Here is a 57,671-nt window from a genome sequence, read left to right as displayed (position 1 = left end):
GGGGAGCGCACGGTCAACGTCATCGGCGTGCCCGGCATGCCCGGCACCGCGCGGCTGGCCGAGCTGGGCGTCGCCCGCTGCTCATTCGGCCCGTGGAGCCAGAACGTCGCCCTGACCGCGCTCGCGCAGCTGGCCGAGGACGCCTACGCCGGCGGCGGCCTGCCCGAGGGCACCCGCAAGCTCAACTGACCCCCCACTCACGTACGGGTCGAGAGGAAGCGGCCGATGCGCTCGAGGGCCTGCTCGAGCAGGGGGAGCGCGGTGGCGTAGGAGCAGCGGACGTGGCCCTCGCCCGACGGCCCGAAGACGTCGCCGGGCACCACGGCCACCTTCTGCTCCTCGAGCAGCTGCTCGGCGAAGTCCTGCGAGCTCAGCCCGCTGCTGCGGATCGACGGGAACGCGTAGAACGCCCCGCCCGGCTCGGGGCACGTGAGCCCGAGCTCGTCGAGGCCCTTGACGAACAGCCGCCGGCGCCGGTCGTAGTCGGCGACCATCTCGGTGACGTCGGGGTCCGCACTCTTGAGCGCCTCGATCGCCGCGACCTGGCTGACGTGCGGCGCGCAGAGCATCGTGTACTGGTGGATGCGGTGCATGAGCGCCGCCACCGGCTCGGGCGCGCACACGTAGCCGACCCGCCAGCCGGTCATCGCGTACGACTTCGAGAAGCCGTTGAGCAGCACCGTGCGCTCCCACGCGCCCTCGACGGCGGCCGTGCTGGTGTGGGTGCCGGTGTAGGTCAGACGGTCGTAGATCTCGTCGCTGACCAGCCAGAAGTCCTCGCGCGCGGCGAGCGCCGCCAGGGCGGTGAGGTCCTCGGCGCTCTGCGCGGCCCCGGTCGGGTTCGACGGCGAGCCGAACAGCACGGCCTTCGTCCGCGGGGTCACCGCCGCGGCGATCCGCTCGGCGTCGAGGCGGTAGCCCTGCGCCGGGTCGGCCGGCACGGGCACCGGCACGCCGCCCGCGAACGCCACGCACGGCTGGTAGGCCACGTACGACGGCTCGGGGACGATCACCTCGTCGCCCGGGTTGAGCAGCGCCCGCAGCGCCAGGTCGAGGCCCTCGGAGACCCCCGACGTCACCAGGCACTCGTCGGCCGGGCGGTAGCGCAGGCCGTGGCGCGCCTCGAGGTCCGCGCAGATCAGCTCGCGCAGCTCGAGCAGCCCGGAGTTGCCGGTGTACGTCGTCGCGCCGCGCGTCAGGGCGTGGATCGCCGACTCGCGCACGCCCCACGGCGTCGGGAAGTCGGGCTCGCCGACGCCGAGGGTGATGACGCCGGTCATCGTCTGGGCGAGATCGAAGAACTTGCGGATGCCCGACGGGGGCATCGCCTCGACGACCCGTGAGAGCGGCTTCTGCGGCGTCATCAGGGCATCACCGAGAGCCGGTGGTCCGGCTCGGGGTCGATGAGCAGCTGGCCGTCGTCCTTGTAGCGCCGCAGCAGGAAGTGGGTGCTCGTCGCCGTGACGCGGTCGACGCCCGAGAGCTTCTGGGCGACGAAGTCCGCGACCTCCTTCATCGAGGCCCCCTCCACCTCGACCCGCAGGTCCTGGGCGCCGGACACGAGGTGCACCGCCCGGATCTCGCGGAAGCGGGCGATGCGCTCGGCGACGTCGTCGAACCCCCGGCCCCGCTCGGGCGCGACGGTGACGTCGACGAACGCGGTCACGCGGCTGTCGCCGAGCCGGTCCCGGTCGACCACCGTCTTGTACCGGCGGATCACCCCGTCGGCCTCCCAGCCGGCGATGGCCGCGCGCACCTCGTCCTCGGGGATGCCGGTGAGCGCCGCGATCCGTTCGGGCGTCGCGCGGGCGTCGGACTCGAGCACGGTGAGGATCTCGTGCATGGGGAACGACCCTAGTCGTCCCCGACGTCGCCGACCTGCGGAGCCGCCCCGTGCCCGTCCAGCCGCCCGTCCAGCCGCCCGTCCAGCCGCCCGTCCAGCCGCCCGTGCACCTCGTCGCCACCGGCGGCACCATCGCCAGCACCGGCTTCCCGGGGGCGCGCCGGGCCTCCCGCGACGGGCGCACGCTGCTGGCCGACGCCGGGGTGACCGACGACGTCGAGGTCACCGACGTCGAGACCGCCGGCAGCTACGCGATGGGGTGGGACGACCTGCGCCGGCTGCACGCCGCGGTGACGGCCGCCCTCGACGCCGGGGCCGAGGGGGTCGTCGTCACCCACGGCACCGACACGATGGAGGAGAGCGCCTACGGCCTGGACCTCCTGCTCGAGGACCGCCGCCCCGTGGTCCTCACGGGCGCGCAGCGGACCGCCGACGAGCCGGGCGCCGACGGGTCCGCCAACCTGCGCGCCGCGCTCGACGTGGCCGCCGACCCCGAGGTCCGCGGGGACGGGGTGCTGCTGTGCTTCGACGGCGAGGTGTTCGCCGCCCGGGGCGTCACCAAGCGCCACACCCTCGCGGCCGGCGCCTTCGGCGGGTCGGTCGTGCACCGCGTCGTCGACGGGCGGGTGCGGCGGGTGTCGCACCCGGTGCGGCGCCCCGCCCTGCCGCTCGTGGCCGCCGACCCGCCGCGCGTCGACGTCGTCGCCGCCCACCACGGCGCCGACGGCGCCCTGCTGCGCGCGGCGGTCGGCGCCGGGGCCCGGGGCGTCGTGCTCGCCGCGCTCGGGATCGGCAACGCGGCCCCGGACGTGATCGCGGCGGTGGGCGAGGCCGTGGCGGACGGGGTGACCGTCCTGCTCGCGAGCCGGGTCGCCGAGGGCCCGGTCTCCGCGCGCTACGCGACCGGCGGTGCCGCGCTCGTCGAGGCCGGCGCGCAGCCCGTGGGCGAGATGACGCCCTGGCAGGCGCGGATGCTGCTCGGTCTCGCCCTCGCGGCTGAGCCGGAGGACCCGCGGGCACTCCTCGCGGAGCACCTGACCTGAGGAGGAACACCGCATGGCCGCTGGGAACAAGGAGATCCTCGTCGCCTTCGGCGTCGACGTGGACGCCGTCGCCGGCTGGCTCGGCTCGTACGGCGGGCAGGACTCGCCCGACGACATCTCGCGCGGGCTGTTCGCCGGCGAGGTCGGCGTCCCGCGGCTGATCGAGCTGTTCCGCCGGCGCGGGATCACCCAGACCTTCTTCTGGCCCGGGCACTCCGTCGAGACCTTCCCCGGCGAGTTCGACGCCTGCGTCGCGGCCGGCCACGAGATCGGGGTCCACGGCTACAGCCACGAGAACCCGCTGGCCATGAGCCGCGAGCAGGAGGAGACGATCCTCGACTACTGCACCGAGCTCATCGAGCGCCGCAGCGGGCGCCGCCCGACCGGCTACGTCGCGCCGTGGTGGGAGTTCAGCCGCGTCACCAACGAGATCCTGCTCGACCGCGGCTTCCGCTACGACCACTCGCTCATGCACCGCGACGTCACCCCGTACTACGTGCGGGTGGGCGACCGGTGGACGCCGATCGACTACGACCAGCCCGCCGAGTCGTGGATGAAGCCGCTCGAGCGCGGCCAGGAGACCGACCTCGTCGAGATCCCGGCGAACTGGTACCTCGACGACCTGCCCCCGATGATGTTCATCAAGGGCAGCCCGAACAGCCACGGTTTCGTCAACCCGCGCGACATCGAGGAGATGTGGCGCGACCAGTTCGACTGGACCCATCGCGAGTGCGACTACGCGGCCTTCACCATGACGATCCACCCCGACGTCTCCGGGCGCCCGCAGGTGCTGCTGGCCCTCGAGCGGCTCATCGACCACATCGACGGCCACGACGGCGTGCGCTGGGCGACGTTCGACGAGATCGCGCAGGACTTCGTCGCCCGGAACCCGCGCTCCTGAGGGGCTCGCGATGTGTGGTGCGTGCGGGTCGGGGCGGGTGCGGGCGCCGTGGGAGGACACGGTCGGCCCGCCCGACCCCGGCGCCTCCCGCCGCCTCGCCGCCGCCCTGACCCGCGCGCTCGCGCCGTGGCGGTGGCGGATCGTGCCGTGGGCCGGGGGCTACACGGTCACCGGTCCGCAGGGCGCCCTCGCGCCGGCGCACTCGGTCGACGAGATCGTCGCCCGGGCCCGCGCCGCCCGTCCGGGGACGCCGCCGGTGGACACCGCACCGGCCGACGGCCTCGCCCTCGCCGAGGCGATCGTGCGGGTGGCCGTCACCGCCCGGTACCGCGGTGGCCCGGTCCTGCTGTCGGGACCGGACCCCGGGCCGGCCCGGCGGCTCACGACCCGCGACGGCGTCGCGGTCGACGTGGTCCCGCGTGCCGGGACCGCCTGGGGCGTCGGCTGACCTCGCTACCGTGCGGGGCATGAGCGAGGACGGGCTGTTCGAGGTGGAGGCCGCGGGGTCCGCAGCGCCCGCGGGCCCGGACCCCGACCGACCCGTGACGCGGGGCGTCGTGGAGGACCGGTGGGAGACGCAGCGTCGGGGGGAGCACACCGACAGGGGAGCTCGACCCTCGGACGGGGCGCCGTCCAGCGGTGTGACGGCGCCGCTGGCCGTCCGGATGCGCCCGGCGAGCCTCGACGAGGTCGTCGGCCAGCAGCACCTGCTCGCCCCCGGCGCGCCGCTGCGGCGCCTGGTCGAGGGGGCGGCGCCGGCGTCGGTGCTGCTCCACGGCCCGCCGGGCACGGGCAAGACGACGCTCGCGCGCCTCATCTCGCAGGCCACGGGCCGCGCGTTCGAGGCCCTCAGCGCGCTGAACGCCGGGGTGAAGGAGGTGCGCGGGGTCATCGAGGTCGCCCGCCGGCGTCTCGCGGCGGCCGAGCCCCGGCGCACCGTGCTGTTCATCGACGAGATACACCGCTTCTCGCGCACCCAGCAGGACGCGCTGCTCGCGGCCGTCGAGGACCGGGTCGTGCTGCTCGTGGGCGCCACCACGGAGAACCCGAGCTTCTCGGTCGTCGCCCCGCTGCTGTCGCGGTCGCTGGTCCTCGGCCTGCACGCCCTCGACGACGAGGCCGTCGGCACCCTGCTGGACCGCGCCGTCGCCGACCCGCGCGGCCTCGGCGGCGCGGTGACGCTGCAGCCCGAGGCCCGCGCCCACCTCGTCCGCCTCGCCGCGGGCGACGGCCGGCGCTCCCTGACCGCGCTCGAGGCCGCCGCCGACGCCGTCGGGGGGACCGGCGGGAGACGGAGCGGAGCGAAGCCCGACCTCCCGGTGGAGATCACGCTCGCGGACGTCGAGCGGGTCGTCGACGAGGTCGCCGTGCGCTACGACCGTGCCGGCGACCAGCACTACGACGTCATCTCGGCGTTCATCAAGTCGATCCGCGGCTCCGACCCGGACGCGGCCCTGCACTACCTCGCCCGCATGATCGTGGCGGGGGAGGACCCGCGGTTCATCGCCCGGCGCCTCGTCGTGCACGCCAGCGAGGACATCGGGCTCGCCGACCCCACCGCGCTGCCCGCGGCGGTCGCCGCCGCGCAGGCCGTCCAGCTGATCGGCCTGCCCGAGGCGCGCATCAACCTCGCCCAGGTGACCATCCACCTCGCCACCGCGCCGAAGTCGAACGCCGTCATCACCGCGATCGACGAGGCGATGGCCGACGTGCGCCGGGGCGCGGCCGGGCCGGTGCCCCCGCACCTGCGCGACGGCCACTACGCGGGCGCCCAGGCCCAGGGCAACGCCGTGGGCTACGTCTACCCGCACGACGACCGGGCCGGTGTGGTCGCGCAGCAGTACCCGCCGGACGAGCTGGTCGGTCGCGACTACTACCGCCCGGGCGGGCGGGGCGACGAGCGGGACCGGGCGAACCGGCTGGCGCGCCTGCGCGAGGTCGTTCGCGGCGTCCCGAGCTGAGTGGTGCCGCGGGCGCGCCCCCCGGCCGCCCGCGGCACCACCCAGTCTTCGGGACCAACGACACCGGGGTTTCGGTGGACGCGTCCTGCGCCGTCCGGCCGCGTCCCGGACAGCGTCCGGACGGCGGCTGTGCAGGGGATGTGCCCGTGACGGATGATCTCGGCGGGTCCGGGGGGACTCGGGGACCGGGGGGACATGACGAACGGGGAGACCGCGGGCGGGCCGGGGACCGGCCGGGGCACGGACAGCGACGGGCGGACCGACTCGCCCGCGCGGTTCTGCACGGACTTCCGCGACGTCCTGCGGGCGCGCGACGTGTCGTTCCGGCGGGCCGAGGAGCTCTCGGGCTGGGGCAAGTCGACGATCGCGGCGGCGACGCGCGGGCCGGGGCTGCCGAACGGCGACCTCGTCACCGACGTGCTCGCCGCCGTCGGCCTCGAGCCGGACGAGGTGGCGGCGTGGCGGACGCGGCACGCCCGGCTGCGCGACCCTCCGCCGGCCGTCGACACCCCGACGCTCCCGCCGGCGACAGAGGCCGCACCGGAGCCCGCGGCACCGTCCGCGCCCGGCCGTCGCTCGACCCGCCGCCGGGTCGAGATCGCGGTCTTCGTCCTGCTCGTCGCGCTCGTGGCGGGCCTCGCGACGGCGCTCGTGCTCGTCCTCGTCGCGCCGCCCTCTCCGGAACCGCGCACGGTGCTGGTCCAGAACCGGGTCGCGATCGGCCCGGGCGACCTCGTCGAGGACCGGACGCCGTCGTACCTGTCGTCGCGGCCGGTCGCCTACTGCGCGCGCATCCCCGGCTGCAAGATCCCCGGCACGGACGTGTGGAGCGGCGCCACGTTCGAGGCGGTCTGCCAGCTCACCGGCGAGGTGATCACGAACGCCGACCTGACCTCGACGAGCATCGGCCAGAACCCGAACGCGGCGGTGTCCGAGGTCTGGCTCGGCGCGCTGGCCCCGGACGGGCGCGTCGGCTACATCTCCGAGGTCTACCTCGCGCCGTCCTACCGCGGCGGCCTGGGCCTGCCGCCCTGTTGATCTGCTCGACCCGGCGGGTGGGCGAGGGCCCCGGGCCCGCACGGTAACCTGCCGCCACCTGCGCCAGGTGGCGTCCGCGACACCTCCTCCGGGGGGTGGGGGCGGATGTCGGTCCTCCGGACCTGCCACGCACCCAGCACCGAGGAGGAGACCGTGTCGGTCGGCCAGATCGCGGCGATCATCGCGGCGGTGGCGTTCGTGATCCTGGTGGTGCTGCTCGCCATCCCGCTGCTCAAGCTCGGGCGGACGCTGGACGAGGCGACGATCGCGATCCGCAAGGCCCACGAGGGCACCGAGCCGCTGCTGTCGGACGCCAACGTCACGCTCACCTCGGTGAACACCCAGCTCGAGCGCGTCGACGGCATGACCGCCAGCGCCCAGGCCGTCGCGGCCAACACCAAGGCGCTGACCACGCTGTTCACGGCGACGCTCGGCGGTCCGCTGGTGAAGGTGGCGGCGCTGTCCTACGGGCTGCGCAAGGCCCAGCAGGCCCGCAAGCTCAAGAACGGGTCGCCGGCGAAGAGCAAGTCGAAGCGGAGCGTGCGCGCATGAAGCGTCTGTTCTGGGTCGGCGTCGGCGTCGCGGTCGGCGTCACGGCCACCCGCAAGGTCAACGAGCTGACCCAGAAGGCCACGCCGGCGGGCATCGGCACCAGCCTCGGCGAGGGCCTGCGCGAGCTCGGCGCGGGCCTCGGTGCGTTCGGCGCGGAGGTGCGCGCCGGAATGAACGAGCGCGCCGAGGAGCTGTACGCGATGGTGGAGGACACGACCGAGATCCCCGTGCGGCCCGAACCGCCGACGTCGGCCCGTCACGCGCGAGCGCCCCGGCGGGGAGCCTCGCACGCCCGCTGAGGCCTGCCCCCGCGTTCTGCGTCCCACCCGTTTCACCTCCAGAGCAGGACGAAAGTGCAGACCCACGAGATCCGCCGACGTTTCCTCGCCCACTTCGAGAACGCCGGTCACACCCCCGTCCCCAGCGCCTCCCTGATCCTCGACGACCCGACGCTGCTGTTCGTCAACGCGGGGATGGTGCAGTTCAAGCCGTACTTCCTCGGCGACGCCCCGGCCCCGTACGCCACGGCCACGTCGATCCAGAAGTGCGTGCGCACCGGCGACATCGAGAACGTCGGCCACACCACCCGCCACAACACGTTCTTCCAGATGGCGGGCAACTTCTCCTTCGGCGACTACTTCAAGGAAGGCGCGATCCGGCACGCCTGGTCGCTGGTCACCGGGAGCCTCGAGGACGGCGGCTTCGGCTTCGACCCGGAGCGCATCTGGGTCACCGTCTACGAGAACGACGACGAGGCCGAGCGACTGTGGCAGGAGGTCGCCGGCCTGCCGATCGAGCGCATCCAGCGCCGCGACGGCCGGGACAACTACTGGGACATGGGCGTCCCGGGTCCCGGCGGGCCGTGCTCGGAGATCTACTACGACCGCGGGCCCGAGTACGGGGTCGAGGGCGGGCCGGTCGCCGACGAGGACCGCTACCTCGAGATCTGGAACCTCGTCTTCATGCAGGACGTCCGCGGCGCGGAGAGCCCGAAGTACGGGGCCGCCCCGGTGGGCGAGCTGCCGCAGAAGAACATCGACACCGGCCTCGGCGTCGAGCGCGTCGCGTTCCTGCTCCAGGGCGTCGACAACGTCTACGAGACCGACCTGCTCCGCCCGGTCATCGACCGCACCCAGGAGCTCACGGGTCGCCGCTACGGCGAGTCCGAGGCCGACGACGTGCGCTTCCGCGTCATCGCCGACCACGTCCGCACGGCTGCGATGATCATCGGCGACGGCGCCACCCCGGGCAACGAGGGCCGCGGCTACGTGCTGCGCCGGCTGCTGCGCCGGGTCATCCGCAACGCCCGCATCCTCGGGTGCACCGACCCGGTGCTGGTCGACCTCGTCGGCGTCGTCCGCGACGCGATGGGGCCGTCGTACCCGGAGCTCTACACCTCCTACGAGCGCATCGCCGCGGCGTGCCGCACCGAGGAGGAGAGCTTCCTCGCCACGCTCGCCACGGGCTCGAAGCTCTTCGACAGCGCCGTGGCCGAGACCCGCTCCGGCGGCGGCACCACCATCGCCGGCGCCAGCGCCTTCGCCCTGCACGACACCTACGGCTTCCCCATCGACCTCACCCTCGAGATGGCCGCCGAGCAGGGGCTGCAGGTCGACGAGGGCGCGTTCCGCACGCTGATGGACGAGCAGCGCGCCCGCGCCAAGGCCGACGCCGCCGCCCGCAAGCAGGGCGGGGCCGACGCCCACGCCTACCGCGAGATCCTCGAGCGCGCCGGGCTCACGCAGTTCCTCGGCTACGAGCTGCTGCACGCCGACGCCACGATCGTGGGGCTGATCGTCGACGGCGAGTCGGTGTACACCGCCGGCGAGGGCAGCCGCGTCGAGGTGCTGCTCGACCGCACCCCGTTCTACGCCGAGGGCGGCGGGCAGCAGGCCGACACCGGGCGCATCGTCGGCGACGGTTTCGTCGTCGAGGTGGACGACGTCCAGACCCCGGTGCCGGGCCTCGAGGTCCACCGGGGCCGGGTGACGCAGGGCGAGGCCGTCCGCGACGCCGCCGTGCACCCCGAGGTGGACATCGAGCGCCGGCACGCCATCTCGCGCTCGCACACCGCCACCCACCTCGTGCACGCCGGCATGCGGCGGGCGCTGGGTGACGCCGCCGCCCAGGCCGGGTCGCTCAACGCTCCGGGTCGGCTGCGGTTCGACTTCACCTCGCCCGGCGGGGCCGTGCCGGCGTCGGTGCTCACCGACGTCGAGGACGAGGTCAACTCGGTGCTGCTGGGTGACGACGAGGTGCGCCCGTACGTCACGTCGATGGACGAGGCCCGCCGGCTCGGGGCCGTGGCGCTCTTCGGCGAGCGGTACGGCGACGAGGTGCGCATCGTCGACATCGGCGACTACTCCCGCGAGCTCTGCGGCGGCACGCACGTCGGCCGTACCGGGCAGCTGGGCCTGGTCAAGCTGCTCAGCGAGGGCTCGGTCGGGTCGGGCGTGCGGCGCGTCGAGGCCCTCGTCGGCATCGACGCCTTCCGGTTCCTCGCCCGCGAGCACGTGCTGGTCAACCAGCTCGCCGAGCAGTTCCGGGCCCAGCCCGACGAGCTGCCCGACCGCATCGCCGGGGTGGTCGACCGGCTGCGTGCGGCCGAGAAGGAGCTCGAGACCATCCGGGCCCGCGAGGTCCTGTCCTCGGCCGGCTCGCTCGTCGAGGGCGCCGAGGACGTCGGCGGCATCGCGCTCGTCGCCGCCCGCACGCCCGAGGGCGTCGGGGGCGGGGACCTGCGCTCGCTCGCCGGCGACGTCCGCGGGCGGATGCAGGGCCGGCCGGCCGTCGTGGCCCTGTTCGCCCCCGACGGGGACAAGGTGTCGTTCGTCGTCGCCACCACCGAGGGCGCCCGCGAGCGCGGCCTCGCGGCCGGGGACCTGGTCAAGGCCTTCGCCCCCGCGGTCAACGGCCGGGGCGGCGGCAAGCCGGACCTGGCCCAGGGCGGCGGCAGCGGGGTCGCCGGGGTGGACGACGCCATCGCGGCCCTGCGCGCGGAGGTGAGCCGCGCTGGCGGCTGACGAATCGGTGAGCGGCAGGCGTCTGGGGGTGGACGTCGGCAGCGTGCGCATCGGTGTCGCGCTGTCCGATCCCGGCGGCGTGCTCGCGACGCCGCTCGTTACCCTCGATCACGACGGAGCCGGCACCGACCTGGACCGGCTCGTGGCGCTCGTCGACGAGCACGAGGTGGTCGAGGTGGTCGTGGGGCTTCCCCGGACGCTCGCCGGTCGCGACGGTCCGGCCGCGCAGACCGCGCGGGAGTACGCCGACGCCCTCACGCGCCGTCTCGGCGACCGCGACGTGCCCGTCGTGCTCTCCGACGAGCGGCTGACCACCGTGAACGCCACCCGGACGCTCTCGGACCGGGGCGTCAAGGGCCGCAAGCAGCGGCGCGTGATCGACCAGGCCGCCGCCGTCGGCATCCTGCAGGGTCACCTCGACGCCCGCCGGGCGCACCGTGCGCCCGACCGCCCGGAGGACTCGTGACCGGACGTCACGGCGGGCTCGGCCGACCGGGCCGGCCCGACGGCCGCGCGCCGCACCCCGAGCGCCGGCTGGTGCGGATGTCGCCCGCACCCGGCCGGCCATGGGGTCGCGCGGCGGGCTCGTCGCAGCACCCGCCGCAGCACTCGACGCAGCAGCGCCCGTCCCAGCACCCGTCCCAGCACCCGTCCCAGCACCCCTCCCCGCGGCCCGGCGTCCACCCCGACGCCGAGACCGACCGGCACGTCGCCGCGGACTGGCGGCCCTGGTTCCCCGACGACGACGCCGACACCGAGACGACGGCCACGGCCGGGAGGTCCGGACGCCCCTCGGCCGATCCCGCCGGCGGCGCGGACGCCGACGCCGGGTGGCTGCTGGGCGACGACGAGCCGGAGGACGACGCTCCCGCGCCGCGCGGTGGGGAGACCGGGACGGAGGCTCCGCCGCCGGACCGCCGCCGGCGTCGGTGGCTGTGGCCGGCCGTCGCCGGGATCCTCGTGCTCGCGCTGGTGGGCGGAGTGTTCTTCGCCCGCGACCTGCTGCCGCTGCTCTTCCCTCCCGACTACGAGGGCCCGGGCACGGGTCGGGTCGTCGTCGAGGTCGCCGACGGCTCGTCCACCCGCGCGATCGGGGAGGAGCTCGTCGCCGCCGACGTCGTCGCGTCCGCGCGGGCGTTCGGCGACGCCGCCGAGGAGGACCCGAACGGGCGCGGCATCCAGCCGGGCTTCTACGAGCTGCGCCGGCAGATGTCCGCGGCCGGCGCCGTCGACGCCCTGCTCGACCCCGCCAGCCGGGTCGGCCGCCTGGAGATCCGCAGCGGCACGCAGCTCGACGACACGGTGGGCGCGGGCACGGCGACGGTGCCCGGCGTGCTGTCGGCGATCTCGCGCGCCACCTGCACCGTCGACGAGGCGGGGGCCGAGCGCTGCGCCAGCGTCGACGACCTGCGCGCGGCGATGGCCGAGACCGACCCCGCCGAGCTCGGGGTGCCGACCTGGGCGCTCGAGGGCGTGCGGCGGGCCGAGCCGAACCGGCGCCTCGAGGGTCTGCTCGCCCCCGGCACCTACGACATCGCGCCGGGCACGGGGGCGCGCGAGGCGCTGGCGGCCGTCGTCGCGGCGTCGGTGCCGCGGCTGGAGGCCGGCGGGCTCCTGGCCGACGCCGAGGCCGCGGGGGTGGCGCCGTACGACGCGCTGATCGTGGGCTCGCTGGCCGAGCGCGAGGGCGTCGCGGCCGACTTCGGGAAGGTCACGCGGGTCATCGTCAACCGGCTGGCGGTGCCGATGCGCCTCCAGTTCGACTCGACGGTGAACTATCCCCTCGACCGTCAGACGCTCCTGACCAGCCCTTACGACCGCGCGCGCCCCGGCCCGTACAACACGTACCTCAACCTCGGGTTGACCCCGACCCCCATCGGCGCGGTCAGCCCCGAGGCCCTCCGCGCGGCGCTGGAGCCGACGCCGGGGCCGTGGGTGTACTTCGTGAAGTGCCAGACCGACGGCATCTCGTGCTTCGCGGTGACCCCGGAGGAGCACGACGCCAACCGGCGCCTGGCCCAGGAGCGCGGGGTCTACTAGCTCGTGTCGATGGGTCGGGCTCCGCATCGCTCCGTCTCCCGCCGCGCCGCGGTCCTCGGCTCGCCGGTGTCCCACTCGCGCTCGCCGGTGCTGCACCGGGCGGCGTACGCCGCGCTCGGGCTCGAGGACTGGACCTACGAGACGATCGAGTGCACCGCCGAGGAGCTGCCGGGCCTCGTGCGCGGGCTCGACAGCTCGTGGGCGGGTCTCTCGGTGACCATGCCGGGCAAGCGGGCGGCGCTGGAGACGGCGACGACGGTCTCGGCGCGCGCCGCCCGGGTCGGGGCCGCGAACACGCTCGTGCCGCGCGACGGCGGCTGGGCGGCGGACTGCACCGACGTCGACGGCGTCGCGGGCGCCCTGCGCGCCGCCGGGATGCGCCCCCCGACGACCGCCGCCGCCATGGCCGACGTCGTGGTGCTGGGCAGCGGGGCGACGGCGTCGGCGGCGCTGGGCGGGGTGTCCGAGGTGGGCTCGGAGGCGGTGACGCTCGTCGTGCGCGACACGGCGCGGGCGGCCGGGACGCTCGAGGTGGCCCGCGCGCACGGGTTCGTGCACCGCGCCGTGACCTGGCCCGAGCTCGAGCCGGCCGACCTCTCGCGGGCCGCGGCGCTGGTCAACACCACGCCCGCCGGGAGCATCGACGCCGACCTCGCCACCTGGATCGTGGCCGCGCTGCCGGAGTGGGCGGTGGTGCTCGACGCGGTCTACCACCCCTGGCCCACGCCCCTGGCCGCCGCGGCCGCGGTGCGCGGACTGTCCGTGGCCACGGGCCTCGACATGCTGCTCCACCAGGCCTTCGGGCAGGTCGAGCAGTTCACGGGCCTCCCGGCGCCGCGTGAGGCCATGCACGCGGCCCTCGCCGCCACCGCCGACCTGGCCCTCCTGCCCCTCCCCACCTGACGGCTCGGGGCATCCTCGCCGGCCCGACACGCCGAGGGCGGACCGGCGCACGGGGTGTGCCAGCCTGGCGTCCACGCTGGCGTCCACCGGCAGGAAAGCCCCCAGCTCAGGGCTGGACGGACGAGGCCGGTGGAGCCTGCTGTCCCCATCGTCCCGATGCGTCCACAGGCGGACGGCGCAGTGCGTGACGGCAGGCCCGGGTCGGGCGCAGGCTCCGATCCGTGACGACAGTGCTGGTGGCCGCCCTCGGCGGCGGTGGGGCGGGCGCGCTGGTCGGCGTCGGGCTCCGGACCGCGCTCGCCCGGATGCGGCGCGGAGCGCTCGTCCCGCGGCGCGCGTGCGGCGGGGCGCTCGCTGTGCTGTGGGCGGTCCCGGTGGGTCTCGTCGCCGCAGGCACGACACCGGCCGCGTGGCTCCCGGCCTGGCTCGTGCTCGGCGCGCTGGTCGTGGCGGGGAGCGCGGTCGACCTCGCCGCGCACCGCCTGCCCGACGCCCTCACCCTGCCCGCCGCCGGCGCCTCGCTGCTCGCCCTCCTGCCGCTCGGCGCTGCGGCGATCGCGGCGGGCGCAGCGGGCGCGCTGCTGCTCGGCGGGGCCTTCGCGGCCGTGCACCTCGCGGCCCCGGGCGCCCTCGGCGCCGGCGACGTCAAGCTCGCCCCAGCACTCGGCGGACCTCTTTCCGCGGCGTCAGCGGTCGCCCCGGTGCTCGCCGTCGTGCTGGCCGCGGCGGGCGTGCTGGTGCTGGCGTCGACACGCCGCGCGCGCCGCGTCCCGTTCGGTCCTCCGCTGCTGCTCGCGGCGTGGGTCGTGCTCACCGTGAGCCTGGCCGCCGGGTGGGCACCGTGATCGCGGCGTCGTGGAACGATGGGCCCGTGTTGCGGTGGTTGACGGCAGGCGAGTCGCACGGGGCGGCGCTCACGGCGGTGCTCGAGGGCATGGTCGCGGGCGTGTCGGTGAGCTCGAAGGAGGTGTCGGCGGAGCTGGCGCGGCGACGCCTGGGCTACGGGCGTGGCGCGCGGATGAGCTTCGAGGCCGACGAGATCGAGCTCTCGGGAGGCCTGCGCCACGGCGTGACGCTCGGCAGCCCGGTGGCGATCCGGATCGCGAACTCCGAATGGCCGAAGTGGGAGACGGTCATGTCGGCCGACCCCGTCGACCCCGCCCTCATCGAAGGCCGCGCCCGCAACGCGCCGCTGACCCGTCCCCGCCCGGGGCACGCCGACCTCGCCGGCATGACGAAGTACGCGTTCGACGAGGCCCGCCCGGTCCTCGAGCGCGCCAGCGCCCGTGAGACCGCGGCCAAGGTCGCGCTCGGCGCGGTCGCGAAGGCGTTCCTCGCCCAGGCGCTGGGGGTGGAGGTGCTCTCGCACGTGGTCAGCCTGGGCACCGCCGACGCGACGCCCGGCGCTATCCCGATGCCCGGCGACGGCGAGCGCATCGACGCCTCCCCGGTGCGCGCGGTCGACGAGGCGTCGACGGCGGCCATGGTGGCCGAGGTCGACGCCGCCAAGGAGGAGGGCGACACCCTCGGTGGCGTGGTCGAGGTCGTCGCCCACGGCCTGCCGGTGGGGCTCGGCTCCTACGTCCAGGCCGACCGGCGCCTCGACGCCCGCCTCGCCGGCGCCCTCATGGGCATCCAGGCGATGAAGGGCGTCGAGATCGGCGACGGCTTCACCACCGCCCGCCGCCGCGGCTCGCAGGCCCACGACGAGATGCACCTCGCCGCGCCCGGCATCAGCCGCGCCTCCAACCGCGCCGGCGGCATCGAGGGCGGCATGACCAACGGCGAGCCGCTGCGCGCCCGGGTGGCCATGAAGCCGATCTCGACGGTGCCCCGCGCGCTGGCGACGGTCGACACCGCCACCGGCGAGGCCACCACCGCCCACCACCAGCGCTCCGACGTCTGCGCGGTGCCCGCGGCCGGAGTGGTCGCCGAGGCCCTGGTCGCCCTCGTGCTCGCCGACGCCGCCCTGGAGAAGTTCGGCGGCGACTCGCTGCGCGAGACCACCCGCAACCTCGCGGCCTACACCGCCGCCATCGACCCGCACCTGCTGCGGAGCGAGCCGTGAGCCCCGTCGCGGTCCTCATCGGCCCGCCGGGCGCCGGGAAGTCGACGGTGGGGGAGCGGCTGGCGGCCCGCCTCGGCGTGCCCTTCACCGACAGCGACGCGATCGTCGAGGCCGAGCAGGGCCGCGCGATCAGCGACATCTTCCTCACCGACGGCGAGCCCGCCTTCCGGGTGATGGAGCGCGAGGCGGTCGCCAGGGCCCTCGCCGAGCACGACGGCGTCCTCGCCCTCGGCGGCGGCGCCCCGATGACCGAGGGCGTGCGCGCCGACCTCGAGGGCCAGCCCGTGGTCTTCCTCGCGGTCGGGCTGGCCGCCGGCGTGCGGCGGGTCGGCCTGTCGACGGCGCGGCCGCTGCTCGCCGGCGTCAACCCGCGCGCGACGTTCTCCGCGCTGCTGCAGGAGCGCCTGCCGGTCTACCGGTCCGTCGCCCGCCACGAGATCGCCACCGACGACCTCGAGCCCGACGCCGTCGTCGACGCCGTGCTCGCCGCCCTGGCCCTGGAGGCCGACCGTGCCCGCGGGTAGCGCCACCGAGCAGCGCATCCACGTCGCCACCGCCGCCCCCTACGACGTGGTGGTCGGCCGCGGGATCACCGGCGCGGTCGCCGAGACCCTCGCCGGCACCACGACGGTCGTCGTCTGCCACCAGCCCGCGGTCGCGGGGATCGCGGGCGCGGTCCGCGAGGCCCTCGAGGCGCAGGGCACCCGTGTGCACCTGCTCGCGCTGCCCGAGAGCGAGGACGGCAAGGACCTCGCCACCGCCGGGCGCTGCTGGGAGGAGCTCGGGCGCCTCGGCGTGACCCGCTCCGACGCGCTCGTGGCCGTCGGCGGGGGAGCGGCGACCGACCTCGTCGGCTTCGTCGCCGCCTGCTGGATGCGCGGCGTGCGCGTGGTCCACGTGCCGACGACGCTGCTGGCCATGGTCGACGCCGCGGTCGGCGGCAAGACCGGCATCAACACCGGCGCCGGCAAGAACCTGGTCGGCGCGTTCCACGAGCCCGCCGCCGTGGTCGCCGACCTCGACAGCCTCACCACCGTCAGCCGCGCCGAGCTCGCCGCCGGCATGGCCGAAGTGATCAAGACGGGGTTCATCGCCGACCCCGCGATCCTCGACCTCGTCGAGGCCGACCCCGCCGCCGCCCTCGACCCGGCGGGCGACGCGCTCGGCGAGCTCGTCGTGCGCTCGATCAAGGTCAAGGCCGACGTCGTGGCCGCCGACCTGCGGGAATCGCACCTGCGGGAGATCCTCAACTACGGGCACACGCTGGGCCACGCCGTCGAGCGTCGCGAGCGCTACCGGTGGCGCCACGGCGAGGCGGTGTCGGTGGGCCTGGTGTTCGCCGCCGAGCTGGCCCGTCGAGCCGGGCGCCTCGACGACGCCACGGCCGACCGGCACGCCGCCACCCTGCGGGCCGTGGAGCTCCCGACGACCTACCCGGCGGAGGCGTTCGACGAGCTCGTCGACACCATGCGCCTGGACAAGAAGTCGCGCGGCGCGATGCTGCGCTTCGTCGTGCTCGACGGGCTCGCGAACCCCGGCCGGCTCGAGGGCCCCGACCCGGCGGACCTCGCCGCCGCCTACGCCGCGCTGGCGAGCTGACGGCGCGGAGACGGCGCGGAGGCGACGGCGGAGACGGGCCGAGGGCCGGTCGGTGGCTCAGCCCTTCGGCCGGCGCAGCCCGAACTTGCGGCGCGGGCCCCGCTCGGGCTCGGCCGGCTCGTCGCCGTGCCGGCCCTCGCCGCCCTGACCGCCGTGCCCCTCGAGGTCCGCAGCGTTGACCGCCGGCTGGCTGCCGGTGGGGTCGAGCGGGCCACCCGGGCGCGGGAAGCCGGGCAGCACCGCGACCACCGGCGGCTCCAGCGACTCGGGCACGTCGGCGGTCGTGCCCGCCGAGCCCGACGATGACACCGCGCCCGCCGCCTCGCTCCCGAACGGCGAGGACACGTCCTCGCCGGCCGGGCGGACCGTCGACACCCGGCGCTGGCCGGCCAGCCGCGGCGCCTCGGGCATCCGCTCGCGCTCGGTGATCTCGGGACCCGCGAGGCCGGGCCCCACGGCCCCAGGACCCGCACCCCCGGGCTCCGCGACCTCGGCACCCGCGGGGACCCGCTCCGGCGAGCGCCGCCGCGGCGTGCGCACGCCCGCGACCGCCGGCTCAGCCGTGCGCGCCGCGGCCGGCACGACGCCCACCCGGGCCGCGGCGCGCGCGGCGGAGGGGGCGCGGGGGTCGGGCATGACGTCGGCGCGGTCGAGCGCGGCCTGGCGCGCGACGGCGTCGTCGTCGGCGTCGAGCATCGGGTCGTCGGTGCCTTCGCCGTGGCGGCGCATCGACAGCCAGCCCAGGCGGGACCCGACGAACACCGCGGCGAGGATCAGCAGCGCGGTGAACGACGCCCGTCCGACGAGCGCGGACTGGAGGTCGGCGACGCCGGTCTCGTCGACGAACAGCGCGAGCAGGATCCAGCTCAGCAGCCCCGCGGCCGGTGCCGTGGCCAGCGCGGCGAAGAACCAGGTCCACTCCGGCGGGCGCCGGTCGAGCACGATCTCGCCGCCCACCCAGCCGATCACGATGGCCGCGACGGCCAGGAGCAGCAGGACGCTCCAGAGCCGCAGCATGTCGGGTGACCAGGACCGCAGGGCCACGAACGCCGCCTGCGCGACGCCGAGGACGGGGGTCAGCACGAGCGCGCGCAGAGCCCAGGGACGCAACCGGACCGAGGCGGGGAGCACACGGACACCGTACGACCCGCCCTCTTCTACGCTGACGGGTGTGGAGCCCACGCGTCCGGAGCGCGCACCCGGCGGGCACGCGCGACGCCGTGACGCGCTGCGCCGGCTCCTGCGCGAGGGCGGCCTGGACGCGCTGCTCGTCACGGATCTGGTCAACGTCCGCTACCTGACCGGGTTCACCGGGTCGAACGCGGCGCTGCTCGTCCACGCCGACGACGAGGCCGACCGCGGCGAGGACCGCACCGTGCTCGCCACCGACGGCCGCTACACCACCCAGGCGGCCGCCCAGACCCCCGACCTCGCGGTCCTCGTCGAGCGGGCGTGCGCCCCGGCCCTGCTCCGCGACCGGGAGGGCCGCGACCACGAGGGCATCGTCGGCTTCGACAGCGCCCACGTCACCGTCGACGGCCACGCCGACCTGCTCACGGCGCTGGAGCACGGCGAGCTGCGGCGCGCGCCCGGCCTCGTCGAGACCCTGCGGGCGGTCAAGGAGGCCGGCGAGGTCGACGCGCTGCGCCAGGCGTGCGCGGCCGCGGACGTCGCGCTGGCCGGGATGATCGCCGCCGGCGGGCTGGTCCCCGGGCGCACCGAGCGCGAGGTGGCCCGCGACCTCGAGGAGCGCATGCGCGAGGCGGGCGCCGAGGGGCCGTCGTTCGACACGATCGTCGCGGCCGGCGCCCACGCCGCGATCCCGCACCACCGGCCCACCGACGCACCGCTCGCCGATGGCGACCTGCTCACCATGGACTTCGGCGCGCTCGTCGACGGCTACCACTCCGACATGACCCGCACGGTCCTCATCGGTACCCCCGCGGACTGGCAGCGCGACCTCCACGACCTCGTCGCCGAGGCCGCCGCGGCCGGGCGCGCGGCCCTGGCCCCGGGCGTGGCGACACGGGACGTCGACGCCGCGGCGCGCGACGTCATCACCGCGGCGGGGTTCGGCGAGCAGTTCGTGCACGGCCTCGGCCACGGCGTCGGGCTCGTCATCCACGAGGCTCCGGCGGTGTCCGCGACCGCGACCGCTACCCTGGAGGCAGGGATGACGGTGACCGTCGAGCCGGGGGTGTACCTGGCCGGACGCGGCGGGGTCCGGATCGAGGACACGCTGGTCGTCACCGACGACGGTGCCGCGCCCCTCACGCAGAGCCCCCGGGATCTCGAGTTCCGGGACGACCCGTAGGAGAGAGCGCTCCCGTGGCGACGACGAACGACCTGAAGAACGGCATGGTGCTGCGGATCGACGGCAACCTGTGGTCCGTCACCGAGTTCCAGCACGTCAAGCCGGGCAAGGGCGGCGCCTTCGTCCGCACGACGCTGAAGAACGTCATGACCGGCAAGGTCGTCGACAAGACCTTCAACGCGGGCACGAAGGTCGAGACCGCCAACGTCGACCGGCGCGACATGACCTACCTGTACCGCGACGGCGACGACTTCATCTTCATGGACGCCGCCGACTACGAGCAGGTGCCGGTGCCGGCGGGCACGGTGGGCGACCAGTCGCGCTTCCTCCTGGAGAACCAGGAGGTCCAGGTGTCGTTCAACGACGGCGTGCCGCTCTACATCGAGCTCCCGGCCTCGGTCGAGCTCGAGATCACCCACACCGACCCGGGCGTGCAGGGCGACCGCTCCACCGGCGGCACCAAGCCGGCCACCGTCTCGACGGGCGCCGAGATCCAGGTCCCGCTGTTCCTCGAGACCGGCACCAAGGTCAAGGTCGACACCCGCGACGGGCGCTACCTGGGCCGCGTGAGCAGCTGACGTGACGTCACCCGCGACCCCCCGCAAGGGGTCACGCTCCAAGGCCCGCAAGCGGGCCCTCGACATCCTCTTCGAGTCCGAGGCGCGGGGCGAGGACGCGCAGGAGGTCCTCGCCCGGCGCATCGCGGGCGCCGACGCGCCGCCGGTCTCGGACTTCGCGGCCTCGCTCGTCGAGGGCGTCGTCGCGCACCGCGACGAGATCGACGAGGTCATCTCGTCCTACTCGCGCGGGTGGACGATGGAGCGCATGCCGGCGGTCGACCGGATGATCCTGCGGATCGGGGTGTACGAGATCCGCTGGTCGGAGGACGTGCCCGACCCGGTCGCCATCGACGAGGCCATCGACCTCGCGCGGGAGCTGTCCACCGACGACTCGCCGCGGTTCGTCAACGGGGTGCTCGCGGGGGTGTCCTCGGGGCGTCCGGGCACGGTCGCGCCGCCGAGCCCCGACCGTGTCGAGGTCCCGGCGGGCGTCGAGCTGGCGCCGGCGGACGAGCAGGCGCCCGCCGACGACGGGCCGCGCGAGGGGTGACCCGCGCGCGAACGGGGAGTTCGCGCGCGTAGAAGCAGCGAACCGCCCGTTCGCTGCGTCAGGTCACTCGTCGATCGCCCGCGCCACCCGCGCCTCGGGCGGCAGGACGCCCCAGTCGACGAGCTGGTCGGACAGCTCGCCCGGGCTCATGTCGTAGATGATCGCGAGCGAGCGCAGGTCCTCGTTGCGGATCGAGAGGACCTTGCCGTTGTAGTCGCCGCGCTGGCTCTGGATCGCCGCCGCGTAGCGGGCGAGCGGCCCGGCCTTCTCGGCGGGCAGCTGCTGCAGCCGCTCGAGGTTGATGACGATCTTGGCGGCGGGCTCCGACCCGGAGGGCACGCGACCCTCGGGCAGCAGCTCGGCCACGGGGACGCCGTAGAAGTCGGCGAGCTCGGCGAGCTTCTGGACGGTCACCGCGCGGTCGCCGCGCTCGTAGGACCCGACCACGACGGCCTTCCACCGGCCGCCCGACTTCTGCTCGACGCCGTGCAGGGACAGCCCCTGCTGCTGGCGGATGCCCCGGAGCTTCGACCCCAGCGCCTTCGCGTAGTCACCCATCTGGCGGACACCCCGTCCTCTCGCGTCGCTCGGCTCGCCCCGCCCGTGCACCCAGCGAAGTCGATACGGAGAGTGATGATGCGCCCCGGGTCGTCACATGGTCAAGCCGGGGATCGGACGGATCGTCGCCGGTGTGGCTCGCTGCACTCGTCCGAGCACGGACCACGGCGCGTAGTGCCCCGGTCCGAGCAGGGCGACGACGACGGTCACACCGGCACCGACCGGACCGGCGCGTCGTCGCTGATAGTGTCGGAGCGAGTCCTGACCGACATCCTTTAAGAGCCGTCCGGCGAGGCGGAGAAGGAGGGTCCCCCGCGTGCCGTCACGGCGCCGGGGCGCACCCGGGTCGGGTGGCGCGAGTGCCGAGGGTGAGCGCGAGCTCCTCTCGGCGGCGGATCTCGCGCGCACCGTGGCCCGGGTCGCCCACGAGATCATCGAGCGCACCGCCCCCGACGGCGGTACCGCTCCCGTCGTCCTGCTGGGCCTGCCGACCCGCGGCACCTACCTCGCGCGCCGGCTCGCCGAGCGCATCGGCGAGATCACGGGTGCCGTCGTGCCGACCGGCACCCTCGACCCCACGCTCTACCGCGACGACCTGCGGCTGCGGCCCACCCGCGCCCTCGCGGAGACCGAACTGCCCCCGGGAGGCATCGACGACGCGGTGGTCGTGCTCGTCGACGACGTCCTCTTCTCCGGCCGCACCGTCCGCGCGGCGCTCGACGCCCTGCGCGACCACGGCCGCCCCCGCGCGGTCCAGCTCGCGGTCCTCGTCGACCGCGGGCACCGCGAGCTGCCGATCCGGGCGGACTACGTCGGCAAGAACGTGCCGACCAACCGTTCCGAGGACGTGGCCGTCCGCCTGGTCGAGGTCGACGGGGAGGACGGGGTGAGCCTGCGGTGACCGGGACGGACACGAGCATCGGCCTGCGCCACCTGCTCTCCACCGAGGGGCTGCGCCGCGAGCAGGCCGAGGCGCTGCTCGACACGGCCGCGGGGATGGAGCAGGCGCTGACCGGCCGCGCGGTGCGCAAGCTGCCGACGCTGCGGGGGCGCACGGTCGTCACGCTCTTCTACGAGAACTCCACCCGGACCCGCGTGTCGTTCGAGGTCGCGGGCAAGTGGATGAGCGCCGACACGATCAACGTCAGCGCCTCCGCCAGCTCCGTCAGCAAGGGCGAGTCCCTGCGCGACACCGCGGCGACGCTCGGGGCCGTGGGCGCCGACTGCCTGGTCGTGCGCCACCCCGCCTCCGGCGCCCCGCACCGCATCGCGGCCTGGCTCGACCGGGTGGGGCACTCCCACCTCGGGCGGGACGGGCACGTGGCTGTCGTCAACGCCGGCGACGGCACCCACGAGCACCCGACGCAGGCGCTCCTCGACGCCGCGACCCTGCGCCGGCGGCTGGGGCGGGTCGAGGGCGCGCACGTCGCGGTCGTCGGCGACGTCCTGCACAGCCGCGTCGCGCGCTCCAACGCCCACCTGCTGGCGACGCTGGGCGCCCGGGTGACGCTGGTGTCGCCGCCCACCCTGCTGCCGGTCGGGGTCGAGACCTGGCCGGTCACGGTGTCTCACGACCTCGACGCGACCCTGGCCCAGGGCCCGGACGCCGTGATGATGCTGCGCGTGCAGGCCGAGCGCATGCACGGCGCCTTCTTCCCCTCGGCGCGCGAGTACGCGGTGCGCTTCGGGCTCTCGCAGCAGCGCGCCGACCACCTGCCCGACCACGCCGTCGTCCTGCACCCGGGCCCGGCCGTGCGGGGCATGGAGATCGCCAGCTCGGTCGCCGACTCGGACCGGGCCGCCATCGCCGAGCAGGTCACCGCCGGGGTCCACGTGCGGATGGCCGTGCTGTACCACCTGCTCGCGGGGGAGGACGTGGCATGACGACCACGAAGATCACGGGTGTCCGCCCCTACGGCGAGGACGCGGCCGACCTCTACGTCCGCGACGGCCGGTTCGTCGACCCGGTGGACGACCCCGACGAGACCCTCGACGCCGGCGGGCTGATCGCCCTGCCCGGGCTGGTCGACCTGCACACGCACCTGCGCGAGCCCGGCGGCGAGGAGGCCGAGACCGTCGAGACCGGGTCGGCCGCGGCCGCACTGGGCGGCTACACCGCGGTGTTCGCGATGCCCAACACCGATCCGGTGGCCGACTCCCCGGTCGTCGTCGAGCACGTGTGGCGGCGCGGGCGGGAGGTCGGGCTGGTCGACGTCCACCCGGTCGGCGCGGTCACCGTCGGCCTCGAGGGCTCGAGGCTCGCCGAGATGGGGATGATGGCGGCCTCGCCGGCCGGAGTCCGGATGTTCTCCGACGACGGGCGCTGCGTGAACGACCCGCTGGTGATGCGCCGGGCGCTCGAGTACGCCCGCGCGCTCGACGCCGTCGTCGCCCAGCACGCCGAGGACCACCGGCTGACGGTCGGCGCCCAGGCCCACGAGGGGCCGGTCGCGGCGCGCCTCGGGCTGGCCGGGTGGGACCCGGCGGCCGAGGAGTCGATCGTCGCCCGCGACGTCATGCTCGCCGCGACGGCGGGCGCGCGCCTGCACGTCTGCCACCTCTCGACGGCCCGCTCGGCGGAGGTGCTGCGGTGGGCCCGCGAGCGGTACGACGTGCGCGTCTCGGCCGAGGTCACGCCCCACCACCTGCTGCTCACCGACACCGCGGTGCAGGAGTACGACCCGGTGCACAAGGTCAACCCGCCGCTGCGGCCGGCGGCGGACACCGAGGCGCTGCGGCGGGCGCTCGCCGACGGGACGGTCGACTGCGTCGCCACCGACCACGCGCCGCACGCGGTGGAGGCCAAGGACTGCGAGTGGTCCGCGGCACGGCCCGGCATGCTCGGGCTGCAGACCGCGTTGCCGGTGGTGGTGACGACGATGGTCGCCACCGGCCTGCTCGACTGGCGCGGCGTGGCCCGCGTGTGCAGCGAGACGCCGGCGCGCATCGCCGGGCTGACCGACCAGGGGCGTCCGCTGACGCCGGGGGAGCCCGCGAACCTGGTGCTCGTCGACCCCGACGCCACGTGGACCGTGCGGGGCGCGGAGCTCGCGAGCCGGGCGGAGAACACCCCGTACGAGGGGATGGAGATGCCGGTGTCCGTGGTGCACACCATGCTGCGGGGCCGGTGGACGGTGCGGGACGGGAAGGTAGTGGCAAGTGAGCGATGAAGCCGTGCTGGTCCTCGAGGACGGCAGCGTCCACCGCGGCGAGGCCTTCGGCGCCCGCGGGCGGACGCTGGGCGAGGCGGTGTTCGCCACCGGGATGACCGGCTACCAGGAGACGCTGACCGACCCCAGCTACCACCGGCAGATCGTCGTGGCCACGGCGCCGCACATCGGCAACACCGGGTGGAACGACGAGGACGACGAGTCCGTCCGCATCCAGGTCGCGGGCTACGTCGTGCGCGACCCGGCCCGGCGCCCGTCGAACTGGCGCTCGCAGCGCGACCTGGCCGAGGAGCTCTCCCGCCAGGGCGTGGTCGGGCTCGCCGGCGTCGACACCCGCGCGATCACGCGGCGCCTGCGCGAGGCCGGCTCGATGCGCGCCGGCATCTTCTCCGGCGACGCGCTGGCCGACGCGACGACGATGCGCGCCGCGGTGCTCGACAGCCCGGCGATGACGGGCGCGGACCTCGCCGGCGCGGTGACGACGGGCGAGGCCTACACGGTCCCGGCCGTCGGCGAGACCCGCTTCCGCGTGGCGGCGCTGGACCTCGGCATCAAGGCGAACACGCCGCGCATGCTCGCCGAGCGCGGTATCGAGACCCGCGTGCTGCCCTCGACGGCGACGATCGACGAGCTCCTCGACGGGGCGCCGGACGGGGTGTTCCTCTCCAACGGCCCGGGCGACCCGGCGACGGCGGTGCACGCCGTCGACCTCACCGCGGAGGTCCTGCGCCGCGAGGTGCCGCTGTTCGGCATCTGCTTCGGCAACCAGATCCTCTCCCGCGCCCTCGGGCTCGGGACGTACAAGATGCGCTACGGCCACCGGGGGATCAACATCCCGGTCGTCGACCACACCACCGGCACGGTGGCGATCACGAGCCAGAACCACGGCTTCGCGGTCGCCGGGGAGCCGGGCGCGCGGGTCGCCTCGCCCGCCGGCACGGTGCACCTGAGCCACTCGTGCCCGAACGACGGCACCGTCGAGGGCGTGACCTGCGAGGACGTGCCCGCGTTCAGCGTGCAGTACCACCCGGAGGCGGCGGCCGGTCCGCACGACGCCGCGGGCCTCTTCGACCGGTTCGCGGACCTGATGGGGAAGAACTGATGCCGCGCCGCGACGACATCCACCACGTCCTGGTCATCGGCTCCGGGCCGATCGTCATCGGGCAGGCCGCCGAGTTCGACTACTCGGGCACCCAGGCGTGCCGCGTGCTGCGGGAGGAGGGCCTGCGCGTCTCGCTGGTCAACTCCAACCCCGCGACGATCATGACCGACCCGGAGATCGCCGACGCCACCTACGTCGAGCCGATCACCGTCGAGCACGTCACCAAGGTCATCGAGGCCGAGCGGGAGGGTGGGACGCCGGTCACCGCGCTGCTCGCCACGCTCGGCGGCCAGACCGCGCTGAACACCGCGATCGCCCTGCACGACGCGGGCGTGCTCGAGCGCTACGGCGTCGAGCTGATCGGCGCGGACATCGACGCGATCCAGCGCGGCGAGGACCGGCTGAAGTTCAAGGAGATCGTCCGCTCGATCGGCGGCGACGTCCCGCGCAGCGAGGTCTGCCACTCGATGGACGAGGTGCGCGCGACCGTCGCCGAGGTCGGGCTGCCCGTCGTCATCCGGCCCAGCTTCACCATGGGCGGGCTCGGCTCCGGCCTCGCGTACACCCACGACGAGCTCGAGCGCCTCGCGGGCACGGGCCTCGCGGCGAGCCCGGTGCACGAGGTGCTCATCGAGGAGTCGGTGCTCGGCTGGAAGGAGTTCGAGCTCGAGCTCATGCGCGACGGCAAGGACAACGTCGTCGTCGTGTGCTCGATCGAGAACGTCGACCCGATGGGCGTGCACACCGGCGACTCGGTGACCGTCGCGCCGGCGATGACGCTGACCGACCGCGAGTACCAGGTCATGCGCGACACCGGCATCGCCGTGCTGCGCGAGGTGGGCGTCGAGACCGGCGGCTGCAACATCCAGTTCGCGATCCACCCGACCACCGGGCGCCTCGTCGTCATCGAGATGAACCCGCGCGTCTCCCGCTCGTCGGCGCTGGCCTCGAAGGCCACCGGCTTCCCGATCGCGAAGATCGCGGCGCGGCTGGCCGTCGGCTACACCCTCGACGAGATCACCAACGACATCACCGGCGAGACCCCGGCGAGCTTCGAGCCGACGCTCGACTACGTCGTGGTCAAGGTGCCGCGGTTCGCGTTCGAGAAGTTCCCGGGCGCCGACCCGACATTGACGACGACGATGAAGTCGGTCGGCGAGGCGATGGCGCTGGGCCGCAGCTTCCCCGAGGCGCTGAACAAGGCGCTGCGCTCGGCGGAGACGAAGTCGCTGGGGTTCTGGACGCAGCCCGATCCCGACGAGACGGCCGAGGAGGCGCTGCACCAGGCGTCGCTGCCGCGCGACGGGCGGCTCTACGCCGTCGAGCGCGCGCTGCGCCTCGGGGCGAGCGTCGGGCAGGTCAGCGAGGCCTCCGGGATCGACGCGTGGTTCGTCGAGCAGATCGAGGGCCTGGTGGTGCTGCGCGGGGAGCTCGCCGACGCGCCGGTGCTCGACGAGGTGCTGCTGCGGCGGGCCAAGCGCTCCGGGCTCTCCGACGCCCAGATCGCCGCGGTGCGCCCCGAGCTCGCCGGTGAGCAGGGCGTGCGGGCGCTGCGCCGGCGCCTGGGGGTGCGGCCGGTCTACAAGACCGTCGACACCTGCGCCGCCGAGTTCGCCGCCCGGACGCCGTACCACTACTCGGCCTACGAGTCCGACCCCGCGGCCGAGACCGAGGTCGAGCCGCAGACCGAGCGCCCCAAGGTGATCATCCTGGGCTCGGGCCCGAACCGGATCGGGCAGGGCATCGAGTTCGACTACTCGTGCGTGCACGCCGCGTTCAGCCTGCGCGCGGCCGGGTTCGAGACCGTCATGCTCAACTGCAACCCCGAGACGGTCTCCACCGACTACGACACCTCCGACCGGCTGTACTTCGAGCCGCTGACCGAGGAGGACGTGCTCGAGGTCGTCCACGCGGAGCAGGGGAGCGGTCGCGGGGGGCCGGGGCTGGTCGGCGTGGTCGTGCAGCTCGGCGGGCAGACGCCGCTGAAGCTCGCGGCCGGGCTCGAGGCGGCCGGGGTGCCGGTCGTCGGGACGCCGCCGGCCGCGATCGACCTCGCCGAGTCCCGCGGCGCGTTCGGGCGCGTGCTCGCCGACGCCGACCTGCCGGCCCCGCCGTACGGCACCGCGACCAGCTTCGAGGGCGCCCGCGAGATCGCGGCGTCGATCGGCTACCCGGTGCTGGTGCGCCCGTCGTACGTGCTCGGCGGGCGTGGCATGGAGATCGTCTACGACGACGAGACCCTGCGCGACTACATCGCCCGCGCCACCGAGGTCACGCCCGACCACCCGGTGCTCGTCGACCGCTTCCTCGACGACGCCATCGAGATCGACGTCGACGCGCTCTGTGACGACGAGGGCGAGGTCTACCTCGGCGGCGTCATGGAGCACATCGAGGAGGCCGGGGTGCACTCCGGCGACTCCTCGTGCGCGCTGCCGCCGATCACGCTCGGTGTGGCGGAGCTCGCGACCGTCCGCGAGTCGACGGTCGCCCTGGCCCGCCGGCTCGGGGTGCGGGGCCTGATGAACGTCCAGTACGCGCTCAAGGACGACGTGCTGTTCGTGCTCGAGGCCAACCCGCGGGCGTCGCGCACCGTCCCGTTCGTCTCCAAGGCCACCGGTGTGCCGCTGGCCGGCGCCGCGTCGCGGGTGATGCTCGGGGCGACGATCGCGCAGCTGCGGGCCGAGGGCGTCCTGCCCGCGGCCGGCGACGGCGCGGACCTGCCGCGCGAGCACCCCGTCGCGGTCAAGGAGGCGGTGCTGCCGTTCCACCGGTTCCGCCGCCCCGACGGCCGCGGGGTCGACTCGCTGCTCGGTCCGGAGATGAAGTCGACCGGCGAGGTCATGGGCATCGACCGCGCCTTCTCCACCGCCTTCGCGAAGGCGCAGGCCGCCGCGGCGGGGCCGCTGCCGACGCAGGGCAAGGTGTTCGTCTCGGTGGCCAACCGCGACAAGCGCTCGCTGATCTTCCCGGTCAAGCGCCTCGCCGACCTGGGCTTCGCGATCCTCGCGACGGCCGGCACCGCGAGCGTGCTCGAGCGCAACGGCATCCCGTGCGAGGTGGTGCGCAAGCACTTCGAGGGCGCCGACAACATCGTCGACCGCATCGCGGCCGGCGAGGTCGACCTCGTCGTCAACACGCCGGTCGGGCACGCCGGCCCGCGCGTCGACGGCTACGAGATCCGGGCGGCCTGCCTGGACGTCGGCGTCCCGTGCGTCACGACCGTGCAGGGCGCCGCGGCGGCCGTGCAGGCCGTCGAGGCGGCGATGCGGGGCGAGGTCGCGGTGACGCCGCTGCAGACCTTCCACGCGCGCCTGGCGGCGGCGCGGCAGGGGGCGGCGCACACCGACGGCGTCGGTGCCGCGCGCGTCGAGCCGGCCCCGGTGGCGGTGGGCGGCTCGTGACCCCGTTCCGCACGCGGCTGCGCGAGGCGGTCGCCGCCCACGGGCCCCTGTGCGTCGGGATCGACCCGCACCCGGGCCTGCTGGCGGCGTGGGGCCTCGACGCCGACGCGGCCGGGGTGGAGCGCTTCGCGCGCGGGGCGGTCGAGGCGCTCGCGGGGCACGTGGCACTGCTCAAGCCGCAGGTCGCGCTGTTCGAGGTGTTCGGCGGCGCCGGCATGCTCGCCCTCGAGCGGGTGCTCGCCGACGCCCGCGACGCCGGGGTGCTCACCGTCGCCGACGCCAAGCGCGGCGACATCGGCTCGACGATGGCGGGCTACGCGCGGGCCTGGCTCGCCGACGGCGCCCCGCTCGCGGCCGACGCGGTGACGCTCTCGCCGTACCTGGGCGTGGGCGCGCTGGCGCCGGCGCTGGACCTCGCCGTCGCCACCGGCCGTGGCGTGTTCGTGCTCGCCCGGACCTCGAACCCGGAGGCGTCCGGGGTGCAGTCGGCGCAGGCGTGGGTGGGTGGCCCGGGAGGTTCCCCGCGCCGGATGCGCGAGGTGGCCCAGTCCGTCGTCGACGCGCTGGCCGACCACAACGCCGCGCACCGCGACGGTCCGGGCGACGGCGCCGCGGGCGTCGTCGTCGGGCTCACCCGCGGCACGACCGGGCGCGACCACGGGCTGGACCTGTCCGCCCTCGGCGGGCCGGTGCTCGTGCCCGGGCTCGGCGCGCAGGGCGGCACGCCGGACGACGTGGCGGCGGTGTTCGGCGGGGCGGACGCGCCGGACGGACCGGGCGGGGTCGGGGGACCGGTGGTGCCGGTGAGCGCCCGGGAGGTCCTCACCGCGGGCCCCGACCACCGAGCGCTGAGAGCTGCGGTCGGCGCGCTGAACGGGACGCTCACGGGGTAGTCAGGTCCGGTGGGTGCCGATGGTCGGAGATCACGCTCCGGTGGGCGCGACCGGCGTCCGACCTGCGGACACTCCCGCCCCACGGACTGTCGGTGTCGGCCTCGCGCGGTACGTTCGCCAGCACCCGTCAAGCCATTCGCCATCACGGGGCCGCCCCTGCGGGGAGCCGGACCCGTCGTCACGACCCCCGGAGGAGAACGTGGCATTACCCGAGCTGACCGAGGAGCAGCGGGCCGCGGCGCTGGAGAAGGCCGCCGCCGCTCGCCGTGCCCGGGCCGAGCTCAAGGAGCGGCTCAAGCGGGGAGGCACCAGCCTCTCGGAGGTGCTCGAGCAGGCCGACTCGGACGAGGTGCTCGGCAAGATGAAGGTCTCGGCGCTGCTCGAGGCCATGCCGGGTGTCGGCAAGGTGCGCGCCCAGCAGATCATGGAGCGCCTCGAGATCGCCCCGAGCCGCCGCCTGCGCGGTCTGGGCGAGCGGCAGCGCAAGGCACTGCTCGACGAGTTCTCCGGCGAGTGAGCCGGTGACCCCTTCCCCCGCCCGTGGGCCCGGCCGGCTGATGGTGCTGGCCGGGCCGTCGGGGGTCGGGAAGAGCACGGTGGTCGCCGAGCTGCGGCGCATCCACGCGCCGATCTGGTTCAGCGTCTCGGCGACCACCCGGGCCGCCCGGCCCGGGGAGGTCGACGGGCGCGACTACCGGTTCGTGTCGGCCGCCGAGTTCAACCGGATGATCGCCGAGGGCGAGCTGCTCGAGTGGGCGGAGATCCACGGCGGGATGCACCGGTCGGGGACGCCGCGCGCCCCCGTCGACGAGCACCTCGCCGCGGGCGAGCCGGTGCTCCTCGAGCTCGACCTCGCCGGGGCGCGGGCGGTGCGCGCGCAGCGCCCGGACGCGCTGTTCGTGTTCCTCGAGCCGCCGTCGTGGGAGGTCCTGGTCGACCGGTTGATCGGTCGCGGCACCGAGGCCACCGAGGTCGTCGACCGCCGTCTGGCCACCGCGCGCGAGGAACTGGCCGCCCGCAGCGAGTTCGACGTGACGGTGGTGAACCACGACGTCGGGGAGACCGCACGCCGGTTGGTAGAGTTGAGCGTCGGTCCTCCCGTCGACGGCGCCGAGCGCGCCGGCCGGAGGGCCGTGTCGACAGACTCATCCCCTGCGCCGGACCGGTCCGCGTCCGGCGCGACCTCTGCAGGAGCGAGCGAGTGAGCATTCCCACCGGACGGGCCGGCAGCATCCTCGAGGGGCCGGAGGGGATCACCAACCCCCCGATCGACGAGCTGCTGGAGACGGTGAGCTCCAAGTACGCGCTGGTCATCTACGCGGCCAAGCGCGCCCGTCAGATCAACGACTACTACGCCCAGCTGGGCGAGGGGCTGCTGGAGTACGTCGGCCCGCTCGTCGAGCCGGGCCCGCGCGAGAAGCCGCTGTCGGTGGCCATGCGCGAGATCCACTCCGGCCTGCTCGAGCACACCGAGGGCGAGTGACCTCCCCGACGTGACCGAGCAGCAGTCCCGACCCCGGGAGATCGTCCTCGGGGTCGCCGGCGGCATCGCCGCCTACAAGGCCTGCGAGGTGCTGCGGCGCCTGCGCGAGGCCGGACACCACGTGCAGGTGGTGGCCACCCGGGCGGCGCTGGAGTTCATCGGCGCGGCCACGTTCGAGGCGCTGTCCGGGCGCCCGGTGCTCTCCGGCGTCTTCGAGAACGTGTACGACGTCGAGCACGTGGCCCTCGGGCGGCGCGCCGAGCTGGTGGTCCTCGTCCCCGCGACGGCCGACCTGCTCGCCCGCATGGCCCAGGGCCGCGCCGACGACCTGCTGACCTCGACGCTGCTGACGGCCCGCTGCCCCGTGCTGGCGGCGCCGGCGATGCACACCGAGATGTGGGAGCACCCCGCGACGGTCGACAACGTCGCGACGCTGCGCCGGCGCGGCACGATCGTGCTGGAGCCCGCCTCCGGGCGCCTGACCGGCGCCGACACCGGGCCCGGCCGCCTGCCCGAGCCGGCCGAGATCGCCGAGTTCGCGCGGCTGCTCCTCGAGTGGGGTGCGGTCACCGACGGCGAGCCGTTCCCGCTGCCCCGCGACCTCGAGGGTCGGCGCGTCGTCGTGTCCGCGGGTGGGACGGCCGAGCCGCTCGACCCCGTGCGCACCCTGGGCAACCGCTCGTCGGGCCGCCAGGGCTACGCGCTCGCCCGCGTGGCGGCCCAGCGCGGGGCCGAGGTCACGCTGGTCGCGGGCACCACGGCCGACCTCGACCCGCCCGCCGCGGTCGAGCTGCGCCGCGTGCAGACGACGCGTGAGATGCGCGACGCCGTGCTGGACGCGGCGAAGGCGGCCGACGTCGTCGTCATGGCCGCCGCGGTCTCGGACTTCCGGCCCGCGGCGCTGTCCGTCGGCAAGATCAAGAAGGGTGACGAGCCGCCCTCGATCCCGCTCGAGTTCAACCCCGACATCCTGCGCGAGCTCGTCACCGAGGACGTCCCGCGCCGCCTCGTCGTCGGGTTCGCCGCGGAGACCGGCGACGAGCACGGCAGCGTGCTCGACTACGCGCGCGCCAAGCTGGAGCGCAAGGGCTGCGACCTGCTCGTCGTCAACGCCGTCGGCGTCGGCAGGGCGTTCGAGGTCGAGGACAACGAGGGCTGGCTGCTGGGCGCCGACGGCACCTCCGAGCCCCTGCCGATGGGCTCGAAGGCCGCCCTCGCGGCCCGTGTCTGGGACGCGGTGGCCGAGCGGCTGCGCTGATCGGGGCAATCCCACGTTCTGCTCATGAACACAACCGTTCTGTGACAGGTGTGGCATTCAGGCAGGTCAGCGCCCTCGCACTTCGTGGGGATGCCGTTAGTGTGGACGGGTCCCATTGTCGAGGCAGGGAGAGATTGTGCCCGCTAGGCGTCTGTTCACCAGCGAATCCGTCACCGAGGGCCACCCAGACAAGATCTGTGACGCAGTCAGCGACGGCATCCTGGACGCCCTGCTGGCGCAGGACCCGAAGTCGCGCGTCGCGGTCGAGACGATGGTCACGACGGGCCAGGTGCACGTCGCGGGCGAGGTGACCACCAACGCCCAGGTCAACTACGTCGACATCGTCCGCAAGACGATCCTGGACATCGGCTACGACTCGTCGGCCAAGGGCTTCGACGGCGAGAGCTGCGGCGTGTCGATCTCGATCGGCGCGCAGTCGAAGGACATCGCGCAGGGCGTCGACGAGGGCTACGAGTCCCGGGTCGAGGGCAACGAGGACGAGATCGCCAAGCAGGGCGCGGGCGACCAGGGGCTGATGTTCGGCTACGCCGACGCCGACACCCCGGAGCTCATGCCGCTGCCGATCGGGCTGGCCCACCGCCTGGCCCGCAAGCTCACGGCCGTGCGCCGCGACGGCACGCTGCCGTACCTGCGCCCGGACGGGAAGACCCAGGTCACCATCGCCTACGACGACGACAAGCCCGTCGGCGTCGATACCGTGGTCCTGTCGACGCAGCACGCCGCCGACATCGACCTGGACAACCTGCTGGCGCCCGACATCCGGTCGAAGGTCATCAACCCGGTGCTCGAGGGCATCGACCTCGACTCGTCGCAGACGCGCGTGCTGGTCAACCCGACCGGCCGCTTCGTCACCGGTGGCCCGATGGGCGACGCCGGCCTGACCGGCCGCAAGATCATCGTCGACACCTACGGCGGGTACGCCCGCCACGGTGGCGGCGCCTTCTCGGGCAAGGACCCGTCGAAGGTCGACCGCTCCGCGGCGTACGCCATGCGCTGGGTGGCCAAGAACGTCGTGGCCGCCGGCCTGGCCAAGCGCGTCGAGGTCCAGATCGCCTACGCGATCGGCAAGGCCGAGCCCGTGGGCGTGTTCGTCGAGACCTTCGGCACCGCCCAGGTCGACCCCGCCAGGATCGAGAAGGCGATCCACGAGGTCTTCGACCTGCGCCCCGGCGCGATCGTGCGCGACCTGCAGCTGCTGCGCCCGATCTACCAGCCGACCGCGGCGTACGGCCACTTCGGCCGCGACGACCTCGACCTCCCCTGGGAGCGCACCGACCGCGCCGACGCCCTGAAGTCGATCGCGAGCTGACACCTGCGCGTGTCAGCGTGGCGTCCACGCTGGCGTTGAACGCCAGGATCGCCACCACCTCGCCCGCACGACACGCCGGCCCGGCACCCCAGCACGCTCGGGGTGCCGGGCCGGCGTCGTGTCGTGGAGATCAGGAGCACCCCGGGCACGCTCCGACGGGGACCGGAGGTGCGTGACGTACTCCTGATCAGCCGGCTCGGCAGAGGGCCACGGGCCGGTCGGGGCGTTCTGGTAGACCGGGGCGCGTGAGCGAGACGGGCGAGGCGCTGTTCGCGGCGCCGCGACCCGTCGAGAAGCCCGACCCGCCCGCGAAGCCCGCGCCGACACCGACGAAGCCGGCGCCGGCGAAGAAGCCCCACCGCAACGAGCGCCTGCCCGCCGCGGAGCGCCCGGTCGCCACGGTCGCCGTCGACGTGAACCTCGCGCACCTCGACCGCACCTTCGACTACCAGGTCCCCGAGCAGCTGGCCGCCGACGCCGTGCCCGGCGCGCGGGTGCGGGTGCGCTTCGCCGGGCGCCTGGTCGACGGCTTCGTGCTCGCGCGCGAGGAGACCAGCGAGCACGACGGGCGCCTGGGCTGGCTGGAGAAGGTCGTCTCGCCCGAGCCGGTGCTCGGCCCCGAGCTCGCGGGGCTGTGCCGGGCGGTCGCCGACCGCTACGCGGGCACGCTCGCCGACGTCCTGCGCCTCGCCGTCCCGCCCCGCCACGCCCGGGTCGAGGCCGAGACCCCGCCCGAGCGCCCGGAGCCGCGCGCGCCCGCGCAGCACGGCTGGGGTGCCTACCCCCGCGGGCCCGCGCTGCTCGAGGCGCTCGCGGCGGGCCGCGGGGCGCACGCCGTCTGGCAGGCCCTGCCCGGCGAGGACTGGCCCGCCCGGCTCGCCGAGGCCGCGGCCACGACGGCCGCGGGCGGGCGCAGCGCGGTGCTCGTGGTGCCCGACCGGCGCGACCTCGACCGCGTCCAGGCCGCCTGCGAGGCCGTGGCCGGCGCCGACGCCGTCGTCGCCCTCGCCGCCGACCTCGGGCCCGCCGAGCGCTACCGCCGCTGGCTCGCCGTGGCCCGCGGGGACGTGCGCATCGTCGTCGGCACCCGCGCGACGGCGTTCGCCCCCGTCCGCGACCCCGGGCTGATCGCCGTGTGGGACGACGGCGACGACTCCCACGCCGAGCCCCGCGCGCCCTACCCCCACGCGCGCGACGTCGCCATGACCCGCGCGCACCGCGACGGCGCCGCCCTGCTCGTCGCCGGGTTCGCGCGCACCGCCGAGGCCGCGCTGCTCGTCGCCAGCGGCTGGGCGCACGACGTCGTCGCCGACCGGACGACCGTCCGCGCCCGGGGCCCGCGCGTCACGGCGATCGGCGAGGACGACCGCCAGCTCCTGCGCGACCCCGCCGCCCGGGCCGCGCGCATGCCGTCGGTGGCGTTCGAGGCCGCGCGGGCCGCCCTCACCGCCGGCGCCCCGGTCCTCGTCCAGGTGCCCCGACGCGGCTACCTGCCCGCCGTCGCGTGCGGCAACTGCCGCGAGCCCGCCCGCTGCCGCCGCTGCGCCGGCCCGCTGGCCCTGCCGAGCCACGGGGACGCCGCCGCCCCCACCTGTCGCTGGTGCGGGCACCCCGATCCCGCCTACCGCTGCGGCGCCTGCGGGTCGCCGCGCCTGCGGGCCCTCGCCGTCGGGTCGGAGCGCACGGCCGAGGAGCTGGGGCGGTCCTTCCCGCAGACGGTGGTGCGCACCTCCGGGGGCGGGTCGGCCGTGCTCGACCACGTGCCGGCGAGCCCCGCGCTGGTCGTCGCCACCCCCGGCGCCGAGCCCGTGGCCGAGGGCGGCTACGGCGCGGCGCTGCTGCTCGACGGCGCGGTGCTGCTCGCCCGTCCCGAGCTGCGGGCGGGGGAGGAGACGCTGCGCCGCTGGTTCGGGGCCGCCGCGCTCGTCCGCCCCGCGCCGGAGGGGGGTCGCGTCGTCGTCATGGCCGACTCGTCGAACGCCGCGGTCCAGGCGCTGGTGCGCTGGGACCCGGTCGGGCACGCCGCCACCGAGCTCGCCGCCCGCACCGACCTCGCGCTGCCCCCGGCGATGCGCATGGCCGCGGTCGACGGCCCGCCGCCCGCCGTCGCCGACCTGCTCGCGGCGCTCCCCGCGACGGTCGAGGTGCTCGGCCCCGTCGAGCTGCCGCCCGGCACGAAGCTCCCGGGCGCCGAGGAGCGCACCGAGGGCGCCGAGCGCTGCCTCGTCCGCGTCCCGCGCACCGAGGGCCGGACGCTCGCGCGGGAGCTCCACGCCGCCCAGGCCGTCCGGTCGGCGCGCAAGGAGCGCGAGCCGGTGCGCGTGCTGCTCGACCCGCTCGACCCGCTCTAGCGAGCACAACCACACGGTTGACCACGTCGTGCACCCGTGCCAGTCTCGTCAACCGACAGGTTGAACACGCGGGAGGAGCCCCGATGACCGCCGAGACCCCGGCCGACCGCCACCGCCGCGTCGCCGCCACCTTCACCGACCGCGTCCGCGGCACCGCCGACTGGGACGTCCCGACGCCCGTGCCGGCGTGGACGGCGCGCGACGTCGTCGGGCACCTGACGACGTGGTTCCCCGCCTTCCTCGTCGGGTCGGGCGTCCCCGTCCCGGCGGGCCCGAGCGCCGACGACGATCCCGTGGCCGCCTGGGACCACCAGGTCGCCGCGGTCCAGGCGCTGCTCGACGACCCGGAGACCGCCGGCCGGGAGATCGCCAACCCGCACCTCGGCGCGATGACCGTCGCGGCCGCGACCGACAGGATCTACACGACCGACGTGCTCATGCACACCTGGGACCTCGCCCGCGCCACCGGTCAGGACGACCGCCTCGACCCGGACGAGTGCGCCGCCCTGGTCGCGGGCATGGAGCCGATGGAGGAGGTCATCCGGGGCTCGGGGCAGTACGGGCCGCGCGTGCCGGTGCCCGACGACGCCGACGCGCAGGCCCGGCTGCTCGGCTTCATCGGCCGCGACCCCGCGTGGAAGCCCTGAGAAGAGGACTACGCTGGACGGTCGAGCCGTTGCCAGGGAGCCGTCCCGAGCTCCCGTCGAGAGAAGGATCGATGACCGTCCAGCCGTTGCGCCTGTTCGGCGACCCCGTGCTGCGGACGAAGGCCGACCCGGTGGTCGACTTCGACCGCGAGCTCGCCACCCTCGTCGCGGATCTCCAGGAGACGATGCGCGACCAGGGCGGCGCGGGCCTCGCGGCGCCCCAGATCGGCGTCGGCCTGCGGGTGTTCGTGTTCCGCGCCGACGGCGTCGAGGGCCACATGGTCAACCCGACGTGGAACGCGGCCGACGACACCGAGCAGTTCGGGCCCGAGGGCTGCCTGTCGATCCCCGGCCTGCGGTTCGACTGCCGGCGCTTCGAGCACGTCGTCGCCACCGGGTGGGACCTGCACGGCGAGCCGCAGACGGTCGAGGGCACCGCGCTGGTGGCCCGCGCGATCCAGCACGAGACCGACCACCTCGACGGTGTCCTCTTCCTCGACAAGCTCGACCCGGAGACCCGCCGCGAGGCGATGAAGGCGATCCGCGAGGCGCCGTGGTTCGACCCCGCCGCGCCGCCGACCGTCAAGCAGAGCCCGCACCCGCTGTTCGGGCGAGCCCTGTAGCCCGTGCGCCTCGTCTTCGCGGGCACCCCCGAGCCCGCCCTGCCGTCCCTGCGCCGCCTGCTCGCGAGCAGGCGCCACGAGGTCGTCGCCGTCGTCACCCGCCCCGACGCGCCGGCCGGTCGCTCGCGCCGCCCGCAGCGCAGCCCGGTCGGCGCGCTCGCCGACGAGGCCGGGGTGCCGGTCCTGACGCCGGCGAAGGCCTCGGAGCCGGAGTTCCTGGCGCAGCTCGCCGACCTCGCGCCCGACTGCTGTCCCGTCGTCGCCTACGGCGACCTGCTGCGTCGCGAGGCGCTCGCGATCCCGCGGCACGGCTGGGTCAACCTGCACTTCTCGCTGCTCCCGGCGTGGCGGGGCGCCGCGCCCGTGCAGGCGGCGATCCGCGCCGGCGACGAGATCACCGGCGCGAGCACGTTCGCGCTCGAGGAGGGCATGGACACCGGCCCCGTCTACGGCACGGTCACCGAGGAGATCGGCCGCCACGACACCGCCGGCGCCCTGCTCGAGCGGCTCGCCGCGTCCGGCGCGGGCCTGCTCGAGCACACCCTCGACGGCATCGAGGACGGCGAGCTCGTGGCCGTACCCCAGCCGGCCGACGGCGTCTCGTACGCCCCGAAGGTCACCGTCGACGACGCCCGCGTGCCCTGGACCCTCCCCGCGCCGGCCGTCGACCGGCTCGTCCGTGCCGTCACGCCCGCCCCGGGCGCCTGGACGACGTTCCGCGACGCCCGGCTCAAGCTCGGCCCCGTGCTGACCACCGGCGAGCCGGACCTCGATCCGGGCACGATCCGCGTCGAGCGCCAGCGGGTCCTCGTCGGCACGGCCACCGCCACCGTCGCCCTCGGCGACGTCCAGCCCGGCGGCAAGAAGCCCATGCCCGCGGTCGACTGGGCCCGGGGCGTGCGCCCCGAGCCGGGGGAGCGGTTCGAGTGACCGGGGCGAGCGAAGCGACGGGGTGCGCATGACCGACAGCTCCGTCCCGCCCGGCGGGCACCGCTCCGGGCGCGGCCCACGCCGCAAGCCGGACGCCAAGCGCCGCAGCGGGCCGCCCCGCGGACGCCAGGGCCCGGCACGCCCGCCGAGCGGCGACCCCGCCCGCGAGGCCGCCCTCGACACGCTGCGCGCGGTCCGCGAGGACGCCGCCTACGCGAACCTGACCCTGCCGAACCTGCTGCGCGAGCGGCGGATCACCGGCCGCGACGCCGCGCTCGCCACCGACCTCACCTACGGCGCCTGCCGCGCGCAGGGCCTGCTCGACACGGTGCTGGGGGCCTGCTGCGACCGCCCGCTCGCCGATCTCGACGGGGTCGTGCTCGACGCCCTGCGCCTCGGCGCCCAGCAGCTCCTGCGCACGCGCATCCCCCCGCACGCGGCGGTGAGCTCGGTCGTCGAGCTGGTCCGCGCGCGGGCGGGCTCGCGGCCGACCGGGTTCGTCAACGCCGTGCTGCGCCGGGTCGCCGAGCGGGACGAGGCCGCGTGGGTCGACCGCCTCGCCCCGGCCGACGCCCTGGGCCGGCTCGCCCTGGCCCACGCCCACCCGCGGTGGATCGCGGAGGTGTTCGCGCAGGCCCTGGGCGGCACCGATGAACTGGCTGCCGCCCTCGCCGCCGACGACGCCCGCCCCGCCGTGCACCTCGCCGCGCGGCCCGGCGAGATCAGCGCCGAGGAGCTCGCGGCCATCACCGGCGGCGAGGAGTCGCCCTACTCGCCGTACGGCGTGCTGCTCACCGAGGGCGGCGACCCGGGCGACCTCGCCCCGGTCCGCGAGGGCCTCGCGGTGGTCCAGGACGAGGGCAGCCAGCTCGTGGCGCTCGTCGCCGCCCGCGCGCCGGTCGAGGGGGACGACACCCGCTGGCTCGACCTGTGCGCCGGGCCGGGCGGCAAGGCCGTGATGCTCGGGGCGCTCGCCGCGATCGAGGGCGCAACGCTCGACGCCGTGGACCGCGCACCGCACCGCGCGCGGCTGGTCGAGCAGGCCACCGAGGGGCTGGGCGTGCGCGTGCACACCGGTGACGCCCGCGAGATCACGCTGCCCGAGGAGGCCTACGACCGCGTGCTCGTCGACGCGCCCTGCACCGGGCTCGGGGCGCTGCGCCGGCGTCCCGAGGCCCGCTGGCGCCGGCAGCCCGAGGACGTCGCCGAGCTCACCGAGCTCCAGCGCAGCCTGCTGCGCGCCGCCCTCGAGCGCACGCGCCCCGGCGGCGTCGTCACGTACGCGACCTGCTCGCCGCACCCCGAGGAGACCACGGCCGTCGTCGTCGCCGTCGCGGCCGAGACCGGAGCCGAGCTGCTCGACACCCCGGCGCTGCTGCCGGAGGTGCCGGACACCGCGGCCGTTCCAGGGGTCGAGCTCCGCTCCGCTGCGTCTCCCGTCGACGGCCCCGGCGTGCAGCTCTGGCCCCACCGCCACGGCACCGACGCCATGTACGCCGCCGCCCTCCGGAGGCGCTGAGGACCCCGCCCGGCCCAACGACAGCGACGAGGCCACTACCATCAGTCACGTGGCGCGTGCCCCGATGATCGCTCCGAGCATCCTGTCCGCCGACTTCGCGCGCCTGGCGGAGGAGGCGGCCGCGGTCCCGGGCGCGGACTGGCTGCACGTCGACGTCATGGACGGGCACTTCGTGCCGAACCTGACGCTCGGGCTGCCGGTCGTCGAGGCCCTGGAGCGGGCAACGGCGATCCCGCTCGACTGCCACCTGATGATCAACGATCCGGACCGCTGGGCGCCCGGCTACGCCGAGGCCGGCTCGCGCAACGTCACGGTGCACGCGGAGGCCGCCCACGACCCGCGCAAGGTCTCGCGGGACATCCGGGCGGCGGGCGCGCTCGCCGGTCTGTCGATCAAGCCGGGCACCCCGCTCGAGGACTGGGTCGAGGTGCTGCGCGACTACGACACCCTGCTCGTCATGAGCGTCGAGCCCGGGTTCGGCGGGCAGAAGTTCATGCCCGAGGTGCTCGACAAGGTGCGCACGGCGCGGCGGCTCGTCGACACCGGGCACCTCAACGTCCTCGTCGAGATCGACGGCGGGATCAGCCGCGACACCGTCGAGCAGGCCGCCGAGGCGGGCGTCGACTGCTTCGTCGCGGGCTCGGCGGTGTACGGCGCCGACGACCCCGAACGGGCGGTGGAGGCGCTGCGCGACCAGGCGGCACGGGCGTCGGCGCACCTGGCCGGACGATGAGAGCGGCATCACCACCGTGGTGATGCCGGGGCCCCGCGTCCTGAGGATGATGGCGGGCGGGCAGCGGGGCTCGACCACCGAGAACGAGGAGACCGCAGTGTTCACGGGGATCGTCGAGGAGGTCGGCGAGATCGTCGACGTCGTGGCGGGGGAGGACTCCGCGCGGCTGCGCGTCCGTGGCCCCGTCGTCACGTCCGACGCCCGCCCCGGCGACTCGATCTCCGTCAACGGTGTCTGCCTGACGGTCGTCGAGCCCTCCGACGGCGAGTTCGGGGTCGACGTCATGGGCGAGACGCTGCGCCGCTCCAGCCTCGCCGGCGCCACCGCGGGCAGCCGGGTCAACCTCGAGCGCGCCGTCGCCGCCGGTGACCGGCTGGGCGGGCACATCGTGCAGGGCCACGTCGACGGCGTCGGCACCGTCGTCGAGCGCACCGAGCACGAGCAGTGGACGACGGTGCGCTTCCGTGTCAGCGGTCACGAGGACGGCGGGGCGGGCCTGACCCGCTACGTCGTGGAGAAGGGCTCGATCGCGGTCGACGGGGTGAGCCTCACCGTCACCGAGGTCGACGACGAGACGTTCGCGGTCGGGCTCATCCCGACCACGCTGCGCGAGACCACACTGGGGGAGCGCGCCGTGGGGTCCACGGTCAACCTCGAGGTCGACGTGGTCGCCAAGTACGTCGAGCGGCTCGTCGGGGCCCGGCTCGGCGGGCAGGACACCGGTACAGGGCAGGGGAAGTAGGAGTACGTGGACGGCTTCGAGCACATCGAGTCGGCGATCGCCGCGATCGCCGAGGGCAAGGCCGTCGTCGTCGTCGACGACGAGGACCGCGAGAACGAGGGCGACCTCGTGTTCGCGGCGGAGAAGGCCACGCCCGAGCTCGTGTCGTTCATGGTGCGCTACACCTCGGGCTACATCTGCGTGCCGCTGACCGGCGAGGCGTGCGACCGGCTCGACCTGCCGCCCGCGCACTCGATCAACCAGGACCGCCACGGCACCGCCTACACGGTGTCCGTCGACGCGCGCGAGGGCATCGGCACCGGCATCTCCGGCACCGACCGCGCGCACACCATCCGCGTCCTGGCCGACCCCGCGTCGGGCCCCACCGACCTCTCGCGCCCCGGGCACGTCGTGCCGCTGCGGGCCCGCGAGGGTGGCGTGCTGCGCCGCCCCGGGCACACCGAGGCGGCCGTGGACCTCGCGCGGCTGGCGGGCCTGTCGCCGGCCGGCGCCATCTGCGAGATCGTGTCGCAGAAGGACGACGGCGACATGGCCCGCTTCGACGAGCTGCAGGTCTTCGCCGACGAGCACGAGCTGCCGATCATCACGATCAAGGACCTGATCGCGTACCGGCGCCGCTCGGAGAAGCAGGTCGTCCAGGTCGCGCACGCCAACATCCCCACCGACCACGGCACGTTCGTCGCCTACGGGTACGACTCGCTGCTCGACGGGATCGAGCACGTGGCGCTCGTGCACGGCGAGATCGGCGACGGCGAGGACGTGCTGGTGCGCGTGCACTCCGAGTGCCTCACCGGCGACGTGCTCCGCTCGCGGCGCTGCGACTGCGGGCCCCAGCTCGACGCGGCGATGGCCGCCGTCGTCGCCGAAGGACGGGGCGTCGTGCTCTACGTGCGCGGCCACGAGGGCCGGGGGATCGGCCTGATCCACAAGCTGCAGGCCTACCAGCTGCAGGACGCCGGCGCGGACACCGTCGACGCCAACCTCGCGCTCGGCATGCCCGCCGACGCCCGCGACTACGGCACCGGCGCGCAGATCCTCGCCGACCTCGGCATCAAGTCGATGCGCCTGCTCACCAACAACCCCGAGAAGCGCGCCGGGCTCGAGGGCTACGGCCTGGAGATCCTCGGCCGCGTGGCGCTCCCCGCCCGCGCGACGCCGGAGAACCTGCGCTACCTGCGCACCAAGCGCGACCGCATGGGCCACGACCTCGAGGGCCTCGACTCGGAGCAGGACACCGTCGTCGCGCAGACGACCGACGGGTCCGACGCCGCCGTGGGCGGGACCCGGGCATGAGCGGCGAGGGTCGCCCGCAGGCCGAGGTCCCCGACGCGGCGGGCCTGACGCTCGGCATCGCCGTCACGCGCTGGAACTCGGGCATCACCGACGTCCTGCTCGAGCGGGCCCGGGACGCGGCGGCGAAGGCCGGGACGGCCGAGCCGACGGTGGTACGGGTCGCGGGCGCCATGGAGCTGCCGGTGGTGTGCCAGGGCCTCGCCGAGCACCACGACGCCGTGGTCGGGCTCGGCGTCGTCATCCGCGGCGAGACCCCGCACTTCGACTACGTGTGCGACGCCGTCACCGCCGGCCTCCTGCGGGTGGGTCTCGACGCCCGCACGCCGGTGGGCAACGGCGTGCTGACGGTCAACGAGGAGGCCCAGGCGTGGGCGCGCGCCGGGACGCCGTCCTCGAGCGAGGACAAGGGCTTCGAGGCCACCGTCGCGGCGCTGGACGCGGCGCTGACGTTGCGGGGGCTGCGGCCGTGACCGGGCCCGTCGTGCCGCCCGAGGCCCTCGACATCGGCGAGGTCGAGCTCGAGGTGCGGCCCAGGCGCATCCGCTGGGTGGCGTGGCTGCTCGCGATCTTCCTCTTCGCGTTCTTCGGCGCCGGGGCGCTGCTGGTGTTCGCCGCACCGTCGGGCTTCATCTTCCGCGCCGCCGACCAGGTCGCCATGGTCGTGCTCGGGGCGATCCTCGCCGGCTGCGCGCTGCTGTTCACCCGCCCGCGGCTGCGGGCCGGGCCCGGGGGGGTGGAGGTGCGCGCGACGATCCTGACCCGGCGCGTGCCGTGGTCGGAGGTCGTCGCGGTGAGCTTCCCCGACGGCGCCCAGTTCGCCCGCCTCGACCTGCCCGACGACGAGTACCTACCGATCTCGGCGCTGCAGGCCGTCGACCGCGGGCACGCCGCGCGCGGGGTGTCGGCGCTGCGCCGGCTGCACGCGCAGTACCACCGGGCCGACTCCCAGGCCTGATGGACGCCTACGAACTGCTCTTCCGGCACGTCGCGACGCGGGTGCCCGCGGAGCTGACCCACCGCGTCGGCGTCACCGCCCTGCGCGCCGCGACGCCGGTGCTGCCCGCGCCGTCCGCGGACGTCGCGCCCGTCGAGGCCATGGGTCTGCGCTTCGCCAACCCGCTCGGCGTCGCGGCCGGCTACGACAAGGACGCCGAGGGCGTGCGCGGCCTCGCGCGGCTGGGGTTCGGGGCGGTGGAGGTCGGCACGGTGACCGCGCGCCCGCAGCCGGGCAACCCGCGCCCGCGGCTGTTCCGCCTGCCGGCCGACCGGGCGCTGGTCAACCGGATGGGGTTCAACAACGCCGGCGCCGACGTCGTCGCGGCCCGCCTCGCGGCGCTGCGGCAGCGGGGTGCGGGCACCGTGGTCGGCGTCAACATCGGGCGTTCGAAGACCGCGTCCGACGCCGTCGCGGACTACCGGTACTCCGCGCGGGTGCTGGGCCCGCACGCCGACTACGTCGTCGTCAACGTCAGCTCCCCGAACACGCCCGGGCTGCGTGACCTGCAGGGCGTTGACGCCCTCGAGCCGCTGCTCGCCGCCGTGCGCGACGAGGTCGGCGCGACGCCGCTGCTCGTGAAGATCACCGCCGACCTGGACGACGCGGGCGTCGACGCCGTCGCCGACCTGGCCCTGGCGCAGGGGCTCGACGGGATCGTCGCCACCAACACGACGGTCGCGCGGTCCGATCTCGCCTCGGCACCGGACGTGGTCGAGGCGGCGGGGGCGGGCGGGCTCTCCGGCGCACCGCTGGTGGGACCCGCGCGGGCGGTGCTGGCGCGGCTGCGGGCGCGCGTGGGGGAGCGGCTGACGCTCGTGTCGGTCGGCGGGATCGACTCGGGCGCCGAGGCCCGCGCCCGCCTCGAGGCCGGCGCCACGCTCGTGCAGGCCTACACCGGGTTCGTCTACGGCGGCCCGGCCTGGCCGCGGCGGGTGCTCCGGGAGCTCGCCGCGTCGTGAGCAGTTTCCGCGGCGATACGCGGGGCAACTGCTCACGCATGAGTGCACCCGCCCGGAGGCCCCAGGTCGTCCTGTTCGACCTGTTCGAGACGTGCCTGCAGCTGGAGGGTCTGCGCCCCCGGATCGAGGCGCTGGGGCGCCCCGGTCACGAGCTGGAGCTGTTCTTCGCGCGGCTGCTGCACCAGGGCATGGCGATGACGCTGGCCGGCGAGGCGCCGCCGTTCGCGACCGTCGCCGCCGACATGCTGCGACGCACCTGCGGGCGCGACCTCACCGACGACCAGGTCGCCTCGGTGCTCGACGGCTTCCGGGAGCTGCCCGTGCACCCCGACGTCGCGCCGGCGCTGCAGCGGCTCGCCGAGGCGGGTGTGCCGGCCTACGGGTTCACGCACGGCTCGGCGGAGGTCGCGGGCGCGGCGCTCGAGGCCGGCGGGGTGCGCGACCGGTTCACCGACGTCATGTCGTGCGCGGAGCTGAAGATGTTCAAGCCACCGGCGCGGGTCTACCACTGGGCGTGCGAGCGGACCGCGACGCCGCCCGCCCGGACCGCGCTCGTGGCCGTGCACTCGTGGGACGTGCACGGCGCGGTGTCGGCGGGCCTGGTCGGCGGGTTCTGCGAGCGCCTCGAGGGCCGCATCCCCGACGCCGTCGCCCGCCCGCACGTCACCGCGCCCGCCCTCGACGACGTCGTCGAGGGCCTGCTGGCCCTGCCCGAGGAGCCCGCGCCCTGACCCTCGTGAGCACTTTCCACGCCTATAGCCGACGAAAGTACTCACGAGAGGGCTCACCGAGCGGTGACGGGGTGCGCGGGCAGACTGGTCACCGCAGGATCACGATCACTTCCACGAAGACGGAGGCCTCGGTGCCCACCACCACCGGACCCAACCGCCGCACGGTCCTCTGCGGGCTGGCGGCCGCCCTCGCGGTCCCCGGCGCGCTGGCGGCGTGCTCCTCGAGCGCCGGGTCGGCCGCCCCCGCACCCGCGCCGGCCTCCCCGGCCCCCGGCGCCGCTCCCGCGCCGCTCGCCACCGTCCCGCTCGCCGACGTCCCGGTCGGTGGCGGCACGGTCCTGCGCGGCGGCGAGCGCCCGGTCGTCGTCGTCCAGCCCGCCGCCGGCACGGTGCGGGCGTTCGACGCGACCTGCCCGCACCAGGGCGCGACGGTCGCCGCGCCCGAGGGCGGCGTCATCACCTGCCCCGCCCACCAGAGCCGGTTCGAGGCCGCCACCGGCGCGGTGCACGAGGGACCGGCCGAGCGGGGTCTCACCGAGCTGCCCGCACGCGTCGTCGACGGCACGGTGCAGGTGAGCTGAGCCTGCTCGCGCTGCACGCCCTCTGGTCGCCCGGGCGCGGCGTCTGCCTGTGGGCCGAGGACCCCGATCTCCCCGCCCACAGCACCAGCCGCGCCCGCCGCGGCGCGCGCCCGCACCCGTTCGCGGTGCCGGCCGACCGGCTCGCGGCCGTGTGGGGCACGACGAGCGCCACCGCCGGCGTCGCCGTCCTCGCGCTGCCCTCGGACGCCGACGCCCCGCGGGACTCCGACGACCTCGACCGCGAGGAGACCGGCCCCCACGCCGGCGACCCGGTGCTCGCCGACTGGACCGTCCCGGTCCTCGAGCTCCCGCCCGGCGCCCCGCCGCCCACCCCGCCCGCCGGCACCGTCGCGAGCGCCTCGGTCGTGGCCCTGCGCGCGGTCGACGCGCTGGCCGCGGACCTCGTCACCCGCGGCCGCGTGCTGCCGGCGCCGGACGAGGAGGCTCCGGGAGCCGGCCTGGTCTGGCGGCCCGTCCTCCAGGGCCCCGACCTCGTCGCCGCCGACACGCTCGCCGCCGCCCTGCCCCCGGTGTGCCGCTGCGAGCAGGTCGCGGGGGAGGAGCCGGCGAGCGCCGCGGCGGTGGTCGAGGCGGCGCTCGCGGCGGCCGTCGACGCCCACGCGCGCGCCCGCCTCACCGGCAGCGAGGAGCTCGCGACCGCCCCGGACTGGGCGCACGCCCTCGGCGACGAGCCGGTGCTGGGCGACCCCGCCCCGCCCGACGGGCTGGTCGCCGGGCTGCGCCGGTGGGCCGTCGTCGGCGCCCCGCACGCCGGGCCCGCGCGGGCGTCGTTCCGTCTCGACGAGGTCGTCACCGACCACCTCGGGCACGCCCTCGACGAGCCGGAGCCCCTGTTCCGGCTGACGTTCGCGCTGCAGTCCGCCCAGGACCCGAGCCTGACCGTCGACGCCGACACCGTCTGGCGCGACCCGACGGCCCTGCGCCGCTGGCTCGACGACCCCGCCGAGGTCCTGCTGGGCGAGCTGGGCCGCGCCGCCCGCGTCTACCCGGAGCTCGCCGAGGCACTGCGCGTCCCGCGGCCCGGCGGCATGGACCTCGACCTCGCCGGCACGCACCACTTCCTCGCCCACGTCGCCGCCGACCTCGACCGCGCCGGCTTCGGCGTCCTGCTGCCCGCGGGCTGGCGCGCCGGGCCCGCCCGCCTCGGGCTCGCCGGTGCCGGGGGACAGGCGCGGCCCGACGGCGTCGTCGACACCGGCGCCAAGATCGGCAAGGACGACCTCGTCGACTTCACCTGGCGGCTCGCCGTCGACGGCGAGGAGCTGTCGAACGCCGAGATGGACGCGCTGGTGCGTGCCAAGGCCCCGCTCGTGCGGCTGCGCGGGCGCTGGGTCGCCGTCGACCCCGAGCGCCTCCGCGACGGCCTGGCCTTCCTCGCCGAGCGGCGCGAGCGCCCGACCGTCGGCGACGTGCTCCACCTCGCCGTCACCCACCCCGACGACGTCCCCGCGCCCCTGCCCGTGGAGTCGCTGCGCCTCGACGGCGAGCTCGGTGACCTGCTCGCCGGCGGCACCACCCTCGAGCCCCTCGACACCCCGCCCGGCGTCCGCGCGACCCTGAGGCCCTACCAGCGCCGCGGGCTGTCGTGGCTCGCGTTCCTCGCGCGGCTGCGACTCGGCGGGGTGCTCGCCGACGACATGGGGCTCGGCAAGACGCTGCAGGTCCTGGCCCTGGAGTCCCACGAGCGCGCCGACGCGGACGTGGGCCCGACCCTGCTCGTCTGCCCCACCTCGGTGGTCTCGACGTGGCGCCGGGAGGCCGAGCGGTTCGTCCCGGAGCTGCGCGTCGCGGTCCACCACGGGGCCGGGCGGTCCGAGCCCCGCGAGGCCGCCGACGGCGCCGACCTCGTCGTCACCTCGTACGGCACGCTCGTGCGCGACACCGACGCGTTCGCCGAGCTCGCCTGGCACCGCGTGGTGCTCGACGAGGCGCAGATGGTCAAGAACAACCGCTCCCGCGGCGCCCGGGCGGTCCGCCGCCTCGACGCCGAGCACCGCCTCGCGCTGACCGGCACGCCGGTCGAGAACCGCCTCGCCGAGCTGTGGTCGATCATGGACGCGGTCAACCCGGGGATGCTCGGCAGCGCCACCGCCTTCCGCGAGCGCTACGCCGTCCCCGTCGAGCGCCACGGCCGCGTCGACGTCGCCGAGGACCTGCGCCGGCGCACCCGCCCGTTCCTGCTGCGCCGGCTCAAGACCGACCCGGCGGTCGTCGACGACCTGCCCGAGAAGATCGAGACCGTCGAGCGGTGCGGGCTGACCGCGGAGCAGGCCTCGCTCTACCGGGTCGTCGTCGACGAGATGCTCGGCGAGCTCGACGACGTCGCACCGGGCATCGAGCGGCGCGGGCGCGTGCTCGCGGCGATGACGAAGCTCAAGCAGGTCTGCGACCACCCGGCGCTGCTGCTGCACGACGGCTCCCCGATCGGGCGGCGCTCGGGCAAGATCGCGCGGCTCGAGGAGATCCTCGCCGAGGTGCTCGCCGCCGGGGACCGCGCGCTGCTGTTCACGCAGTTCGCGGCCTTCGGCGACATGCTGGCCCCGCACCTCGCGGCCCGGTTCGACACCGAGGTCGCGTGGCTGCACGGCGGGGTCTCGCGGCGCGCGCGGGACACGATGGTCGAGCGCTTCCAGCGCGGCGACGGCCCGTCACTGTTCCTGCTCTCGCTCCGGGCGGGCGGGACCGGGATCACGCTGACCGCCGCCCAGCACGTCGTGCACCTCGACCGCTGGTGGAACCCGGCCGTCGAGGACCAGGCCACCGACCGCGCCTTCCGGATCGGCCAGAAGCGCACGGTCGGGGTCCGCAAGCTGGTCTGCGCGGGCACGCTGGAGGAGCGGATCGACGACCTCATCGCCGGCAAGCGCGAGCTCGCCGACCTCGCGGTGCGCGACGGCGAGGACTGGCTCACCGACCTGTCGACCGACGAGCTCGCGACGGTGCTGCGGCTGGACGCCGAACCCGAGGAGGTGGACGACGACGATGGTGCGTGAGACGCGCTCGGGTCCCCGGTTCCGCGAACGCTTCCCCGAGAGCGGCGCCGAGTTCGGCAAGCGCAAGCCCGTCGAGGACGGCATCGTGGCCCGCAGCCGCCGGGGCGCGATCGGGGAGTCGTGGTGGTCGGGGCGCTTCCTCGCGGTCCTCACCGCGCTCGGCGTCGGCGGGCGGCTCGACCGCGGGAAGACCTACGCCCGCGCCGGGCAGGTGATCGACCTCGCGATCGAGCCCGGCGCGATCACCGCGACCGTCCAGGGCAGCCGTGACGAGCCCTACCGCGAACGGATCGGCCTGCGCCCGTTCGCCGACGAGGCCTGGGACGCGGTGCTCGACGCGCTGGCCGCCGACTCCTGGTACGCCGCGGCCCTGCTCGCCGGCGAGGTGCCCGACGACCTCGAGGACGTCCTCGCCCGCGTCGGGCTCTCGCTGTTCCCGCAGGGCTCGGGCGAGCTGCCGATGGACTGCTCGTGCCCCGACTGGTCGGTGCCGTGCAAGCACCTCGCGGCCGTCGCCTACCTCGCCGCCGAGGAGTTCGACGTCGACCCGTTCGCGCTCCTGCGCTGGCGGGGCCGCGACCGGGCGACGCTGCTCGCGGCCCTGCGCGACCGCCGCGACGCCGGCGCCGGCGCCCCCACGGCGCTCGCGGACCTCCTCGACCGCTTCCACCGCCCCGGCGTGCCCGTCCCGGACGCGCCGGCGCACCCGCGCGCCCCCACGTCCGACGCCCTGCTCGACGAGCTGCCGCCGCTGGACGTCGGCGGCGAGGACGTGCGCGAGGTGCTGCGCCCGCTCTACCGGCGGATGGCGGAGCCACCGGCGTAGGTTCAGCACCGTGGAGCCTGATCAGCCCGAGAACCCGATCACCGTCCTCGTGGTGGTCGCCCACCCCGACGACATCGACTTCGGCAGCGGCGGCTCGGTCGCCACCTGGACCGACGCCGGCCACCGCGTCGTCTACTGCCTCATCACCGACGGCGACGCGGGCGGGTTCGACGAGGAGATCACCCGCACCGACATGGCGTCGCTGCGCCGCGAGGAGCAGACGGCGGCCGCGGCGATCCTCGGTGTCGACGAGCTGCACTTCCTCGGCTGGCCCGACGGCCGCCTCTACGTCACCCACGAGCTGCGTCGCGACATCACCCGGGTCATCCGGCAGGTCCGCCCCGACCGGGTCGTCACCCAGTCCCCGACGCGCAACGTGCGCTCGATGTACGGCAGCCACCCCGACCACACCGCGGCCGGCGAGGCCGCGATGTGCGCGGTCTACCCCGACGCCCGCAACCCGTTCGCCCACCCGGAGCTGCTCGCCGACGAGGGCCTGGAGGCCCACACCGTCTCCGAGGTGTGGATCTCCCACATGGGCGAGGGCGCCGACCACTACGTCGACACCACCGCGGCCTTCGACCGCAAGGTCGAGGCCCTGCGCGCCCACAAGAGCCAGACCGCGCACATGGACGACCTGCGCGGCCGCATGTGGGGCTGGGGCCGTTCGCAGGCCAAGGCGGCCGACTTGGGGCCGGACCGCACCGCCGAGGGCTACCTCGTCCTCGACACCCGGTAGGAGCTCCTGCCCGGTGGCCGACACCACGCCGTGAGCGACACGACGCCGCGAGGGGTTTACCGACCGTGTCCGGGAGGTCAGCCTGGACGTGGAACGCGGGGCCGATGCCGCCCCCGAGGGCCCGGAGATCAGCTCCCCGCGTGAAGGAGGTCCCCATGAGCGACGTGTCGTGGCTCGGCAATCGGGTGCAACTGCAGGAGATCGAGGACACCGACCTCACCTACCTGCAGTGGCGCCGTCCGTGGCAGGGGTCCCTCCGGGGCTACCTGGTCGTGGGGTCCGAGGAGCGGGCCCTGGTCGAGAGTGCCGTGGAGGAGGCCGCCCACGGTCTCCGTGAGCACCCGCGCCTGGACGCGGCGGGGGAGCCCACGAACCTGGAGGCCTTCCTCACCGACGTCCTGGGCCGCCGTCCCGGCGAGCCGGCGCCGGCGGACGCCACCCCCTCGCTCTGAGGTCGGGGGAGACGCTCCGGGTCGCCGCAGCGTCTCCCGCTCGACCGTCTGGCCCGAGGACGACACGCCAGTGACACGCCGCGACACGCCGTCCGACACGCCGATTCCACCCATCCGGGTGCACGCCGGACGGCCGGACGGACGCGCCTACGCTGGGGGTCACCATGGCCGACCCGCAGACGTACCGACCCGCCCCGGGGAGCATCCCGGAGGCGCCCGGCGTGTACCGGTTCTCGGACGAGAACGGGCGGGTCATCTACGTCGGGAAGGCCAAGAGCCTGCGCAGCCGGCTCAACTCGTACTTCGCCGACGTGGCCGGTCTGCACCCGCGCACGCGACGGATGGTCACCACCGCGGCGGCCGTGCAGTGGACGGTGGTCCACACCGAGGTCGAGGCCCTCCAGCTCGAGTACAACTGGATCAAGGAGTTCGACCCGCGGTTCAACGTCCGCTACCGCGACGACAAGACCTACCCGGTCCTCGCGGTCACGCTGAACGAGGAGTACCCGCAGCTGCGGGTCTACCGGGGTCCCCGCAAGAAGGGCGTGCGGTACTTCGGGCCCTACGCCCACGCCTGGGCGATCCGCGAGACGGTGAAGCTGCTGACGCGGGTGTTCCCGGCGCGCCAGTGCTCGGGCGGGGTGTTCAAGCGCCACGGGCAGATCGGGCGCCCCTGCATGCTCGGCTACATCGACAAGTGCGCGGCGCCGTGCGTCGGCCGCGTCAGCGCCGAGGAGCACCGGCAGATCGTCCTCGACTTCTGCGACTTCCTCGCCGGCCACACCGACCAGCTCATCGGCCGCATCGAGAAGGACATGCAGGTCGCCGCGGCCGACATGGACTTCGAGAAGGCCGCGCGGCTGCGTGACGACGCGGGGGCGCTCAAGCGCGTCGTCGAGAAGCAGGCCGTCGTGCTCGGCGACGGCACCGACGCCGACGTCGTCGCGTTCGCGACCGACGAGCTCGAGGCCGCCGTCCAGGTGTTCCACGTCCGCGGCGGGCGGGTCCGCGGCCAGCGCGGCTGGGTCGTCGAGACCGAGGCCGACAGTGACGTGCCGGACCTCGTCGGGCAGTTCCTCGCGCAGTTCTACGGCGAGCAGGCCGCGCTCGCGGGCTCCGCGGACGACGCCGTGCAGCCGGTGCCGCGCGAGGTGCTCGTCCCGGCGATGCCCGACGACGCGCCGGCGCTGAGCCAGTGGCTCTCGGAGCTGCGGGGCTCACGGGTCTCGCTGCGCGTCGCCCAGCGCGGCGACAAGCGCACGCTCGCCGAGACCGTGGAGCGCAACGCCAAGGAGGCGCTCACCCAGCACAAGCTGCGCCGCGCCGGCGACCTCACCGCGCGCAGCGCCGCCCTCGAGGAGCTCCAGGAACAGCTGGGCCTCGACACCGCGCCGCTGCGCATCGAGTGCACCGACGTCAGCCACGTGCAGGGCTCCGACGTGGTGGCGAGCCTCGTGGTGTTCGAGGACGGGCTGCCGAAGAAAGCCGACTACCGGCGCTACTCGATCCGCGGCGGCGCCGAGGGCGGCGACGTCGCGGCGATCGCGGAGGTGGTGCGCCGGCGCTTCGCGCGCTACCTCAAGGAGACCGCGGAATCAGGGGAGCACGCCGACAGGGCGCCCGACCACACCGACACGGCGTGCGCGGGGGAGACCAGCGACGGTGCCCCGGCCACCGGCGAGGTCGCGCCCGACGAGGGCCCGCTGCCGGGCATCGACCCGACGACCGGCCGCCCGCGGAAGTTCGCGTACCCGCCGAACCTGCTGGTCGTCGACGGCGGCGCCCCCCAGGTGGCGGCCGCGGCCGAGGTCCTGGGCGAGCTCGGGATCAGCGACGTCGCGGTGGTGGGGCTGGCCAAGCGCCTGGAGGAGGTCTGGCTCCCCGGCGAGGAGGACCCGGCGATCCTCCCGCGCCAGAGCGAGGCGCTCTACCTGCTCCAGCGCGTCCGGGACGAGGCGCACCGCTTCGCGATCACCTACCACCGCCAGAAGCGCTCGACGCGGATGACGGCGTCCGCGCTCGACGGCGTGCCCGGGCTGGGCGAGGCCCGGCGCACGGCGCTGCTCAAGCACTTCGGCTCGGTGCGCAAGCTGCGGGCCGCGACGGTCGAGCAGATCACCGAGGTGCCCGGCGTCGGCCGGCGCACGGCGGAGGCGGTGCTCGACGCGCTCGACGACGGAGACGCAGCGCAGCGGAGCTCGACCATCGAGACCGGGGGGACGGCATGACGGACCGGGCGGGGGCACCCCCGCACCCGGGCGGGATCGAGGTCGCGATCGTCTCGGGGCTCTCGGGCGCCGGGCGGAGCACGGCCGCCAAGGTGCTCGAGGACCTCGGCTGGTTCGTCGTCGACAACCTGCCGCCCGAGCTGATCGAGACGATGGTCGACCTCGGGGCGCGCTCGTCGGGGCAGGTCACGCGGATCGCGGTGGTCATGGACGTGCGCAGCCGCGCGTTCACCGCCGACCTGGGGGCGGTCATCAAGGAGCTCGACGCCCGCGGCCACCGCCCGCGGGTGCTGTTCCTCGACGCGTCGGACGCCGTGCTCATCCGCCGCTTCGAGTCGAACCGCCGCTCCCACCCGCTGCAGGGCGACGGGCGCCTGTCGGACGGCATCCGCGCCGAGCGCGAGCTGCTCGCCCCGCTGCACGACCAGGCCGACCTCGTCGTCGACACCTCGAACCGGTCGGTGCACCAGCTGCGCACGGCCATCGAGAGCGCCTTCGGCGACGCCGCGGCCGACGTCGGGCACAGCGTCACCGTCGTCTCGTTCGGCTACAAGCACGGGCTGCCGCCCGACGCCGACCTCGTCGTCGACATGCGCTTCCTGCCCAACCCGCACTGGATCCCCGAGCTGCGCGAGCACGACGGGCGCGAGGCCGTGGTCTCCGACTACGTGCTGTCCCAGGAGGGCGCCGAGGAGTTCCTCGAGCGCTACCTCGAGCTCCTGCGCCTGGTCGGCGCGGGCTACCGCCGCGAGGGCAAGCGCTACCTGACCGTCGCGGTGGGCTGCACCGGCGGCAAGCACCGCAGCGTCGCGATCGCCGAGGAGCTCGCCCGGCGCATGACCGGCGAGGACGGCGTGCGCGTGACGGTGTCGCACCGCGACGTGGGGCGCGAGTGAGCGCCGGCGACGGGGAGCGCCCTGGGGGGAGGCCCCTCAGGGCCGTGGCGCTCGGCGGTGGCCACGGGCTGCACGCCACGCTGACGGCCCTGCGCCGGCTGACCGACGACATCACCGCGGTCGTGGTGGTCGCCGACGACGGCGGCTCGTCGGGCCGCATCCGCCGCGAGCTGGACATCCTGCCCCTGGGCGACCTGCGCATGGCGCTGGGCGCGCTGGCCGGCCAGGAGAACGCGGGTCCGGAGAACACGCTGTGGCAGCGGGTCTTCGAGCACCGCTACGGCGGCCACGGCGCGCTCGCGGGCCACGCCGTCGGCAACCTCCTGCTGGCCGGGCTGGTGGAGGTCCTCGACGACCCGGTGGCCGCGCTCGACCAGGCCTGCCGCCTGCTCGGGGTCACCGGCCGGGTGCTGCCGATGAGCACGCAGCCCGTCGACATCGAGGCCGACGTCACCGGCATCCAGCCCCGCCGGTCGGGCCCGGCCGGCGGCGATCAGGACCGCGACGTCGCCCACCGCATCCGCGGCCAGGTCGCCGTCGCGACGACGCCGGGGCGCGTGCAGCAGGTGCGCCTCGACCCGCGCCGGCCCAAGGCGTGCCCGGAGGCGGTCGAGGCGCTGCGGACCGCGGACGTCATCACGCTGGGTCCGGGCTCGTGGTTCTCGAGCGTCCTGCCCCACCTGCTGGTCCCCGAGCTGTTCACGGCGCTGGTCGAGAGCGAGGCCCGCAAGGTCCTCGTGCTCAACCTCGCCCCGCAGCCCGGCGAGACCTCCGGGTTCTCGCCGGAGCAGCACCTCGAGGTGCTCGCGGCGCACGCGCCCCGTCTGCGTCTCGACGTCGTCGTCGCGGACACCAGCGCCGTCCCGGAGCCCGACCGCCTGCGCCGCGGCGCCGAGGCGTTCGGCGCAGACATCCTGCTCACCGCCGTCGGGGCCTCCGACGGCAGCCCCCGGCACGACCCCGAGGCCCTCGCCGAGGCCCTCGCCGACGCCGCCCACCACCGTGTCGAGCAGTCGGCCGGGGCAGCGACGAACGGCGTCCACGGCGGCGCCACCGTGCCCGGGGCCGACCCCCGCCCGCACCAGGAGGAGGACCGAAGGTGGCCATGACCGCAGCGGTCAAGGACGAGCTGAGCCGGCTCGCGGTGTCGAAGACGTGCTGCCGCCGCGCCGAGGTGGCGGCCCTGTTGCGCTTCGGCGGGGGTCTGCACATCGTCGGTGGGCGGGTCGTCGTCGAGGCCGAGCTCGACACCGGCGCCGGCGCCCGCCGCCTGCGCGGCGAGATCCACGACCTGTACGGGCACAACCCCGAGGTCCACGTCCTGTCCCAGGGCGGCCTGCGCAAGGGCACCCGCTACGTCGTGCGCGTCGCGACCGACGGCGACTCGCTGGCCCGCCAGACCGGCCTGCTCGACCCGCGCGGGCGTCCCGTCCGGGGCCTGCCGCCGCAGGTCGTGTCCGGCGGCGTGTGCGACGCCGAGGCCGCGTGGCGCGGGGCGTTCCTCGCGCACGGCTCGCTGACCGAGCCCGGCCGCAGCTCCGCGCTGGAGATCACGTGCCCGGGCATGGAGGCGGCGATGGCGCTGGTCGGCGCCGCCCGCCGGCTCGGCGTGGTGGCGAAGGCCCGCGAGGTCCGCGGTGCCGACCGGGTCGTGGTGCGCGACGGCGACGCGATCGGCGCGCTGCTCACGCGCCTGGGCGCCCACACCTCGGTGCTCGCCTGGGAGGAGCGCCGCATGCGCCGCGAGGTGCGCGCGACGGCCAACCGGCTGGCGAACTTCGACGACGCCAACCTGCGCCGCTCGGTGAAGGCGGCCGTGACGGCGTCGGCGCGGGTCAACCGGGCGCTGGAGCTGCTCGGCGAGGAGGTGCCCGACCACCTCGTGCAGGCCGGGCGCCTGCGTGTCGAGCACGAGCAGGCCTCGCTGGAGGAGCTGGGCCAGCTCGCGGACCCGCCGATGACCAAGGACGCGGTGGCCGGGCGCATCCGTCGCCTGCTCGCGATGGCCGACAAGAAGGCCAAGGACATGCGCGTTCCGGACACGTCCTCGGTGGTGACCGAGGAGATGTCGGAGATGGCCGACCGCTGAGCGTCGCGGACGACGTGACGTCGTTCGCGGGACCCGGCCGACGCCGCCGGAGCCGTTAGGGTGGCGGCCCCACGGGGAACGCCGTCCTCCGAGCGCAGTGCGGCGTGGACACCCCTGGTCAGCACGACCGACGCACGAGAGGCAGGGCGAGGCGCAGTGACGGTCCGCATCGGGATCAACGGGTTCGGTCGCATCGGACGCAACGTGTTCCGCGCGCTCGAGAAGCAGCGCGCGGCGGGCACCGCGGACATCGAGGTGCTCGCGGTCAACGACATCACCGACAACAAGACGCTCGCGCACCTGCTGCGCTACGACTCGGTGCACGGCCGCTTCGACGGCACCATCGACGTCTCCGACGACGCCCTCGTCGTGAACGGCAAGACGATCAAGGCGCTGGCCGAGAAGGACCCGGCGGCGCTGCCGTGGGGCGACCTCGGCGTCGACGTCGTCATCGAGTCCTCGGGGATCTTCACCGACGCCGACTCGGCCGGGAAGCACCTCAAGGCGGGCGCGAAGAAGGTCGTCATCTCGGCCCCGGCCAAGGGCGAGGACCTCACGGTCGTCATGGGCATCAACGACTCGTCCTACGACGGCAGCCAGAACATCCTGTCCAACGCCTCGTGCACGACGAACTGCGTCGCGCCGATGATCAAGGTGCTGCACGACGCGTTCGGGCTCGAGACCGGCTTCATGTCGACGATCCACGCCTACACCGGCGACCAGCGGATCCACGACGCCCCGCACAAGGACCTGCGCCGGGCCCGCGCCGCCGCGTCCAACATCATCCCGACGACGACGGGTGCCGCCCAGGCGACCGCGCTGGCGCTGCCCGAGCTCGAGGGCCGCCTCAACGGCCTGGCCTACCGGGTGCCGGTCAACGACGGCTCGGTCACCGACCTGACCGCGACGCTGAACACCGACGTCACGGTCGAGCAGGTCAACGACGCGTTCAAGAAGGCCGCCGAGGGCGAGCTCAAGGACGTGCTGGTCTACACCGAGGACCCGATCGTCTCCACCGACATCGTCGGCGAGGCCGCGTCGTGCACCTTCGACGCCGGCATGACCAAGGTGCTCGGCAACCGGACCGTGAAGATCGTGGGCTGGTACGACAACGAGTGGGGCTACTCCAACCGCGTCGTCGACCTGACCACGCTCGTGGGCTCGAAGCTCTGATGAGGACCGTCGACGACCTCGTCGGCGAGGGGGTGCAGGACCGCTTCGTCCTGCTGCGCGTCGACCTCAACGTGCCCCTCGACGGCTGGAACATCACCGACGACGGGCGCATCCAGGCCGCCCTGCCGACGGTCCGCAAGCTCCTCGACGCCGGGGCCAAGCTCGTCATGACGGCGCACCTGGGCCGTCCGAAGGGCGGCGAGCCGCCGGGCCGCGACCGGCTGATGAGCCTGTCGCCGGTGGTGGCGCGGCTCGGTCAGCTGCTCGACCAGCGCGTGCACCTGGCCGAGGACGTCGTCGGCCCCTCGGCGCACGAGAAGGCCGAGGCGCTGGAGGCCGGCGAGGCGCTCGTGCTCGCCAACGTGCGCTGCGACCCCCGCGAGACGGGCGACGCCCGGGAGCGCGAGGAGCTCGCGAGCGCGCTCGCCGAGCTGGTCCCGGGGGGCGCGTTCGTCTCCGACGGCTTCGGCGTCGTGCACCGCGAGCAGGCCTCGGTGGTCGAGGTGGCCCGCAAGCTCCCGGCCTACGCCGGCGACCTCGTCGCCCGCGAGACCGAGG

Annotated in this window: 57 protein-coding genes (2 of these 57 cut by a window edge); 53 read left to right on the top strand and 4 right to left on the bottom strand. The window is 75.3% G+C overall.

All coding sequences use genetic code 11. The features are described 5' to 3' along the window. Positions 1-189, top strand: partial view of an isocitrate lyase/PEP mutase family protein gene (locus tag PGB27_RS05325; RefSeq protein ID WP_274199300.1) — the end only. The gene continues 585 nt to the left of window position 1, outside the view; 189 of the gene's 774 nt are visible here — the last part of the coding sequence; the start codon falls outside the window, past its left edge; its stop codon occupies positions 187-189. A gap of 8 nt (positions 190-197) precedes the next feature. Here the strand turns inward: PGB27_RS05325 and PGB27_RS05320 are convergent, their stop codons facing one another. Together PGB27_RS05320 and PGB27_RS05315 are read right to left on the bottom strand one after the other, a co-directional pair. Further along, entirely contained in the window at positions 198-1,364 is a 1,167-nt protein-coding gene (locus tag PGB27_RS05320; RefSeq protein ID WP_274199299.1) for an aminotransferase class I/II-fold pyridoxal phosphate-dependent enzyme, read from the bottom strand. After that, positions 1,364-1,843, bottom strand: a complete 480-nt coding sequence (locus tag PGB27_RS05315) for an Lrp/AsnC family transcriptional regulator (protein WP_274199298.1) — start codon at positions 1,841-1,843, stop codon at positions 1,364-1,366. Before PGB27_RS05315 ends, PGB27_RS05320 begins: the two co-directional genes overlap by 1 nt. 50 nt (positions 1,844-1,893) lie before the next feature. On the opposite strand from PGB27_RS05315, the gene PGB27_RS05310 reads away from it, so the two are divergent. The 15 genes from PGB27_RS05310 (at position 1,894) to aroB (ending at position 16,971) form a co-directional block, all read left to right on the top strand. Further along, on the top strand, positions 1,894-2,886 hold the full coding sequence (locus PGB27_RS05310) for an asparaginase (protein ID WP_274199297.1): 993 nt from the start codon (positions 1,894-1,896) through the stop codon (positions 2,884-2,886). Between the two features lie 13 nt (positions 2,887-2,899). Further along, entirely contained in the window at positions 2,900-3,787 is an 888-nt protein-coding gene (locus PGB27_RS05305) for a polysaccharide deacetylase family protein (RefSeq protein WP_274199296.1), read from the top strand. 37 nt (positions 3,788-3,824) lie between these two features. Next, entirely contained in the window at positions 3,825-4,235 is a 411-nt protein-coding gene (locus PGB27_RS05300; protein WP_274199295.1) for a hypothetical protein, read from the top strand. Positions 4,236-4,254: 19 nt separating this feature from the next. Then, on the top strand, positions 4,255-5,748 hold the full coding sequence (locus PGB27_RS05295) for a replication-associated recombination protein A (protein WP_274199294.1): 1,494 nt from the start codon (positions 4,255-4,257) through the stop codon (positions 5,746-5,748). Positions 5,749-5,943: 195 nt separating this feature from the next. Continuing rightward, positions 5,944-6,786, top strand: coding sequence for a hypothetical protein (locus PGB27_RS05290; protein ID WP_274199293.1), 843 nt, complete (start codon positions 5,944-5,946; stop codon positions 6,784-6,786). A 153-nt stretch (positions 6,787-6,939) separates the two neighbouring features. Next, entirely contained in the window at positions 6,940-7,338 is a 399-nt protein-coding gene (locus PGB27_RS05285; RefSeq protein ID WP_274199619.1) for a DUF948 domain-containing protein, read from the top strand. Next, on the top strand, positions 7,335-7,637 hold the full coding sequence (locus tag PGB27_RS05280) for a hypothetical protein (RefSeq protein ID WP_274199292.1): 303 nt from the start codon (positions 7,335-7,337) through the stop codon (positions 7,635-7,637). The genes PGB27_RS05285 and PGB27_RS05280 overlap by 4 nt, the downstream gene beginning before the upstream one ends. A 54-nt stretch (positions 7,638-7,691) precedes the next feature. Then, positions 7,692-10,361, top strand: coding sequence for an alanine--tRNA ligase (alaS, locus tag PGB27_RS05275; RefSeq protein ID WP_274199291.1), 2,670 nt, complete (start codon positions 7,692-7,694; stop codon positions 10,359-10,361). Positions 10,362-10,368: 7 nt separating this feature from the next. Further along, positions 10,369-10,827, top strand: coding sequence for a Holliday junction resolvase RuvX (ruvX, locus tag PGB27_RS05270; RefSeq protein WP_274199290.1), 459 nt, complete (start codon positions 10,369-10,371; stop codon positions 10,825-10,827). Further along, positions 10,824-12,401 carry an endolytic transglycosylase MltG gene (locus PGB27_RS05265; RefSeq protein ID WP_274199289.1) on the top strand — a complete coding sequence of 526 codons (1,578 nt, stop codon included), beginning with the start codon at positions 10,824-10,826 and terminating at the stop codon, positions 12,399-12,401. Before ruvX ends, PGB27_RS05265 begins: the two co-directional genes overlap by 4 nt. A gap of 9 nt (positions 12,402-12,410) precedes the next feature. Continuing rightward, positions 12,411-13,304, top strand: a complete 894-nt coding sequence (locus PGB27_RS05260) for a shikimate dehydrogenase (RefSeq protein WP_274199288.1) — start codon at positions 12,411-12,413, stop codon at positions 13,302-13,304. Positions 13,305-13,525: 221 nt separating this feature from the next. Further along, a complete protein-coding gene (locus PGB27_RS05255) occupies positions 13,526-14,149 on the top strand; it encodes a prepilin peptidase (RefSeq protein ID WP_274199287.1) in 624 nt (207 codons plus the stop codon). Between the two features lie 26 nt (positions 14,150-14,175). After that, entirely contained in the window at positions 14,176-15,372 is a 1,197-nt protein-coding gene (gene aroC, locus PGB27_RS05250; protein ID WP_274199286.1) for a chorismate synthase, read from the top strand. Beyond that, on the top strand, positions 15,369-15,896 hold the full coding sequence (locus PGB27_RS05245) for a shikimate kinase (RefSeq protein ID WP_274199285.1): 528 nt from the start codon (positions 15,369-15,371) through the stop codon (positions 15,894-15,896). Before aroC ends, PGB27_RS05245 begins: the two co-directional genes overlap by 4 nt. Further along, positions 15,883-16,971 (top strand): 3-dehydroquinate synthase, encoded by a 1,089-nt coding sequence (gene aroB / locus PGB27_RS05240; protein WP_274199284.1) that lies wholly within the window; start codon positions 15,883-15,885, stop codon positions 16,969-16,971. Before PGB27_RS05245 ends, aroB begins: the two co-directional genes overlap by 14 nt. Positions 16,972-17,028: 57 nt before the next feature. Here aroB and PGB27_RS05235 read toward each other — a convergent pair whose 3' ends face one another. Beyond that, positions 17,029-18,102 (bottom strand): hypothetical protein, encoded by a 1,074-nt coding sequence (locus PGB27_RS05235; RefSeq protein WP_274199283.1) that lies wholly within the window; start codon positions 18,100-18,102, stop codon positions 17,029-17,031. Positions 18,103-18,142: 40 nt separating this feature from the next. Here PGB27_RS05235 and PGB27_RS05230 point away from each other — a divergent pair, with 40 nt between their 5' ends. Genes PGB27_RS05230 through nusB form a run of 3 tightly spaced genes read left to right on the top strand, consistent with a single transcriptional unit; the run spans position 18,143 to position 20,395 of the window. Continuing rightward, entirely contained in the window at positions 18,143-19,285 is a 1,143-nt protein-coding gene (locus PGB27_RS05230) for a M24 family metallopeptidase (RefSeq protein ID WP_274199282.1), read from the top strand. A gap of 14 nt (positions 19,286-19,299) precedes the next feature. Then, positions 19,300-19,863, top strand: a complete 564-nt coding sequence (efp, locus tag PGB27_RS05225; protein ID WP_274199281.1) for an elongation factor P — start codon at positions 19,300-19,302, stop codon at positions 19,861-19,863. 1 nt (position 19,864) lies between these two features. Further along, positions 19,865-20,395: a transcription antitermination factor NusB gene (gene nusB / locus PGB27_RS05220; RefSeq protein WP_274199280.1), complete on the top strand. Its 531-nt coding sequence runs from the start codon at positions 19,865-19,867 to the stop codon at positions 20,393-20,395. Between the two features lie 63 nt (positions 20,396-20,458). Here nusB and bldD read toward each other — a convergent pair whose 3' ends face one another. Beyond that, positions 20,459-20,953: a transcriptional regulator BldD gene (bldD, locus tag PGB27_RS05215; protein ID WP_274199279.1), complete on the bottom strand. Its 495-nt coding sequence runs from the start codon at positions 20,951-20,953 to the stop codon at positions 20,459-20,461. 316 nt (positions 20,954-21,269) lie between these two features. Here bldD and pyrR point away from each other — a divergent pair, with 316 nt between their 5' ends. The 34 genes from pyrR to PGB27_RS05045 all read left to right on the top strand — a co-directional run. Beyond that, positions 21,270-21,854: a bifunctional pyr operon transcriptional regulator/uracil phosphoribosyltransferase PyrR gene (pyrR, locus tag PGB27_RS05210; RefSeq protein ID WP_274199278.1), complete on the top strand. Its 585-nt coding sequence runs from the start codon at positions 21,270-21,272 to the stop codon at positions 21,852-21,854. 23 nt (positions 21,855-21,877) lie between these two features. Continuing rightward, entirely contained in the window at positions 21,878-22,837 is a 960-nt protein-coding gene (locus tag PGB27_RS05205) for an aspartate carbamoyltransferase catalytic subunit (RefSeq protein ID WP_274199618.1), read from the top strand. Then, the gene (locus tag PGB27_RS05200) at positions 22,834-24,123 is read left to right on the top strand and encodes a dihydroorotase (protein ID WP_274199277.1); all 1,290 of its coding nucleotides are present in this window, start codon (positions 22,834-22,836) and stop codon (positions 24,121-24,123) included. The genes PGB27_RS05205 and PGB27_RS05200 overlap by 4 nt, the downstream gene beginning before the upstream one ends. Beyond that, complete coding sequence (gene carA, locus PGB27_RS05195; RefSeq protein WP_274199276.1) at positions 24,113-25,225, top strand: glutamine-hydrolyzing carbamoyl-phosphate synthase small subunit; 1,113 nt, start codon at positions 24,113-24,115, stop codon at positions 25,223-25,225. Before PGB27_RS05200 ends, carA begins: the two co-directional genes overlap by 11 nt. Further along, positions 25,225-28,626 (top strand): carbamoyl-phosphate synthase large subunit, encoded by a 3,402-nt coding sequence (gene carB / locus PGB27_RS05190; RefSeq protein ID WP_274199275.1) that lies wholly within the window; start codon positions 25,225-25,227, stop codon positions 28,624-28,626. The genes carA and carB overlap by 1 nt, the downstream gene beginning before the upstream one ends. Further along, positions 28,623-29,519: an orotidine-5'-phosphate decarboxylase gene (gene pyrF / locus PGB27_RS05185; RefSeq protein WP_274199274.1), complete on the top strand. Its 897-nt coding sequence runs from the start codon at positions 28,623-28,625 to the stop codon at positions 29,517-29,519. Before carB ends, pyrF begins: the two co-directional genes overlap by 4 nt. A gap of 199 nt (positions 29,520-29,718) precedes the next feature. Continuing rightward, positions 29,719-30,036, top strand: a complete 318-nt coding sequence (mihF, locus tag PGB27_RS05180) for an integration host factor, actinobacterial type (RefSeq protein WP_133830239.1) — start codon at positions 29,719-29,721, stop codon at positions 30,034-30,036. 4 nt (positions 30,037-30,040) lie between these two features. Beyond that, on the top strand, positions 30,041-30,724 hold the full coding sequence (gene gmk / locus PGB27_RS05175; RefSeq protein WP_456298469.1) for a guanylate kinase: 684 nt from the start codon (positions 30,041-30,043) through the stop codon (positions 30,722-30,724). After that, entirely contained in the window at positions 30,721-31,002 is a 282-nt protein-coding gene (gene rpoZ, locus PGB27_RS05170) for a DNA-directed RNA polymerase subunit omega (RefSeq protein WP_274199273.1), read from the top strand. The genes gmk and rpoZ overlap by 4 nt, the downstream gene beginning before the upstream one ends. Positions 31,003-31,012: 10 nt before the next feature. Further along, the gene (gene coaBC, locus PGB27_RS05165) at positions 31,013-32,260 is read left to right on the top strand and encodes a bifunctional phosphopantothenoylcysteine decarboxylase/phosphopantothenate--cysteine ligase CoaBC (RefSeq protein ID WP_274199272.1); all 1,248 of its coding nucleotides are present in this window, start codon (positions 31,013-31,015) and stop codon (positions 32,258-32,260) included. Positions 32,261-32,393: 133 nt separating this feature from the next. Then, on the top strand, positions 32,394-33,590 hold the full coding sequence (gene metK / locus PGB27_RS05160; protein ID WP_274199616.1) for a methionine adenosyltransferase: 1,197 nt from the start codon (positions 32,394-32,396) through the stop codon (positions 33,588-33,590). Positions 33,591-33,856: 266 nt separating this feature from the next. Continuing rightward, entirely contained in the window at positions 33,857-35,941 is a 2,085-nt protein-coding gene (locus PGB27_RS05155; RefSeq protein ID WP_456298471.1) for a primosomal protein N', read from the top strand. An 83-nt stretch (positions 35,942-36,024) separates the two neighbouring features. Beyond that, a complete protein-coding gene (locus PGB27_RS05150; RefSeq protein ID WP_274199271.1) occupies positions 36,025-36,588 on the top strand; it encodes a TIGR03086 family metal-binding protein in 564 nt (187 codons plus the stop codon). Positions 36,589-36,659: 71 nt separating this feature from the next. Then, positions 36,660-37,211: a peptide deformylase gene (gene def / locus PGB27_RS05145; RefSeq protein ID WP_274199270.1), complete on the top strand. Its 552-nt coding sequence runs from the start codon at positions 36,660-36,662 to the stop codon at positions 37,209-37,211. Positions 37,212-37,214: 3 nt separating this feature from the next. Beyond that, positions 37,215-38,141 (top strand): methionyl-tRNA formyltransferase, encoded by a 927-nt coding sequence (fmt, locus tag PGB27_RS05140; RefSeq protein ID WP_274199269.1) that lies wholly within the window; start codon positions 37,215-37,217, stop codon positions 38,139-38,141. A 28-nt stretch (positions 38,142-38,169) separates the two neighbouring features. Continuing rightward, positions 38,170-39,660: an RsmB/NOP family class I SAM-dependent RNA methyltransferase gene (locus tag PGB27_RS05135; RefSeq protein WP_274199268.1), complete on the top strand. Its 1,491-nt coding sequence runs from the start codon at positions 38,170-38,172 to the stop codon at positions 39,658-39,660. A gap of 64 nt (positions 39,661-39,724) precedes the next feature. After that, positions 39,725-40,393 (top strand): ribulose-phosphate 3-epimerase, encoded by a 669-nt coding sequence (gene rpe, locus PGB27_RS05130; protein ID WP_274199614.1) that lies wholly within the window; start codon positions 39,725-39,727, stop codon positions 40,391-40,393. A 97-nt stretch (positions 40,394-40,490) separates the two neighbouring features. Then, entirely contained in the window at positions 40,491-41,135 is a 645-nt protein-coding gene (locus tag PGB27_RS05125; protein WP_274199613.1) for a riboflavin synthase, read from the top strand. Positions 41,136-41,141: 6 nt separating this feature from the next. After that, positions 41,142-42,428: a bifunctional 3,4-dihydroxy-2-butanone-4-phosphate synthase/GTP cyclohydrolase II gene (locus PGB27_RS05120; protein ID WP_274199267.1), complete on the top strand. Its 1,287-nt coding sequence runs from the start codon at positions 41,142-41,144 to the stop codon at positions 42,426-42,428. Further along, positions 42,425-42,898 carry a 6,7-dimethyl-8-ribityllumazine synthase gene (gene ribH / locus PGB27_RS05115; protein WP_274199266.1) on the top strand — a complete coding sequence of 158 codons (474 nt, stop codon included), beginning with the start codon at positions 42,425-42,427 and terminating at the stop codon, positions 42,896-42,898. The genes PGB27_RS05120 and ribH overlap by 4 nt, the downstream gene beginning before the upstream one ends. Further along, positions 42,895-43,383, top strand: a complete 489-nt coding sequence (locus PGB27_RS05110; RefSeq protein ID WP_274199265.1) for a PH domain-containing protein — start codon at positions 42,895-42,897, stop codon at positions 43,381-43,383. The genes ribH and PGB27_RS05110 overlap by 4 nt, the downstream gene beginning before the upstream one ends. Continuing rightward, on the top strand, positions 43,383-44,384 hold the full coding sequence (locus PGB27_RS05105; protein WP_274199264.1) for a quinone-dependent dihydroorotate dehydrogenase: 1,002 nt from the start codon (positions 43,383-43,385) through the stop codon (positions 44,382-44,384). Before PGB27_RS05110 ends, PGB27_RS05105 begins: the two co-directional genes overlap by 1 nt. Positions 44,385-44,422: 38 nt before the next feature. Then, positions 44,423-45,115 (top strand): HAD family hydrolase, encoded by a 693-nt coding sequence (locus PGB27_RS05100; RefSeq protein WP_274199263.1) that lies wholly within the window; start codon positions 44,423-44,425, stop codon positions 45,113-45,115. A 131-nt stretch (positions 45,116-45,246) separates the two neighbouring features. Further along, positions 45,247-45,696 carry a Rieske (2Fe-2S) protein gene (locus tag PGB27_RS05095; RefSeq protein WP_274199262.1) on the top strand — a complete coding sequence of 150 codons (450 nt, stop codon included), beginning with the start codon at positions 45,247-45,249 and terminating at the stop codon, positions 45,694-45,696. Positions 45,697-45,821: 125 nt separating this feature from the next. After that, positions 45,822-48,710, top strand: coding sequence for a DEAD/DEAH box helicase (locus tag PGB27_RS05090; RefSeq protein WP_332843757.1), 2,889 nt, complete (start codon positions 45,822-45,824; stop codon positions 48,708-48,710). Beyond that, complete coding sequence (locus PGB27_RS05085) at positions 48,700-49,536, top strand: SWIM zinc finger family protein (RefSeq protein ID WP_274199261.1); 837 nt, start codon at positions 48,700-48,702, stop codon at positions 49,534-49,536. The genes PGB27_RS05090 and PGB27_RS05085 overlap by 11 nt, the downstream gene beginning before the upstream one ends. Positions 49,537-49,546: 10 nt before the next feature. After that, positions 49,547-50,275 (top strand): PIG-L deacetylase family protein, encoded by a 729-nt coding sequence (locus tag PGB27_RS05080; protein ID WP_274199260.1) that lies wholly within the window; start codon positions 49,547-49,549, stop codon positions 50,273-50,275. Positions 50,276-50,430: 155 nt separating this feature from the next. After that, positions 50,431-50,727: a hypothetical protein gene (locus PGB27_RS05075; protein ID WP_274199259.1), complete on the top strand. Its 297-nt coding sequence runs from the start codon at positions 50,431-50,433 to the stop codon at positions 50,725-50,727. 164 nt (positions 50,728-50,891) lie between these two features. After that, complete coding sequence (gene uvrC / locus PGB27_RS05070) at positions 50,892-52,955, top strand: excinuclease ABC subunit UvrC (protein WP_274199258.1); 2,064 nt, start codon at positions 50,892-50,894, stop codon at positions 52,953-52,955. Next, positions 52,952-53,851 (top strand): RNase adapter RapZ, encoded by a 900-nt coding sequence (gene rapZ / locus PGB27_RS05065; RefSeq protein WP_274199257.1) that lies wholly within the window; start codon positions 52,952-52,954, stop codon positions 53,849-53,851. The genes uvrC and rapZ overlap by 4 nt, the downstream gene beginning before the upstream one ends. 44 nt (positions 53,852-53,895) lie before the next feature. Beyond that, a complete protein-coding gene (locus tag PGB27_RS05060; RefSeq protein WP_274199256.1) occupies positions 53,896-54,960 on the top strand; it encodes a gluconeogenesis factor YvcK family protein in 1,065 nt (354 codons plus the stop codon). Then, positions 54,951-55,940 carry a DNA-binding protein WhiA gene (gene whiA, locus PGB27_RS05055; protein ID WP_274199255.1) on the top strand — a complete coding sequence of 330 codons (990 nt, stop codon included), beginning with the start codon at positions 54,951-54,953 and terminating at the stop codon, positions 55,938-55,940. Before PGB27_RS05060 ends, whiA begins: the two co-directional genes overlap by 10 nt. Before the next feature lie 156 nt (positions 55,941-56,096). Further along, a complete protein-coding gene (gene gap, locus PGB27_RS05050) occupies positions 56,097-57,113 on the top strand; it encodes a type I glyceraldehyde-3-phosphate dehydrogenase (RefSeq protein ID WP_274199254.1) in 1,017 nt (338 codons plus the stop codon). After that, positions 57,113-57,671 carry the 5' portion of a phosphoglycerate kinase gene (locus tag PGB27_RS05045; RefSeq protein ID WP_274199253.1) on the top strand. 677 nt of this gene lie beyond the right edge of the window, so only the first 559 of its 1,236 coding nucleotides appear in the window; its start codon is at positions 57,113-57,115; the stop codon falls past the right edge of the window. Before gap ends, PGB27_RS05045 begins: the two co-directional genes overlap by 1 nt.

The sequence above is a fragment of the Actinomycetospora lemnae genome (genome assembly GCF_028737315.1).
GTDB lineage: Bacteria > Actinomycetota > Actinomycetes > Mycobacteriales > Pseudonocardiaceae > Actinomycetospora > Actinomycetospora lemnae.
This window is presented reverse-complemented; position numbering and strand designations above follow the sequence as displayed.

Bases quoted from the DNA above. Each gene is read 5' to 3' on its own strand.
- PGB27_RS05315 (WP_274199298.1), bottom strand. From the start codon at position 1,843: ATGCACGAGATCCTCACCGTGCTCGAGTCCGACGCCCGCGCGACGCCC.
- PGB27_RS05295 (WP_274199294.1), top strand. From the start codon at position 4,255: ATGAGCGAGGACGGGCTGTTCGAGGTGGAGGCCGCGGGGTCCGCAGCG.
- PGB27_RS05075 (WP_274199259.1), top strand. From the start codon at position 50,431: ATGAGCGACGTGTCGTGGCTCGGCAATCGGGTGCAACTGCAGGAGATC.
- PGB27_RS05280 (WP_274199292.1), top strand. From the start codon at position 7,335: ATGAAGCGTCTGTTCTGGGTCGGCGTCGGCGTCGCGGTCGGCGTCACG.
- rapZ (WP_274199257.1), top strand. From the start codon at position 52,952: ATGACGGACCGGGCGGGGGCACCCCCGCACCCGGGCGGGATCGAGGTC.
- PGB27_RS05305 (WP_274199296.1), top strand. From the start codon at position 2,900: ATGGCCGCTGGGAACAAGGAGATCCTCGTCGCCTTCGGCGTCGACGTG.
- PGB27_RS05320 (WP_274199299.1), bottom strand. From the start codon at position 1,364: ATGACGCCGCAGAAGCCGCTCTCACGGGTCGTCGAGGCGATGCCCCCG.
- carB (WP_274199275.1), top strand. From the start codon at position 25,225: ATGCCGCGCCGCGACGACATCCACCACGTCCTGGTCATCGGCTCCGGG.
- PGB27_RS05085 (WP_274199261.1), top strand. From the start codon at position 48,700: ATGGTGCGTGAGACGCGCTCGGGTCCCCGGTTCCGCGAACGCTTCCCC.
- PGB27_RS05150 (WP_274199271.1), top strand. From the start codon at position 36,025: ATGACCGCCGAGACCCCGGCCGACCGCCACCGCCGCGTCGCCGCCACC.
- uvrC (WP_274199258.1), top strand. From the start codon at position 50,892: ATGGCCGACCCGCAGACGTACCGACCCGCCCCGGGGAGCATCCCGGAG.
- rpe (WP_274199614.1), top strand. From the start codon at position 39,725: ATGATCGCTCCGAGCATCCTGTCCGCCGACTTCGCGCGCCTGGCGGAG.
- def (WP_274199270.1), top strand. From the start codon at position 36,660: ATGACCGTCCAGCCGTTGCGCCTGTTCGGCGACCCCGTGCTGCGGACG.
- ribH (WP_274199266.1), top strand. From the start codon at position 42,425: ATGAGCGGCGAGGGTCGCCCGCAGGCCGAGGTCCCCGACGCGGCGGGC.
- PGB27_RS05260 (WP_274199288.1), top strand. From the start codon at position 12,411: ATGGGTCGGGCTCCGCATCGCTCCGTCTCCCGCCGCGCCGCGGTCCTC.
- PGB27_RS05200 (WP_274199277.1), top strand. From the start codon at position 22,834: ATGACGACCACGAAGATCACGGGTGTCCGCCCCTACGGCGAGGACGCG.
- bldD (WP_274199279.1), bottom strand. From the start codon at position 20,953: ATGGGTGACTACGCGAAGGCGCTGGGGTCGAAGCTCCGGGGCATCCGC.
- PGB27_RS05290 (WP_274199293.1), top strand. From the start codon at position 5,944: ATGACGAACGGGGAGACCGCGGGCGGGCCGGGGACCGGCCGGGGCACG.
- PGB27_RS05105 (WP_274199264.1), top strand. From the start codon at position 43,383: ATGGACGCCTACGAACTGCTCTTCCGGCACGTCGCGACGCGGGTGCCC.
- PGB27_RS05135 (WP_274199268.1), top strand. From the start codon at position 38,170: ATGACCGACAGCTCCGTCCCGCCCGGCGGGCACCGCTCCGGGCGCGGC.
- PGB27_RS05100 (WP_274199263.1), top strand. From the start codon at position 44,423: ATGAGTGCACCCGCCCGGAGGCCCCAGGTCGTCCTGTTCGACCTGTTC.